The sequence below is a fragment of the Serratia nevei genome, from assembly GCF_024160145.1.
GTDB lineage: Bacteria > Pseudomonadota > Gammaproteobacteria > Enterobacterales > Enterobacteriaceae > Serratia > Serratia nevei_A.
Window position 1 is genome coordinate 1 of record NZ_JAMYWQ010000014.1, and the last position, 57,671, is coordinate 57,671.

A 57,671-nucleotide genomic window follows, 5' to 3' on the forward strand; every position below is an offset into this window, starting at 1 on the left:
GTGGTGAAATTGATAATGCCAAGAGCCTGGGAAAGTTCCATTTTAAGGGTCCATGACGATGCCATGGACCCTTTGTACAGCAACCACAGGATCGGTCAATTGATCCTTAAACGATCGGCATTACGCAGGGTGCGCCCCTTTTTGATCAGGCGAAGATAGTCATCATGTAGGCGGCGAACAGCGCCAGGTGGGCGGTGCCGTTCAGCACGTTGGTGCGGCCGGTCGAGAACGACAGCTGGCACAGCAGTAACACCGTCAGCATTACCACGATATGCGGCGTTTGCAGCCCGAAGATCAGCGTCTGCCCGGTCAGGGTGGCGATGATGGTCACCGCCGGCACCGTCAGCGAGATGGTCGCCAGCACCGAACCGAAGAACAGGTTCATGGCGCGTTGCACCTGGTTGTTCAACACGGCGCGCAGCGCGCCCAGCCCCTCCGGCGACAGGATCAGCAGCGCCACCAGGAAACCGGTGAACTGCGCCGGCGCATTCATCTTGGTCAGCAGGCCTTCCAGTGGATTGGCGTTGAACTTGGTGACCGCGATCACCGCGATCAGGTGCACGACCAGCCAGGCGGCATGCCAGGCGCTGCTGTGCGAAGAGGGCTTGCCGTGGTGCGGGTCGCCATCGTCGTCTTCATGCTCGTACACGAACAGGCTCTGGTGGGTTTTGGTCTGGATCACTAGGAATACGCCGTACATGGCGGCGGAGATCAGCGCCACCAGCAGCGCCTGCCCGGTGCTGAAGTTGCCGCCCGGCAGCGCGCTCGGGAATACCAGCACGATCACCGCCAGCGGGAAAATCGCCATCAGATACTGCTTGATGCCGCCCAGGTTGACGTACTGGGTGGCGAACTTGCGCCCGCCGAGCAGCAGCGCGAAACCGACCAGGCCGGCGGAGACGATCATGATGATGGAGTACAGCGTGTCACGCATCAGCGCCGGTGCGGCGTCGCCGGTGGCCATCAGCGCCGAGATCAGACTGACCTCGAGGATCACCACCGACAGGCTGAGGATCAGCGAGCCGTAGGGTTCCCCCAACCGGTGTGCCAGCACGTCGGCGTGGCGCACCACGCTGAAGGCGCTGCTGAGGATGCCCACCAGCGCGAGAATATTGATGCCGACGATCAGCGGAAAGTTACCGGTGCTGCCCCATAAGTTCAACACCACCAGCGCGGCGATGGGGAAGATCAGCGAGTATTCGGTGTGGCGAGACTTGGTGGATCGGCCAGGATCGTGTTGCGACTTCATGAGGGTGGCACTCCTTCTCAAACAGCGTAGCCCGTCGGTGCCGGTCGCCGTGACACGGCAACTCAGCGTTTCCAGTAGGTATTTTATATTAGGATACACCTGCGGCGCCGGTGTGATGTTGTTTTTATCTGAGAAAGCAATTGTTTGCTTTGTGTGAGCAGGGTAACAAAAAAACCGCACGGGGTGCGGTTTTATTTACTTACTTTTACGCAATAACGCCAGTTTTTAACGCCAAATTTGAGAAAATTCGTGTTTATTGGGTTACTGCGTGGTTAATCAAGGAAAAAACGAGGGTCAATCGTCAAGATTATCCATGATTTCATGCCGTTTATTGTGGTAACCCTCTTCATTTAACCCCTCACGCCAGTAAGGCACAGCATAAAGACGATTACGATCGCATTGACGTTCCCGGCGTAGGTAACGGCGCAGTTCCACCACCAGGCGATCCTCACCGGCGAGCCAGAAGTGCGTTTCGCCCTGCGGCAGAGAATAGGCACGGAACCGAGCGATCAATTCGTCGGTTTTTTCCGTGCCGCCGACCACCCAATCGACCTCAACATCGGCGGGTTTCTTCAGGTCGATGACGTCAGCGGCGCTGTCGACGCGGACGAAAGCGCGCCCGGCGCTGTGCGGCGGCAGGTTTTCCAGCAGCGCGGCCAGCGCAGGCAGCGAGGAAGGATCGCCCGCCAGGCAGTAGAAATCGGCCGCCGGCAGCATCGGTTTCGGGCCACCCGGGTTACTGATGCCGATTTTATCGCCGGCTTTCGCCTGGCGCGCAAAATTGACCGCCGGGCCCTGATGATCGTGAATGGCGAACTCGATGTCCACCTCCGCCTGTTCCGGGCGCACGGCGCGAATGGAATAGGTGCGTACGATAGGACGCACGGCGTCCGCCGCCCAACGCGGGCCGTTTTCGGTCAGCGTCGGCAGGTCCGGCTGGGTTTGGCCGGCGAGCGGTAAAAACACTTTGATGTGCGCAGCGGCGGCGTTGGCCGGGTAGTAGCGCAGATCGGGCGCGCTAAAGGTGATGCGGCGCAGGTGCGGCGTAATGTCTTGCACGGCGCTGACGGCGATCAGGTAGGGTGCGCGTGAGCGAGGGGTTTCGGTAGTCACGAGGATCTCCTTATAGTTCGTTTGACGGTGAGTATACCACGCCGTTTGATAATGAGAATTGTTTGCTCATTGGCGCGCAATCGCCGGCACAAAAACCGCGCCGTTACCCTCCGGTAAAAATCGCGCAGATGTTATGCTGACCTCGGCAATTAATATTATTGCTGCTCAGTACAAATACTTTTTCACTTTAACGCCACTTTGTAACTTGATTGCGCGGCGGGAAAAGAATATGGTCATTCTTAATAGGCGCGATTATTGAATTAATATAATTCCGCAGCCAAAAATAAAATTGCAAAGGTTCAGCAGTGGCGAGGGAGGACGAGAAATCGTATTCCCGGGAGGTTGTAACAGTGTTAACGCGAGATTTTCTGCAAAAAGCGGATTGCAAAACTGCATTCGGCGCTATTGAGGAGTCGCTGTTGCTGACGCCTGAACAGCGCGCAGCCTCGTTGGATTGCACGTTATCGCGCCGGCCGGATCACAGCCCGGTATGGGTATTCGGTTACGGTTCGCTGATGTGGAATCCGGTTTTCGAATCGGAAGAAGTGCGGCCTGCCATGCTGCAGGGCTGGCACCGGGCGTTCTGCATGCGCCTGACCGCCGGGCGCGGCACGCTGCATCAGCCGGGGCGCATGCTGGCGCTGAAAGAGGGCGGCCAGACCACCGGATTGGCTTTCCGTCTGCCGGAAAGCAAGCTGCGCGAAGAGCTGGAGCTGTTGTGGAAGCGCGAGATGATCACCGATTGCTACGTGCCCACCTGGTGTGAGCTGCAGCTGGAGGGCGGTGAAGTTGTCACTGCGCTGGTGTTTGTGATGAATCCGCAGCACCCTTTGTTTGAGGCAGACACCAGCCACCAGGTGATCGCGCCATTGATCGCCAGCGCCAGCGGCCCGCTGGGCACCAATGCGCAATACCTGTTTGCGCTGGATAACGAGCTGAAGCACCACGGCATGCAGGATGACTGCATCGGCGATCTGGTGCGTTACGTCCAGCAATGGCTACAGCAGAACCGCCCCGGCGCTTTCGGGGTGGAGGCCACGGCCTGAGGCGTTCGCGGGGCGTCGGCGAGTGTAGGGCTCAGCATGCTGAGCCCTTTTTCATATATCTAATCCCTCTATTTAATAACTTTACTCTGCATGGTTATCTAAGGCGTTTTCTTTGTGTGGTTATTTATCTCGTTATTTTTAAAGCCATTCATCATTTCTCCCCGCCTTCATCCCCCAAGATTAACGATAAATAATTCACTTAGTATTAAATTGCATAACTAAAGGCTATTTCTTATTTGTTCAGCGCCGCCGGACTCCGTATCAATAGGGCAAACGCTACCGCAAGAAACAGGGAGACGGGGATGAACTTTCAACAATTAAAAATTATTCGCGAATCGGCGCGCTGCAACTACAACCTGACCGAGGTCGCCAATACCTTATTTACGTCGCAGTCCGGGGTCAGTCGGCATATTCGCGAGCTGGAAGAAGAGCTGGGCATTGAAATATTCATTCGCCGCGGTAAGCGGCTGCTGGGCATGACCGAGCCCGGTAAAGAGCTGCTGGTGGTGGCGGAACGCATTCTCAACGACGCCAATAATATCCGGCGCCTGGCGGACGTTTTCAGCAGCAACGATTCGGGGCAGCTGCATATCGCAACGACGCATACCCAGGCGCGTTACAGCCTGCCGGGGGTCATCAAAGAGTTTCGCGCGCTTTACCCGCGGGTGCGGGTGGTGCTCAATCAGGGTAGCCCGGAGGAGATCGTCTCGATGCTGGCCGCCGGCGAAGCCGATATCGGCATCGCCAGCGAACGGCTGATGAGCGACGAATCGCTGGCGGCGTTCCCTTACTACCGCTGGCATCACACCATTTTGGTGCCGGAAGGACACGAGCTGACGCGCCAGCCGCAGGTGACGCTGGAGATGCTCAGTACCCTGCCGCTGATCACTTACCGCCAGGGCATTACCGGGCGCGCGAAGCTGGATGCGGCGTTCAAGGCGGCGGGCCTGACGCCGGACATCGCGCTCAGCGCGCAGGACTCCGACGTGATCAAAACCTACGTCGAGCTGGGATTGGGCGTGGGCGTGCTGGCTGACATGTCGTATGAAAAAGAGCGCGATCGCGGGTTGGTGAGCCTCAACGCCGAACACTTGTTTGAACCCAATACGGTATGGCTGGGCCTGAAACGCAGCCAGCTGCAGCGCAACTATGCCTGGCGCTTTATCCAGCTGTGTAACCCGACGCTGTCGCTGACCGAAATCAAAGACAAGGTCTTCTCGTCGCAGCTGGATACGGTGATTGACTACCAGATTTAATCGATAAGCGGCAGGCAACGCCTGCCGCGCATTCTGCATCGTCCCCTCTAATAATCAAAATCCCATCTATATACATAAAAAGAATATCTATAGTGATTTAAGTACCTTCAGCTGCCGATCGCGCTCGCATACACTCGCGAAATTATTATAAATTCCATCCGCTTGGAGAGTTTCAGATGAAAGCGCTCGTTCCTTCTTTGCTGTTTTTGGCCGTGGCGGCCAGCGTTAACGCGCAGGCGGCGACGCCGGCCAACACGCTGGTGATCGCGCAGTCTATCGATGACGTGGTCAGCTTTGACCCGGCCCAGGGATTTGAGTTAACCACGGTGCAGTCGTTCAACAGCCTGTATCAACGTCTGATCCAGTCCGATCCGCATAACCCCATCGATCTCAAACCGACCCTGGCCAGCCGCTGGCAGGCCGGCGCCGACAACCGCAGCCTGACCTTCAGCCTGCGCCCGGACGCCAAATTCGCCAGCGGCAATCCGCTGCGGCCGGAAGACGTGATCTTCTCGCTTTCACGGGTGGTAAAACTCAATCTGGAGCCGTCGTTTATCCTGACGCAGCTGGGCTGGAACGCGAAAAACGTCGAGCAACATCTGAGCAAGGTGGATGACCACCAGGTGAAAATCAGCTGGAGCGAAAACGTCAGCCCGGCCTTTGTGCTCAGTCTGCTGTCGGCGCCGGTATCGTCGATCGTCGACGCCAAAGAGGCGCTGGCGCACCAGCAGGGCGACGATCTGGGGCACCAATGGCTGAACAGCCACTCCGCCGGCAGCGGCCCTTACAAAATACGCACCTATGTGCCGCACGAAGTGGTGGTGCTGGACGCCAACCCCGGCTCGCCGGAAGGGGCGCCGACGCTGAAAACCATCCTGATCAAAAACGTGCCCGATCCGGCCGCACGCCGCTTGCTGATCGAGCAGGGCGATGCCGATATCGCGCGCAACCTGGGCGCGGATCAGATGGCGGCCTTGAAGGGCAAGCCGGGCGTCAAACCCCTGGCCATTCCTTACGCTTCGCTTTATTTCCTGCAGTTCAATGCCAAGGCGTCACCGGCGCTCGGTAATCCGGCGTTCTGGGAGGCGGCGCGCTGGCTGTTCGATTACCAGGGCATCGCCGACGATCTGCTGAAAGGGCAGTTCCAGAGCCATCAGGCATTCCTGCCGGACGGTTATCTGGGGGCGCTCAAGGATCAGCCGTACAGTTTCAATCCGCAAAAAGCCAAAGAAATACTGGCCAAAGCGGGGCTCAGCAACGTCAGTTTCCGTCTGGACGTCAACAACCAGCCGCCGTACCTGGATATCGCCCAGGCGCTGCAGGCCGGCTTTGCCCAGGGCGGCGTGAAGGTGGAACTGGTGCCGGGCATCAGTTCGCAGGTCTCTACCAAGGTGAAAGCGCTTAACTACGATGCGACGCTGACCTCCTGGGGGCCGGATTATTTCGACCCTAACACCAATGCCGCCGCCTTCGCTTATAACCCGGAAGACGGCAGCAAGACGCTGGCTTGGCGCGCCAACTGGCAGATCCCGGCGCTGAGTAAGCTGACGCTGGCCGCCACTGCGGAAAACGACACCGCCAAACGGGTGGCCGACTACCAGCAACTGCAAAAACAGGTGCAGCAAAGCTCGCCGTTCGTCATCGGCCTGCAGGCGCGCAGCCTGATTGCGGTGCGTGACAACCTCAAGGGCTATGTGCAGGGCATCAACCCAGACATGGTGTTCTACAGCAAGGTCAGCAAGTAATGGCCGCTGAACTGTCCGCCGCCGCCGGGGCGGCCCGGCGATATTGGCGCTGGGGCGGGCGGCTGATCGGCGGCGCGCTGTCGCTGGCGTTGACGCTGCTCGGCCTGCTGCTGTTCACCTTCATGCTGTCGCACCTGGCGCCGATCGATCCGGCGCTGCAGGTGGCGGGCGATCACGCCAGTGAAGCCACCTATGCACAGGTGCGGCACGAGCTGGGGTTGGATCAGCCGCTGCCGCTGCAGTTTTGGCGTTATCTGGTGCACCTGGCGCACGGCGATCTGGGCATTTCGCGCATCACCGCCCAGCCGGTGTTAAGCGATCTGCTGCGTACCTTCCCGGCGACGGTGGAGCTGGCCACCTGCGCTATTATCCTCGGCGCCCTTGGCGGCATTACGCTGGCGTTTCTGGCGGTGCTCAAACCGGGCAGCTGGCTGGATAACGCGGCGCGTCTGCTGTCGCTGATCGGTTATTCGGTGCCGATTTTCTGGCTGAGCCTGCTCGGGCTGCTGCTGTTTTACGCCACGTTGCACTGGTCGGCGGGGCCGGGGCGGCTTGACGACATCTACTTGTACAGCATGGAACCGCGCAGCGGTTTTGTGTTGATCGACAGCTGGCTGTCCGGCGATCGCGAGATGTTCTATAACGCCATTAGCCATCTGTGGCTGCCGGTCTTGGCGTTGGCGCTGCTGTCGATGGCCGGCATTACCCGATTGCTGCGGGCAGCGATGCTGGAAGAGTGCAACAAGGAATATGTGACGCTGGCGCGCTCCAAGGGCGCCGGCCGCTTGCGCATTTTGCTGCGCCACGTGTTTCCCAACGTGCTGGGCACGCTGATCACCGTACTGTCTCTCTCCTATGCCAGCCTGCTGGAGGGGGCGGTCTTGACCGAAACGGTGTTCGCCTGGCCCGGCGTCGGGCGCTATCTGACCTCGGCGCTGTTTGCCGCCGATACGCCGGCGATCCTCGGCGCCACGTTGCTGATCGGCACCTGTTTCGTGCTGTTGAATGCGCTGGCCGACGCCTTGACCTATTTAGTGGATCCGCGAACCCGATGAGCCAATATCTCTCTGAACACGAACCGCAAAGCGAGCCGGCCGTCGGCTATCGCACCGCTCGGCGGCTGACCACGCTGACGCTGGGCGCGGCGCTGGTGGCGATCCTGATCGTCACCGCGCTGCTGGCCCCGTGGCTGGCGCCTTTCGATCCCAATTTGCAGCATATCGAGCTGCGGTTATTGCCGCCTTCCACCGCACATTGGCTGGGCACCGACGGCTTCGGCCGCGATTTGCTCTCCCGCGTGATTTACGGCGCACGGCCGACGCTGATTCTGGTGTCGCTGATTCTGGTGTTGACCATTCCCATCGGCCTGCTGGTCGGTATCTGCGCCGGTTACCTCGGCGGCTGGGTAGAGCGCATTTTGATGCGCCTGACCGATATTTTCCTGTCGCTGCCGAGCCTGGTGATCGCGCTGGCGTTTGTGGCGGTCATGGGGCCGGGGCTGATGAACGGCGCGCTGGCGCTGGCATTGACCAGCTGGCCGGCCTTTGCCCGCCAGGCGCGGGCGGAAACCCTGGCGCTGCGCCGCAGCGACTACCTGGCGGCGGCGCGCATGCAGGGCATCAACGGGCTGCGGCTGATGGTTGGCCACATTTTACCGCTGTGCCTGCCGAGCGCGGTGGTGCGCGCGGCGCTGAGCCTGGGCGGCATCATTCTGTCCGCCGCCGGGTTGGGGTTTCTCGGCATGGGCGTCGCGCCGCCGACCGCCGAATGGGGCTCGATGGTAGCCGAAGGCAGCAAAGTGATTTTCGACCAATGGTGGGTCGCCGCCGCCCCGGGCGGGGCGATCCTGTTCGCCAGCCTGGCTTTTAACCTGCTGGGCGATGGCCTGCGCGACAAAATGGATCCTCGTCATGGGCACTGATAACACCTTATTGACCGTCGAACGTTTGACGATCGGCGTGCCGGGGCCGCAGCCGGTGGCGCTGGTGAAAAACATTTCGTTCAGCATGGGGCGGGAGCGGCTGGCGCTGGTCGGTGAGTCCGGCTCCGGCAAATCGCTGACCGCGCGTGCGTTGATGGGGCTATTGCCGCCGCCGTTGCAGCCGCAGGCGCAGCGCCTGACGCTGGGCGATGAAGACCTCACGCGCCTGAGCGAGCGCCAATGGAGCCGCCTGCGCGGCGACCGGGTGGCGATGGTGATGCAAGATCCCAAGCATGCGCTGAATCCCAATCAGCCGATCGGCCGCCAGGTGGCGGAGCCGCTGGTGCTGCATGCCAGGCTGAGCCGCGCCGAGCGGCGTGAGAAAGTGCTGGAGATGCTGGCGGCGGTGGGCTTGCCCGATCCGGCGGCGCTGTGCCGCCGCTATCCGCACCAGCTCTCCGGCGGCATGGGGCAGCGGGTGATGCTGGCCATTGCGCTGATCAACGATCCGCAGCTGTTGATTGCCGACGAACCGACTTCGGCCCTGGATCACCAGATGCGCGATCAGGTGCTGCAGCTGATAGAAAACCTGGTGGCGCAACGCAACATGGGCCTGATCCTGATCAGTCACGATTTGCAGCAGGTGGCGCACCACTGCGAGCGCGTGTTGGTGATGTACAAAGGTGAACTGTTGGATCAACTGCCGGCGGCAGAGCTGGCGCAGGCCACGCACCCTTATACCCGCACGCTGTGGGCGTGCCGGCCGAGCCGCGAGACGCGCGGCAAACCCTTGCCGGTGCTGGATCGCGCGCTGTTGGAGACCTTGAAATGAGCGTGATTGCACTGGAGAACCTGAGCGTCAGCCACCGCCAGGGCTACGAACTGCGCACCGTGGTGCATGGTGTTAACCTGCGCATCGAACCGGGCGAATGCTTCGGGCTGGTGGGGCCTTCCGGTTGCGGCAAGTCCTCGTTGCTGTGGGTTTTGGCCGGGCTGAACGGCAGCTGGCAGGGCGGTTTTGAGTTGCTGGGGCGGCGCCTGCAGCCGGGCCAGGCATTTACCGGCGAACTGCGGCGCGAGGTGCAGATGGTGTTTCAGGATCCCTATGCCTCGCTGCATCCCAAACATCGGCTTTTGCGCACGCTGTCGGAGCCGCTCAAACTGTTGCAGGAAAGCGGCATCGAAAGCAAGATCGACGCGGGTTTTCGCCAGGTGGGGTTGGATCCGCGCCTGCTGGATCGCTACCCGCATCAGCTGTCGGGCGGTCAGCGGCAGCGCGTGGCGATCGTGCGCGCATTGCTGTTGCGGCCGAAGCTGCTGCTGCTCGATGAGCCGACCTCGGCGCTGGATATGTCGGTGCAGGCGGAGATCCTCAACCTGCTCAACGAGCTGAAACAGGCGGGCGATTTGACCATGGTGCTGGTCAGCCACGACGCGGACGTGATCGACCACATGTGCGATCGCGCGGTGGCGATGGCGCATGGCCGCATTATCGCTTGAGCCTATGCCCGCCAACGTGGCGGGCATATCCATCCTGGTAATAAATAAAGCAATTTATCGTCGTTCTTCCGCTAACGCTCGCCCCCTACACTCGAAAAACAGCGCAACCGCGCGATTTTGGAGAGTGTATCGATGAAACGGTTAATCCCGACCTTATTGTCTGGCGCGCTGGCGGCCGCTTTCGGCGCGCAGGCCGCCACCCCGCAGGATACCTTGGTGGTAGTGAGCTCGCTGGAGGGCATCATCAGCCTCGATCCGGCGGAAAGTTTTGAAACCGTCAGCTCGGCCAATCTGGTCAACCTCTATCAGCGTCTGGTGGCGCCGGATCGCGCCGCGCCGCAAAAGCTGGCGCCGGACGCCGCAGGCAGTTGGCAAGCGGGCGCCGATGGCCGCACCCTGACCTTTACCCTGAAACCGCAACAGCGCTTTGCTTCCGGTAATCCGCTGCGTCCCGAGGACGTGATTTTCTCGCTGGTGCGTGCGGTGAAGCTGAACAAGGCGCCGTCGTTTATCCTCGGTGAGTTTGGCTGGACGCCGAATAACGTTGAACAGCAGCTGAAGAAGGTCGGGGATAATCAGGTGCAGCTCAGTTGGCCCGCCAACATCGGCAGCGAGCTGGCGCTGCGTCTGCTGACGGCGAACGTGGCCTCGATCGTGGATGAGAAGCTGCTGAACGGGCACGTGCAGCAGGGAGATTACGGCAACGCCTGGCTGCGCAATCATTCCGCCGGCGGCGGCCCGTACCGGGTGAGCAACTATGTGCCGCACGAGGCGCTGCTGTTTGGCCGCAATGACTATGCGCCGTCGCCGGCCAGGCTAAAAACGGTGTTGTTCAAGAACGTCAGCGACGCCGGTACCCGCCGTCTGCTGTTGCTGAAGGGGGATGCCGACGTCGCCTACGATCTGGGTGCCGATCAGTTCGACTCGTTGCGCAACGTGCCGGGCGTGCGCATCGAGCAGGCCGATGCCCCCCGGGTGTATTACCTCGGTTTCAACACCGGCAGTAAAGACAACCCGGTGCTGGGCAACCCGGCGCTGTGGCAGGCGGCGCGCTGGCTGGTGGATTATCAAAACATCGCCGAGCGGTTGCTGAAAGGGCAATATCGCGTGCATCAGGCTTTCTTGCCGCAGGGATTGGACGGTGCGCTCGACGATCGGCCGTTTAAACTCGACGTGGACAAGGCCAAACAGATCCTGCGTGAGGCCGGCATCGCCGAAGGCACGCGCATCAGTCTGATCGTTATCAACCAACCGCCGTATACTGACATCGCACAGGCGTTGCAGGCCAGTTTTGCGCAGGCCGGGCTGCGGCTGGATATCCAGCCGGTGGTGGAGAGCGATCTGTGGGGTAAGATGCGCGGCCGCGATTTTCAGGCGATCTTTACCTACTGGGGTGCCGACTATCTGGATCCGAACACCAACGCCAGTGCCTTCGCCTACAACGTGCCTGATGGGCCGAAAACCCTGGCCTGGCGCACCCAGTGGCACATTCCGGCCATCAGCGCGGAAACGCGTGCGGCAGCGGCGGAGGGCAACAGCGCCGCGCGCAGCGCACGTTACGTCACGCTGCAAAGGGAACTGCAGGCCGGTTCGCCCTATGTGGTGGCGCTGCAGGGGCAAACGCTGGTGGCATTGCGGGACAACGTCGAAGAGGCTCGGGTGGATATCGCCAACAGCATGCTGTATCTGGATCGGGTGAGTAAAACGCAGCCGTGAGCGCGCCATGCCCCCTTGCCGCAGACGAGCAGGGGGCGTGGCAAGTTTAAACCGGCGAGATCACCACGGCGTGCCGGCGAGGTTCAGCTTGTTGAGGATCGTCGGCAAACTGTCGGTCACCAGCGCCTGCAGGTCGCCGTACCAGAACTGCTGTACGCCGACCTGGTTGATATACAGATAGGAGGCGATGCCCAGCGAGAAGCACAGCAGCGTCAACAGCACCCGGCTCACCGTGTCTTTCAGGTTGCCGCACACCATCACCATAAAGATCAGCACGAAGATCATCATATTGAATGAGTAGCGGTTGGCCACCTCTTCAAAACTGATGGTGGCGAAGAACACCGCGCAGTTATAGAGGAACATCAGGCGCACGGCATAGGCAGCTTGTACGAACCGGGGCGATGGCGTGCGGAACTTGTAGCGGGCGAATTGATACAGCGCCTCCACCACGCCGACGTACAGCAGCGTGATCTGAATTTTACGCACCGGGTTATTGCCGAAGTCGCCGCTGACGTAAGCCTCGGCGCGCGAAGCCAAAAAATCATTGCCGACCACGGCGATCAATTTAGGCATCAGTACCGCACCGCCGAGGTAACAGGCGGCGAACAGCGCCAATACCGGCAGGGTGCCGACGGTGCGCCAGCGTGCGGGCAACAACAGATAGGGCAGAAACAGGAAAGCGGAAAAGTGGCTGAAGGACGCCAGCACGATCCAGAGCAGCATGCGTCCGCGGTGCTGTTCCGACACGGCCAGCACCAGAAAAGAGAGCGCCAGCCCTTGCCGCAGCAGGTTGCCGTACAGCCCCTGGAAATTGTACTGGCAGCAGAACAAAAACAGGATCACCGCAAAGTAAGTGCGCGACAGGCGGTAAACGCCCAGCGCCAGCAGCGAGAAGCTGATGAGGAAGAAGGCGGCGAATGCGCCGTTACCGACGCCAAACCAGGTGGCGGTCAGTTTGAACAGCAGGTGCGAGACAAAGTCGGTGCCGGAGAACTGCGCCAGCCAGTCCATCAGGCCGTAACCGCTGTACTGTTGCATCTCAAGGTAGTAGTTCACCTTGTCGTTCATCACCGGTTCGAGGTTCTTCGTCGCCAGCGGCACCACGGAGATCACGGTCAGCAGCAGGAACGCGGAGAGATTCAGCAGGCGATCGGGTTGCTGGCGCAGCAGCATAAAGGCGGCGATCAGGCCGCTGCAAATCACCAACGACAAATAGGGGGCATACCACAGGCCTGTGATGGCGACGGCGGCCAGCAGCAGCCATCGCAGGGAAGAATGCGGCTGTTCGCTGTCGGCAAGGGCGGCGAGCGGTCTGACCGGGTTTTGCATGGGAGGCTCCATGGCGTGATCCAGCTGGGAAAAGTAACACCGGGGCCGGCAGGGACACAGTGAGTTTTGGTGAAATAGGCAAAATTTCACTGGGTTGTCATCCCCCCGGCGGCGGCGGAAAAACGGCCGGCTGTGAGGTGAGGGAAAGCGGCGATGTGGGCTGAGAGCCGCGTCCCATCTGGGTTTTATTTTGGGATTTCGCTGTAAAATAAATAAAATCCCACTGCGGATTAGCGGGGCCGGCGCCTGTCAGCAGACACAGCCAACCAGCCGCCGCCAAGGCGATGCCGAAAGGTTGTGGCGCTTGCCAGGCACGCCGCCTGCGCAGGCCGCGCGCCAACGCCACGCCTAATCCGAACGCCGCCGCCAAACAGACCAGCAGCGGCAGCATGGCCCAGCCGAGCCAGGCGCCCAGCGCCGCCAGCAGTTTGAAATCGCCCTGGCCGATGCCGTCTCGTTGCCGCGCGTATCGGTAAAGCGCGTTGAGCAACCATAATGCGCCATAGCCGGCTGCGGCACCGATAACCGCGTCGTCCAGCGGCGCCCAGCGAGCGTCAAGGTTACACAGCAGCCCACCCCACAGCAGTGGCTGGGTCAGCCGGTCCGGCAGCCACCGGTGACGCCAGTCAAGCCAGGCCAGGGCGATGAGCAACGTGGCCGCCGGCAGCAACCACAGCCGCTGCGGTGCCGGTATATTGAAAGGCAACGTCGCCAGTGCAAAACCAAAGGCCGTCAGCAGCAGGCTGCGGCGGTATAATTTGGGTGGGTGCCGGGGCGCCGTGCGCTCCAGCCTGTTGATAAGTACGAAGGCCGGCGCGCCTGCCGCCAGCAGAGCGACGAAAAACAACGCGTACCACAGTAAAGAAAGCGACATTTGGCCCCCGCCCGTCGTGAAACAGACGTTTAAAATAACGGCAAAATGCGTATTTCATCGGGGTGAAATGCGGCGGCCTGCGGGATATGCGCAGTTGCGCGCAGCACGGCCTTACGTATTGCATGGCGAAACAAGCCGCTACGTGTCGGCTCGCAGCGTTACTGCACGTTTTATCGGCAAAATCGGCGCTAAAAGGGTGTGAATTCTCCAAGCGAATGGAAGGGGGCCAGTCAATGGTGTGATGTGACGGCGTCACTCGGGGCGATTGGGGTTTATCCTATTGTTTCTGTTCGCCAAGCCGTTAGGCTTTAAGGGAGAGGCGTCCCCGCCAGGCCGGGACGTAAGATTTTTCAGATCTGTCGCGGGAAAGGTGATAGCAAAGCAGTGGGTTGGCGCGATCCAGGAGGGAGAGAAGCCAACGGTGTCATGACAGACGTGATTCAGACAGGATTTATCAAGACCCAAAAACGATTTTGGCGCCGTCGCCAGGCGGCCTGGCTGGCCGGGCCGTTGATGTGGCTGGCCGGCATGGTGCCCGTGTGCGCCGAATCCCCGCCGGCGCCGGACGCCGTTATTTCTTCCGAACAGCAAGCCGCGGATCCGGCCGAGAACTTGCCGGATCTGGGCGGTGCGCCCGACGACGCCGCGCGTGAAAAACAGTGGGCCGAGATGGCCAAACAGCTCGGCGAGAAAGATCTGAACAACGTTTCACGTCAGCAGATGCGCAGCCGCGCCGAGGATTATTTGCTGGGCCAGGCGGCCGACACGCTGCAGCAACAGGCGCAGGAACTGTTGTCGCCGCTGGGCACTGCCCGGCTCTCGCTGAAGATGACCGGTGAGGGTGACTTTACCGGCAGCAACGGGCAATTATTCAGCCCGCTGTACGACGTCGACGGCTTGCTGACCTACGGCCAGATCGGCTGGCAGCAGCAAAGCGCCGGGGCGCTGGGCAATTTTGCGCTGGGGCAGCGCTGGATCGTCGGCGACTGGTTGCTGGGTTACAACACGGCGCTCGACAGCGATTTCGCCCGGCAGCGCAATCGCGGCAGCATCGGTGCGGAAGCCTGGGGAGACTACCTGCGTTTCTCCACCAACTATTATTATCCGCTGTCGGCGCTGTCGCAGCAGCCCGGCGATGGGGGGTTTTTCAGCCGCCCGGCACGCGGTTACGACATCACGACGCAGGGCTACCTGCCGTTTTACCGCCAGATCGGCGGTTCGCTCAGCTATGAGCAGTACCTGGGCGACAATGTCAGTCTGTTCGGCAGCGGCAAAAAGCAAAACGATCCGCGCGCCATGCAGCTGGGTATCAATTACACCCCGGTACCGCTGGTGACGATGAAGGCGCTGCATAAGATTGGCGCGGGCGGGCAGAGCCAGGATCAGGTCGAGCTGGCGCTGAGTTATCGGCTCGGGGTGCCGCTGGTGAAGCAGATTTCGCCGGAGTATGTGGCGCAGGCCAAGTCACTGCGCGGCAGCCGCTACGATCCTATCGAACGCAAGAACGTGCCGGTGCTGGAGTTCCGTCAGCGCAAGACGCTGCAGGTGTTCCTGGCCACGCCGCCGTGGAACCTGCAGGCAGGAGAAACCGTGCCGCTGGTGGTGGAGATCAAGGCATTGAACGGCATTGCTCACGTCAGTTGGCAGGGGGATACGCAGGCGCTGAGCCTGACGCCGCCGCACAACGTCAACGATCCGCAGGGCTGGACGGCGATCGTGCCGCCGTGGGACGACACGCCGGGCGCCGCCAACAGCTACCGGCTGTCGGTCACGCTGGAGGACGACAAGCAGCAGCGCGTGACCTCCAACTGGATAGCGCTGAAAGTGGCGCCGCCGCTGACGGCGGCCAGCGAAGATGATGCGGGCCTGCCGCCGATCAAAACCCTGACGCCACCACCCATTCCGGCGCAAACCGGGCCGCTGTACGGCGGCGATTAACCGTTTTTGCCCTGCAGCACCCACACGGCTGCCTCGACGCGGGATTTTAGCTTCATCTTCTTCAGCAGGTGTTTGACGTGTACCTTGACGGTGCTTTCGGTGATGGTCAGGCGGCGGGCGATCAGCTTGTTCGGCAGCCCCTGGGCGATCAGCTTCAGGATATCCCGCTCGCGCGGCGTCAACTGCTGAATATCGCGATCGGCGCTGGGGCGGTTTTCCCGCAGGCTGGCGGCGAGGATCGGCGTCAGCGTCTCGCTGAGCACCATCTGCCCGGCGGCCGCCTGATGCAGCGCCTTCAGCAGATCCTCTGGCTCCATGTCTTTCAACAAGTAACCGTCGGCGCCGCGCTTGAGTGCGCTGACGACGTCGTCTTCATGGTTGGACACGCTGAATACCACGACGCGCCCCGACAGGTCGGTCTGGCGCAGGCGATCCAGCGTTTCCAGCCCGTTGATACCGGGCATGTTCAGGTCGAGCAGGATCAGATCCGGGTCGTGCTGCTCCGCCAGCACCACCCCTTGCTCGCCGTTGCCGGCCTCGGCGATGACCTGCAGGCGAGCGTCCATGCCGATCAGCTGTTTTACGCCGTTGCGCAGCATCGGGTGGTCGTCGATCAGTAAGATTGTGGCGGCGGTTTCTGTCGTCATGGTGTCTCCGTTAGTCGATGGCGTGGTTATCCGGCGTGAAGCTGACCCGCACCTCGGTGCCGCCGCCGCTGCGCGGTAAAATGTCGCAGCGGCCGTGCAGGCTCTTGGCGCGATCGCGCATGATGATCAAGCCGTAATGGTCGGGGCGTGACGTCTCGGCCGGCAGGCCGCGTCCGTTGTCGCATACGCTCAGGGTCACTTCGCCCCGTTTATTGATGACCCGAATACTCACCTGGCTGGCGGCGGCATGCTTGAGGATGTTGCTGAGCGCCTCGCGGGCGATCTGCAGCAGGTGAATGGCCTGATAGGCGGGCACCGTGCGTGGCCCCAGTTGATAATCGAGACTGATGGTCAGGCCCAGCTTGGGATTGAACTCCGCCACCGTCGATTGCAGCGCCGCCAGCAGACCCGGTTCGGTCAACTGCAGGCGGAAGGTGGTCAGCAACTCGCGCAGCTGGCGATAGGCGCCGTTCAACTCTTCGCGCATCTGCTGCACCAGCGCCTGGCTGGCGGAGGAGAGCGTTTCGCCCTGCATCTGCAGGCAGGCGATCTGCATTTTCAGGCAGGAGAGCGATTGGGCGATAGAGTCGTGCAGCTCGCGGGCGATCGCCGCCCGTTCTTCCATCAGCATCAGCTGCTGCTGGTGGTCGACCTGACGCTCGATGGCCAGTACGCTGGTCAGCTGCTCCACCAGAGTGTTGATCAGCTGGCGGTGTTCATCGTTCAGCGGTTGTTGCGGCGCATGCTGGGCCACGATCACGCCATAGTCGCCGAGCTTGTCGCTCAGGCTCCAGCTCAGCGACGGATTGTCGGGGTGCTGGCGATCGTTTTCATGCAGGCAGGCGCTGCACACCGGATTATGACAATGCTCCGGCCGCAACGGTTGGTTGCCGCTCAGCTGCAGCAACGGCTCCCGGCTGTCGTTCTCATACAGCCGCACCTGAATGGCGCGCAGCGGCGTCAGGGCTTGCAGCTGGTTGAGCAGCGGCGTCAGGCGGCTGCACAGCGGCTCGCTGGCGTGCAGCTGGCGGCTGGCGCGGTAGAGAAAGCTCAACACCTGGTTTTTCTGCTGCAGGTCGGCGGTCTTTTCGGCCACGCGCTGCTCCAGGCCGCTGTAGGTGGCGGCCAGTTCGTCCGACATGGTGTTCAACGCGCCGCCGAGCGAGGCCATCTCGTCCTGATGGCCGCGTTGCGCAAAGCGGCGGCTAAAATCGCCGCGGCCCACCGCCAGCGCCATCTCCACCAGCTGCCGCCAGGGGTGCAGCAACCGCCGGCGTAGGTAGCAGGTGGTGCCGAACAGCAGCAGCAGCGTCAGCGCGATGAAGCCGGCCTGCACCAGCGTCACCATCAGCAGGCGGCGCTCGGTTTGCCTGTCGATATCCGACACCAGCTTGTCCAGCAACTGCACGAAGTGCGCCACCTGCGGCGCGGCATCGGCCGGCTGCTGCGCGCTGCGCAGACGAGGTTGCAGGGTCTGTTGCCAATAGTCGCGCAGGGCGTCGAAGGGGTGCGTCAACCCCTCCTGCTCCACCGAACGTTGCAGGTCGGGGCTGTTTTCGTCGCGTTCCAATTCCTGAATCAAGGTTTCGTGCCGTTCATCCAGCGGCACCTGCGCCAGCAGCCGGTAGCTTTGCATACGCAGCGAGCCGGCCTTGTTGATGGCGTGTGCGTTGCCCTGAATGCTTTGCGACATCCAGGCGGAAATCCCCATGCCGGCCACGCCCAGCATGCCCGACAGCAACATCAGCAGGGCGACCTGATTCACGATCGAAAGCGGGGCCAACAGGCGTTTCATAAGCGTGGGTTCCTGGCATTTGGCGCCGCTGAAGCTCAGGGAGAAGGCGGCGACGGTGAGAAACAAGTAACGATTCAGCCGTATTTTTGATTATCCCTGAGCACAACCCCATACCTCGAATGAAGTACCCATTAGTTTCCGACGGAATGGCGGGGCGGTGAAAATAGCGAAAAGGCTCTTATTAGTACATTGATTTTAATTGCTTTAATTTTTCAATGGGGCGTACCTCTAAGGGGATGAGGGCGCAGGTTGCGCCGCCAACTAGTTGCATTCGGGTTGATATACATCAACTTTGCCGCCGGGGCCGCCCCCTAGGGTGTGCGGAATGATCCCCCGTGTCTGAGGTTTTTATGTCGCAACTTGCAACGCCTTCATCAAAGAAAACCGGCGCGCTGATTCAGGACTGGCGTCCTGAGGACAGCGCTTTTTGGCAGCAGCGTGGCCAGCGCATCGCTACCCGCAACCTGTGGATTTCTATTCCCTGCCTGCTGTTGGCCTTCTGCGTCTGGATGCTGTTCAGCGCCGTTGCGGTCAACCTGAACAAGGTCGGCTTCAACTTTACCACCGACCAGCTGTTCCTGCTGACGGCGCTGCCATCGGTGTCGGGTGCCATTCTGCGCGTGCCGTACTCATTCGTGATCCCGCTGTTCGGCGGACGCCGCTGGACTGCCATCAGCACCTGCTTCCTGCTGGTGCCGTGCCTGTGGCTGGGGTTCGCGGTGCAGGACAGCAACACGCCGTTCAGCGTGTTCGTCGTCATTTCCCTGCTGTGCGGTTTCGCCGGCGCCAATTTCGCTTCCAGCATGGCCAACATCAGTTTCTTCTTCCCCAAAGCGCGTCAGGGCGGGGCGTTGGGGCTTAACGGCGGGCTGGGCAATCTGGGCGTCAGCGTGATGCAACTGGTCGCGCCGTTGGCGATCTCTGTCAGCCTGTTCGGCCTGTTTGGCGGCGCGGCGCAAAATCAGGCGGCGGGGGGCCCGCTGTGGCTGGAAAACGCCGCCTGGATCTGGGTGCCGTTCCTGCTGGTCGCCACCCTGGCGGCCTGGTTCGGCATGAACGATCTGGCGGCGGCCAAGGCATCGCTGCGTCAACAACTGCCGGTGCTCAAGCGCGGACATCTGTGGATGCTGAGCCTGCTGTACCTCGCAACCTTCGGCTCTTTCATCGGCTTCTCCGCCGGTTTCGCCATGCTGTCGAAGACGCAATTCCCGGACGTGGTGATCCTGCATTACGCGTTCTTCGGGCCATTCCTCGGGGCGCTGGCGCGCCCGGTTGGCGGCGCGTTGTCTGACCGTTTCGGCGGCGTGCGGGTGACGTTGATCAACTTTGTGGTGATGGCCGTTTTCGCCGCGCTGCTGTTCCTGACCTTGCCGGCGGCGGGTGAGGGCGGCTCGTTCATCGCCTTCTACGGCATTTTTATGGTGCTGTTCCTCACCGCCGGCCTGGGCAGCGGCTCGACGTTCCAAATGATTGCCGTCATTTTCCGTAAAATCACCGTCGATCGCGTCAAAGCGGCCGGCGGCAGCGACGAGAGCGCGCAGCGTGAGGCGGTGACGGACTCCGCCGCCGCATTGGGCTTCATCTCGGCGATTGGCGCCGCCGGCGGCTTCTTTATTCCGCAGGCGTTCGGCACCTCGCTGGCGCTGACCGGTTCACCGGCGGGGGCGATGAAAGTGTTTCTGGCATTTTATATCCTGTGTGTAGCTATCACCTGGGTGGTGTACGGCCGCAAGAAAAAAGCCTGAGCGTCAGACGGTTTTCTCTATCCCTCCCCGACCGGGGAGGGATATTTCGCACATTCCGAGTTATCTTTTCCCGCCCCCTCAGTGAAATTTTCTGTCTTTAGGTAAAATTCTCACCCTCATTTGCCGTTTTTTTCTTTTTTTATAGCCATATCTCTCAATGTATGAATGCTTTCGTGTAAAGGGATTATATTATTTGCACGGTTTTTTCGTTTTGTTATGCGTATTTTTACCATTAAAAGATTAATGTCTTGCCTTTCGGTTAAATGAAATTTTTGGCGAAGGGCGGCATAATTGGCGTGCTTGTTATAAAATCAGCAATAGGGGTTTGTCTTAGATGCTCTGCCCGTTGAGTGGAATGATAGCCGGAGTTAAATCAGACAACTCTCATTCTGTTTTTTCCGGCTTTTTGTAGTCTATCTGACCATCAGATTAGCGTGAAAAACAGGGTGAATTTACGACACAGAATGAAATTTCACAATTTTATGTGATTAACAACCCGACGGTGCTGTTATTTTTTTCTTTTTAAATCAAAGGGGTGGTGGTTTGACTTTTACGGTAGCGATGAAAGAAATCCATGTTACCAACAGGGAAAAAGACGCGTTTGGATAAACGGAACATCCTTAATAAGGCTTAATGTAAAAAATGAAATCAGAAAATTTTTATAAAAGCCAATATCCGATGAATGCAACCTGTTGAGTTTACATTTAATTTCTTGAACATTTTTTGATATTTCTATACAAAGTGTGCAGGACAGGCACGCTAAGGAAATTAAAAGTGAATCTTGATAAAAGAATAAAGATTAGGAATCTCGATGTTCTGACTCCTGCCGGGGAGAAATTCCGTCTGCGTTGGAAAGAGTATCAAATTCTTTCGCTGCTTGTCGCCAGGTCCCCCGAACTGGTTACTCGAACGGAAATTATAGAAAATATATGGAAAGGAACTTATTGTTCAGATTCCACGATAAATCAAACAATTAAATCTATTCGCCAGAAAATTAGCGATACGGAACACACGCTGATCAGAACCATTCCCCGTTTAGGTTATAAGGTGGAAAATCAAGCAATTTTTCACTTTATATCCGAAGATGAAGACTATGCCGGTGATGATATATTAAATGGGAGTGATGATGTTGATGTTGATATTCAAGCGGAACTTTCTGAAAATGAAAGCGAATTGCCTGAGTCAAATGACGTTAAAATAGTTAAGCCGCGCTCGACGATGGTCTCTGCGCCGGCCACAGCAGTGGAGTCGTCCAAAGAAGCGGTGCGCGAAAAGAAACTGGCGATGGTACGCCGGTTTTTCAGCATGCCTGCCAGTCGCGTGGTCAAATACCTGACGGTATTCGCGTCTTTACTGGTTATTTCACATTTTTCATATGTACTGGGCAACCAAACCCGTCCGCCGGTGATCAACGATATTCAGAACAACACGCGCGTCGTGCTGACGCTGACGCTGAATAATCCGCATTCCAATAGCCCGCAAACGCTGCTCTGCCTGTACCAGGGCGAAAACATGGAGCTGGCGACAATAGAATGTGTCGATCCCAAACAAGGCCAGCTGAAGTTGCCGGTAAAATATGAGGTTTCTTCCACCCCGGCTAAAGGTCGGATTAATCTCATATTGCCGAATAAAACCTTGCAATATCAAGTTGCTTACGATGTTAAAAATTAGCGCGAAATGAGGTTTTATCTGTAGTGATAATTTTACATTCGATGAAATATTTTATTTCATTATTTGTTATTTGAAAGCCGGGTTCGATTTGTCCAGTCTGGGTCTCATTACCTAACGCGTATTAGCGCCCTGTCTCAACAGTGTGACAGGAATAATGAGAACCTGCTGAGTGACAAATTATGGATAAGCGTAAAGTAGCTATTATCGGGGGTTCCGGTTTTATCGGAACACGTCTGGCGAAACGTCTCAGTGTGCGTGACGATCTGACGTTGGTCATCGTTGACAAGCAGCCCAGCGCACATTTTCCGGCGCTCTATCAATATGGCGATGTGACTCGGCCTCAAACTTTGCAGCAGCCGCTGACGGGCTGCGACGCCATCATTAACCTGGCGGCGGAACATCAAGACAATGTTGATCCCATCTCACTCTATTATCAGGTCAATGTTGAAGGCGCTCGTCACGTTTGCATGACCGCTTCAGCCTTGAATATCCGCCAAATCATTTTCACCTCCTCGGTCGCCGTTTATGGTTTCGTCAAACAGGAAACCGGCGAAGAGGGGCGTTTCGAACCTTTCAACCATTACGGCAAATCCAAGCTCGAAGCGGAATACGTTTATGAGGCGTGGCGCAAGGCCGATGGCGAAAACAAATTGACCATCATTCGCCCGACGGTGGTATTCGGCGAAGGCAATCGCGGCAATGTGTATAACCTGTTCCGCCAGATCGCCAGCGGCCGTTTCGTGATGATCGGCAGCGGCAATAACATGAAATCGATGGCCTACGTCGAAAATATTGCCGCACGGCTGGAACATGCGCTGGATCAGCAAGCAAGTTACCAGGTCAGCAATTACGTCGATAAACCGGACTTCACCATGAATCAGCTGGTCGACGTTATTTCTTCTTCTTTAGGCAGAGAAAATAAGACGATTCGCATTCCTTATGCATTGGGAATATGCGGCGCAACCGCATTGGATGTGGTGAGCAAAATAAGTCGGAAAAAATTCCCTATCAGTCGCGTCAGAGTGCAGAAATTTTGCGCCAAAACGCAATTTAAAAGCAATGTGCAGAATAATTTCGTGGCGCCGGTCGAACTTGATTTGGCGATCGAAAGAACCATTAAGCATGAGTTTTCTGATAGATAACTTAACCGCACGCTGACGTTATTTTGGGAATGCCCGCTGACAAGCGGATAAATCTGTATTTCTCAGGATTAGCGAATGCTGAATTATATCCTGGCAGGATCATTTTTTGTTAATAGCGCATTGGGAGCTGTAACTCAAGGGCGGTAGCGTGCTTATTCGCTGGAGGAACGATGTTATATCAACTGAGCGTGATATTTGTGCTGGCGGTAGCGCTGGTTTTTATTGCCCGCCGGGCCGCATTAGCGGTGGGGTTGGTGGATAAACCCAATGCGCGCAAACAACATCAGGGGCATATTCCGCTGGTCGGCGGCATCGCGGTTTACCTGACGCTGGTGCTGATGACGCTGTGGCAACCCGCCTGGTTGCCCGACGGCCCGATCTATCTGCTGTGCGTCACGGCGTTGGTGGTGTTGGGCGTGCTGGATGACCGTTTTGATCTGCCCGTGACGCCGCGCGTCATGGTGCAGGGAGGGATCGCGCTGGCGATGATGCTGGCGGCAGGGATGCAACTTTCCTCACTGGGGTCTGTCTGGGGGCATCAGGAAGTGATGCTCGGCGATGGCGCGCTGTTGCTCACGCCGCTGGCGGTGTGGGGCGCGATCAACGCCTACAACATGGTGGATGGCATCGACGGACAGCTGGGGGCCTTGTCCTGCGTCACCTTTGTCGCGTTGGCCATCGTGTTCGGACTGGGCGGCCGGGAAGACCTGGCGCTGTGGTGCCTGGGCCTGATCGTTGCCTTGGGCGCCTACCTGTTGTTCAACCTGAGCCTGTTCGGCGCCCGCAACAAGATTTTTATGGGCGACGCCGGCAGCATGGTGATCGGGTTTAGCGTGCTGTGGCTGGTGCTGCTGGCCACCCAGGGGCCGCAGGCGGTGATGCGCCCGGTGACCGCGCTGTGGCTGATCGCCATTCCGCTGATGGATATGGTGACCGTGATGGTGCGCCGCCTGTTGCGGCGCCAAAGCCCGTTCAAGGCGGGGCGCGACCATTTGCACCACATCCTGATGCGTCGCGGGCTCAATGCGCGCCAGGCGCTGGCGATGAGCACCATGTTGGCGGTGACGCTGGCCTGCATCGGTATTTGCAGCGAAGTGTTGAAGCTGCAGGAGAGCCTGATGCTGGTGGCGTTTCTGCTCTGTTTTTGCGGCTATTTCGCCATGCTGCGTGAACCTCGCCAGGCAACGGTGCTCAGCGATAACCCGAGCATTGGCCGTTAATCTTCTCATGGGCTGCCGCGGCAGCCCGTCTATCACGGTACTTCCATGAATTTTTCTTTGTCCCCTTTGATGCCGTTGGTCTTCACCTCTGCGTTGTTGAGCGGTTGTACGGTGGTCCCCGGCTCGCATTTGCCTACCAGCGGAAAGGCCATCGTCGTGCAGCAGGATGACGATTTCGATTTGAACAACCAGGTGCAGGTCTATCGTATGACGCCGATGCTGCTGCAGAAGATGCGGCCCGTAGAGCCGAGCGCGCGGCCTAACCCGGCGCTGGACCAGCGCCTGCAGAGCTATCAATACCGCATCGGCGTTGGCGACGTGTTGAACGTCACCGTCTGGGATCACCCCGAGTTGACCACGCCGGCCGGGCAGTATCGCAGCGCCAGCGATACCGGCAACTGGGTGCATGCGGATGGCACGATCTTTTATCCCTATATCGGGCGTGTGGCGGTGGTGGGCAAGACCGTCACCGAAGTGCGCAGTCTGATCGCCGGCCGTCTGGCGCAGTATGTGGAAAGCCCGCAGGTGGACGTCAGCATTGCCGCTTTCCGCTCGCAGAAGGCTTACGTGACCGGCGAGGTGAAAACTTCCGGCCAACAGGCGATCACCAACGTGCCGTTGACCATTCTGGATGCGATCAATGCCGCCGGGGGGCTGACGGACAACGCCGACTGGCGCAACGTGGTGCTGACCCATCAGGGCAAGGAGCGGGCAATCTCGCTGCAGGCGTTGATGCAGCGCGGCGACATCAGCCAGAACGCGCTGTTGCAGCCGGGGGACATCCTCTACGTACCGCGCAACGACGAATTGAAAGTGTTCGTGATGGGTGAGGTGGGCAAGCAGGCGACATTGAAAATGGATCGCAGCGGCATGACCCTGGCCGAAGCCCTCGGCTCTTCCGAAGGGATCAGTCAGACGGTGGCGGACGCGACCGGCGTGTTTGTGATCCGGCCGAGCGGCGGTAAAGCGCCGCAGCGGTTGGCGACGCTGTATCAGTTCGATCTCTCCGACGCCAGCGCGCTGGCGATGGGCGCCGAATTTCAGCTGCAACCTTACGATGTCGTGTACGTCACTGCGGCGCCGGTCGCACGCTGGAACCGTTTGATCAGCCAGCTGGTGCCGACCATCAGCAGCTTTAACGATCTCAGCGAGGCTACCTTGCGCATTCGCAACTGGTAACTCCGCTGGGTGAATAAGGAACAGAAGATGAAAAACAATGCGCTGTCCGTGGTGGTGGCCGATCAGGATGAAAAGCTGGAGTGGGAACGTCTGGTAGGGCCGCTGTGGGATAACCGTTGGCGGATCGCCGTCGTGACCGGTTTGGCCGGCGTGCTGGGCGTGGCCTACGCGCTGTTGGCCACCCCGGTGTACCAGGCCACCGCAGTGGTGCAGGTGGAGAAGCAGCTGTCCGGCGATTCGCTGCTGCGTGAAACGCTGGACAGTTCGATGGGGCAAAGCTCGGCGACGCAGGATGAGGTGACGCTGGCCAAGTCGCGCTACGTGCTCGGGAAAACGGTGGATGCCCTTGGCCTGACGGTGCGCGTCAGCCCGGACTATTTCCCGGTGTTCGGCAAAGGGTTTGCCCGGCTGAGCGGTCAAAAGCCGCCGATCCTGGACATCGCGGCGTTGACGACGCCGCCGGAAGTGCAGGGCGAAGCGCTGACGCTGACGGTGCGCGACGGGCAGCACTACGAACTGAGCCATGACGGCGACAAACTGTTCAGCGGCGTGGTCGGGCAGCCGGTGGCGCAGGGCGGGTGGAACATGACCGTCTCGGCGCTGGACGCAGCGCCGGGCACCCGCTTTACCGTGGTCAAAGTCGCACGCCAAAAGGCGGTGGACGATCTGGGCAAATACCTCGATGTGGTGCCGGGCGGCAAGGACAGCGGCATCATGACCTTTACGCTGCCGAGCGAAGATCCGCAGCGCGCCGAGGCGATGCTGAAAAACATCACCGACAACTACCTGCAGCAGAATGTGGATCGCAAAACGGAAGAGGCGCAGCGGATGCTGGCGTTCCTCAAAGAACAGCTGCCGCAAACGCAAACCGCGTTGAACAATGCCGAAACCCAGCTCAACCAGTTCCGCCAACAGAACGACTCGGTGGATCTGTCGCTGGAAGCCAAATCGGTGCTGGACACGCAGGTGCAGCTCGAAGCCCAGCTCAACGAGCTGACCTTCAAGGAAGCGGAGATCTCCAAGCTCTATACCCGCGCGCACCCGGCTTACCGGGCGCTGCTGGAAAAGCGCGCCACGCTGGAAGCGGAAAAGGCGCGGTTGGCTAAACAGGTACAGACGCTGCCGAAAATGCAACAGGAGATCCTGCGTCTCACCCGCGACGTGCAGGTGGATCAGCAGGTGTACATGCAGCTGATGAACAAACAGCAGGAGCTGAGCATCAGCAAGGCCGGTACGGTGGGCAACGTCCGCATCATCGACGAAGCGGAAACCGCCCTGCGGCCGATTCAACCGCAAAAGATGCTGATCGTGCTGTTGGCGCTGTTGCTGGGGGGCGGCGGGGCCGCCGCGGTGGTGTTGCTGCGCGCGGCCTTCCATCGTGGGATCAATGACGTTGATGCCCTGGAGAAGCGGGGCATCAACGTCTATGCCACCGTGCCGCTGTCGCCGTGGCAGGTGAAGCGCAACCGCGAGCAGCGCCTGCTGCTGCCTAAATCCGGCGGCCGGCGCCTGCCGATCCTGGCGGTGGCCGAACCGGCGGATCTGTCGGTGGAAGCGATCCGCAGCCTGCGTACCAGTCTGCATTTCGCCATGCTGGAGGCCAAAAACAACATCCTGATGGTCTCTGGCGCCAGCCCGGAAAGCGGCAAGAGCTTTACCAGCACCAACCTGGCGGTAGTGGTGGCGCAGGCCGGGCAACGGGTGTTGCTGATCGACGCGGATATGCGCAAAGGGTTTTTGCATCGCTGGTTGGCGGATGATGGACACAACGGCCTGTCTGACATGCTGGTGGGCAATGTGATGGCGGAAGACGCAGTGCGGAAAACCGGCATTGCCAATCTGGACTTCGTGCCGCGCGGCCAGGTGCCGCCGAACCCGTCCGAGCTGCTGATGCATCGCCGTTTTGCCGATTTCCTGCGTTGGGCCGGACAAAACTACGATCTGGTGTTGATCGATACGCCGCCGATCCTGGCGGTGACGGACGCGGCGATCGTCGGCAATCACGTCGGCACCTCGCTGCTGGTGGTGCGCTTTGAGGTGAATACCGTCAAGCAGATCGAAACCAGCATGCGCCGTTTCGAACAGAATGGCGTGGCGATCAAAGGCGTGATCCTCAACGGCATGGTGAAGAAATCCGCCGCCGATGCGGGCTACTACGCGTTCGCCTATCCGAGCCACCAGGAAAAGGTGCCGTAAACGGATGAAAGCGATGCTGATGAACTCTTTGTGGTTAATGCTGGAGCGAGTGTCGCTGAGTTTGTCGGGGATCTTCGTTTCGGTGTATGTCGCGCGCTATCTGGGGCCGGCGCAATACGGTTTGATCAACTACCTGCTGTCGGTGATTGCCATCGCCGTGCCGCTGGTGCAGCTGGGGGCAGACGCGGTGTTGTTCAACCGCGTCGCCAAACGACGCCGCAGCGGTATGCGGCTGATGCTGGCCTCGATGCGCATCCGCCGTCAGCTGTTTGCGCTGATCGCGCTGCCGCTGATGGCCTGGACGCTGCTGACGCAGGATCGCACCAGCCAAATCATGATGCTGTTGATGTTGATCAGCGCCTATTTCTCCGTGCAGGACGTCTACAAAATCTATTACGACGCGCTGCTGAAGTCGAAGCTGAATACGCTGATCAACAACGTCGCGCTGCTGCTGTCGATCGTGATGCGGCTCGGCCTGGTGTATGCGCAATTGCCGCTGGAATGGTTCGCGTTGCCCTACGTACTGAGCAGCCTGCTGCCCTATGCGGTGCGCTGGGTGCTGTTCCGCCGCGAGCGGGTGCAGATGCCGGCCATCAACGGCCGGCACAAACGGCGCTATGGCCGTTACCTGTTCAGCGTCGGGTTGCCGCTGGCCATCTCCAGCTTGTCGATCGTTATCTACACGCGCATCGATCAGATCATGCTCGGCAATTATTTGGGGGAGCGCAGCGTCGGGCTATACAGCGCCGCCATTACGTTGAGCCAGGGGTGGGTATTCGTGCCTATTGCGCTGATCATGTCGATGATGCCGAGCGTAGCCAACGCCGGCTCAGAGGAGGAACAAGAGGAACGCATTCGCCAGCTGTATCTGGTGGTGCTGGTGCTCTCCGCGCCGGTGATCGCGCTGCTGTCGCTGTTCCCGCAGCCGATCGTGACGCTGATGTTCGGGGAGCATTACCGGCAAACGGCGAGCATTCTGGCGCTGTGTTCGGTGACGTCGCTGTTCTCGGTGATGGGCACGGTGTCTTATCGCGCCATCGTGTTGTTCAGCGGCTACCGGTTCATCGCCATCAAAATGCCGCTGGCGGCATTGGCCAATGTGGCGATGAATGTCGTCCTGATCCCGCGCTACGGAATCATGGGGGCGGCGATCTCGACGCTGAGCACGGAGTTTATTTCATTCTTTGTGCTCAACAGCTTTTTCAGACGAGGAAAGATTACGCGTTTGCAGCTGACTTGCTATCGGTGTTTTCCGCAATTAATAGGAAAGGTACGAGAAATCTATGTTAAATAATCTGGTGAAAGGGTTATACCGGCGTATGCCCGATGCATTATATCATCAGTTAAAATACGCGATGTTTTTTCGCAAGGTGCCGCACCTGGCTCATCCGGTGGGGTACAGCGAAAAACTGATGCGCAGGAAAGTGTATCCACTGGCGATATATACGCAGCTGTCCGATAAATATCGGGTAAGAGAGTATATTGAACGGCTATGGGGTAAAGAGTATCTGATCGACCTGTATGCACACGGCAAAGAATTTACGGAAGAGATTTATCAGCAGTTGCCTGAGGCCTTTGTCATTAAGGCCAATCATGGCAGCGGCTATAACAAATTGGTGTTTGATAAAAACCAAACCAGTTTCAACGAACTGCGGGTGTTGACCAACAGCTGGCTGCGACAAAGCTTTTATCAGGTTTATCGCGAGCGTCATTATAAAGATATTCCGCCCTGCATCATGGTGGAAAGAATGCTGATCGACGAAGGGCAAATACCGAACGATATCAAGATCCACTGTTTCAATCTTGAAGGTGAGGTGCGCTTCTTTATTCAGATCGACTATCAGCGCTTTATCGATCACCGCCGCGATTTCTTTGATGCCGACTGGAACCGTACCGAGATCCGCATGGGCGTGCCGAACAGCGACGTGCCGATGTCTTGCCCGACGCGGCTTGCGGACATGCTGCGGCTGGCGCGCCAGGTGGCGGAACAATTTTCATATGTACGCGTCGACTTTTATCAGGTGCAGGATCGCATTTATTTCGGCGAGCTGACATTCACCCCGGGAGCCGGATTACAACGGCTGATGCCAGAAACGATCGAACAGGAATGGGGAGGGTATTTCCATACGTAGCTGAAACAGGCCGTTGGCTGCGCGTACTCGACCCGAGGCGGGGGGATAACCGGGCAGGGATATGCTGCGATAACAAAATTTTTCTCTGGCATAAGACTGTACTCGCCAGTTGATAATAGCTTTTGAGGTATTAAATGGACTTATCAATTGTTATTCCCGCTTTCAATAATTCAAACCACCTCGCCGCCACGCTGGCGCGCATGACCCATTATTGCGCCGGTTTTGATTATGAAATCATTGTGGTTGATTATTCATCGGAAGCCGGAGAGTCGGAAAAAATACACGGATTGCTGGCGGCGAATCATCGTGCCAGGCTGCATGAAAGCCGGGTGCGCGGCAATATTGCCGTCGCCTGCAATATCGGTTTTCGTCTGGCGCGTTCCGAAGTGGTTTTTTTTCTTGAGCCGGAGGATATGTTTGGCACCAATTATATTATCCGGCGCTTGAGACGGCATGAAGACACGCGGATCGATATCGTGTTCGGCAATTACACCACGGTTAACGACAAGACCGTGCGCAGCTATGTGTTTAATTATCAGGAGGGCGTGGCCGGCGAAGATTTTTTATTTATCGAGATGGGTGATATTCGCACCTCGACCATCAGCGTGCGCAAAAAACAGGACCGGCGCTTTCTATTTCCGGAGTTTTTGGCGCGCTATCAGGACTGGGGGTTTTTGGTTAACGCCACCAATCTGGGCGCCCGGGTGGTTCACGATCAGGGCGGCGGGGTGTTCATCCGCTGCGGCGACGAGGATTTGAACCGTTGTCGCTTGAACATCGATGCCAGCGAACGCTTTATCGATACCTATCTGCAGGCCAGCGGCCGCTATATCAGCGGCTTTGCCTGCAAACACCTGCTGGCTTCGTTGTACAGCGAAGATCTGCAGGCTTTCAACTATTACTCATCGCGCATGGAGCGCCATACCCTGAGCGGAAAATTCAAGGCGATCAAGCTGTATGGCGACTGTCTGGCCAGGCTGGGGCTGTTTCCCTTGGGAGGGCGACTGCTGCGCACGGCACGCGAGGGATTACGGAGGTGACATGCAACCGCGGAAAATCGCAATTGTAATTGAAAACATCGGCGGCAAAGGCGGTACCGAGCGGGTAGCGAGCAGCCTGGCCAATGCGCTGGCCACTCGCTTCAACCACCAGGTCGAACTGGTGTCGGTCTGCGGCGAACAAGCGTTCTACCCGCTGGAGCCGGCGGTGACGCTGCGTTTTATGCGCGGCAGAACGCTGTTGTGGCCGTGGCGCCTGGCGCTGTTCTTACGGCACGGCCGTTATGACGCCATCATCACCGTGTCGATGGGCAAGCTGTCGGTGATCATGGTGCCTTACCTGCGGCTGCTGTGCTCCGGCAGCAGGTTGGTGCTGAGTGAGCATGTCAGTTTCCACCAGTATCCGTGGCCGATGAAGTGGCTGAAGGTGCTGATCTATCGGCTGGGCGATCGCACGGTACTGCTGACGCAGAAAGATCGGGCGAATATCGGCCGCTGGGTGCCGGCCAGCAAGTGCCGGGTGATCGAGAACGTCTCGCCGTTTCCGCTGCGGGTGCCACACCCGGAACAGCAGCGGCCGGTGGCCTTGGCCGTTGGCCGGCTGTGTTACCAGAAAGGGTTCGATCGGCTGATCGCCGCCTGGCACCAGGTGGCGCAGCAGGCGCCGGACTGGCAGTTGCACATCGTCGGCGACGGCCCGGATCAGGCGGCGTTGCAACGGCAAATCGCCGATTACGGGCTGGGCGATCGGGTGCTGTTGTTGCCGGCCACCGCCGATATCGCCGGGCACTACCGCCAGGCGAGCATGCTGCTGATGACCTCACGCTACGAAGGGCTGCCGATGGTGCTGATCGAAGCCATGAGCTTCGGCCTGCCTTTGGTGGCGTTCGATTGCCTGACCGGCCCGGCGGAGCTCATCGACGATCGCGAGAACGGTTATCTGGTGGCCGACGGCGACGTCGACACCTTCAGCCAGCGCGTGTTGGCGCTGATCGGCGACGGCGAGCTGCGCCGCCGCTTCTCCCATCACGCGTTGGAAAAGGCGCAACGGTTTGTGCCTGAACGTATTTATCCCCAGTGGCAACAGCTTATCGTCTGAGGTAATCATCATGGAAAAAGTGTCCGTCATCATGCCGGCCTACAACGCCGCCGGTTTTATCCGCGAGTCGATCCTCGGGGTACTGAATCAAAACTATCAGGACTATCACCTGTATGTGATCGATGACGCTTCCACCGACAACACCGCCGAGGTGGTCAAGCCATTCATTCACGATCGGCTGACCTATATTCGCAACAACGTCAATCAGGGCGTGGCCGAAACGCGCAACATCGCCATTGAGGCGGCGCGCGGCGACTACATCGCCTTTTGCGACAGCGACGACGTCTGGCACCCGAATAAGCTGGCGCGCCAGGTCGGCATTCTCAAAACCCAACGCTACGACGTGGTCTGCTCGCATTACTACACCTTCGAGAACGATCTGGCGCAGGTGAAGAACTATCGCGGCGCCGGGGAGATCATCGCCTACCGGGACATGTTGAAAAGCAACTGGATCGGCAACCTGACCGGCATGTACAACCAGCGCCGCGTCGGCAAAATCTATCAGCGCAAGGTCGGGCATGAAGACTACGTGATGTGGCTGTCTATTCTGGAGCGTGCGCGCAACCGGCTGGCGTACTGCATTCCCGAGCCGCTGGCGTTTTACCGCTTGTCCGCCAATTCGCTGTCCGGCAACAAGATCCGCGCGGCGGACTGGCAGTGGCAGATCTATCGCCGCCATTTGGGGCTTTCTTACCAAAAATCCTGCTACCTGTTCTTCTCCTATCTGTACAGCGCGGTGATGAAAAGACAATGATGAGCAAAACCTTGAACGTGGCTTGCGCGCTGGTTGGCTGCGGCCTGGCGGCTCAGGTTGGGGCGGCGGTCTGCGAGACCAATCTGTTGATCAATCCCGGCTTCGAACAGGGAGAGGCGGGCTGGTCGGTGCCGCCGGCCAAGGTGGTTTCCGGCGGCCGCAACGGCCGCGCCAGCCTCTATTACAGCAATCCCAACCCGGCGGAGTATCACCAGATGCGGCAAACGCTGGCGGTCAAGCCGGGGCAGGCAATCGCGTTCGGCGTTTGGGTGCGCGGCGACAACCTGCGCGGCAAAGGCGATCGGCCGGGCGCCGGGGTGTATGTCGAAAGTTATGACGCCAAGGGACGCCACCTGGCCGGCAGCTATCCGCAGGGCCTGCTGGGCAGCAGCGGTTGGCAGCCGGTCGCGGGCAGTTTTACCGTGCCGCAACAGGCGGCGACCACGGTGCTGGGGCTGTATCTGCGCAAGGGCACCACCGGCAACGCCTGGTTCGACGATGCCTACGCCTGCAGCCGGCCGACGGCACCGGCGCTGTATCAAATGCGTGCCGCCGGGCAGTCGGCTTCCAGCCTGATCGAAGTGCAGCATCCCCAGGAGGTGCAGGTGGAAAGCACGCTGCTCGACGGGAAACACACCGCCGTGCGGCAGGAGAGCCGCCGTTATCACATCGCCGAACGTCAGCGCGTGGAGTTCGCGCTGCCGGCCAACCTGGCCGCCGGCGAATATCGCCTGCAGCAACAGGTGACGGACGTGGCGTCAAAGACCAGTCAGAGCAGCGAAATGCCGGTCAGTATCGGCGATGCGTCGCCGACAGTGGCGCTGGACGAGCAGGGCTATACGCTGCGGCAAGGCAAGCGCTTCTTTCCGCTGGGCATCTACATGTACGGCGATATGGCGACCGATGAACATCTGGCGCGTATCCGCGACGCCGGTTTCAATACCGTGCTGAATTACAACTACGGCGCAGGCCGCGATCCGTACGCCTATTTCCGCAAGACGCAGCAGTATGGGCTGCAGGTGATTTTCTCGCTGAAGGATTTCTATCCCGGCCTCGATTCGGCACCGAAAACGCGTTTGAGCTACCCGCAACTGACGGCGTCTTACGTCGAGAAGTTTAAAAACCAGCCCAACCTGCTCGCCTGGTATATCAACGACGAACTGGGCCCGCAGTATGTGCCGCAGATCGAACAGATGCACCTGCAGGTCAAACAACAGGATCCGAACCATCTGACCTTTCAGGTGCTGAACCAGACCGGCGTGCTCAACGCTTATTTCAACAGTTCCGACGTGCTGGCCAGCGATCCCTACCCGGTCGGGCGCGACGCCGATATGACGCGCACGCTGGAATATTCGCGTCTGACGGTGCAGGTGGCGCGCCAGGCGAAGGGCGCCTGGCTGGTGATGCAGATCATGGATCACGCCGCTTACGAACCGCACCGCAAACCGCGCCAGCCGAGTGAAGCGGAGATCCGCAACCAGGCCTGGCTGGGGCTGATCGGCGGCGTCAAAGGGATGCTGTTCTATTCCTATACAGACCTGTTCTACAAACGCCGCAGCGGCGATTTCAGCCAGCAGGAGTTCGACGGCATCTGGCAAGGGGTTGCCCGCGTGGCGCAGCAGATCGACAGTTTCACGCCGTATCTGCTCGCCGGTGAAAGCGCGCCGCTGAGCGGCAACAATACCGCCGTACCGGCGCGGCTGTTTATCGACGGCGAGCGCGGCCTGGTGCTGATCGCCAATCCGTACTATCGGCCGATGTCCGCCCGTTTCGATCTGCCGCCCGGCTGGCGCTGGCAGGGGCGAGCGCAGATCGACGCCGAATTGCCCGCAGTAGGAAGCAGCGCGCTGTGGGTGCAACGAGACACTCGTAATCAATAAGGATATCCGTTCATGACTATCACGCTAAGCCTGATCGTCCCGGTGTACAAGGTGGAAGCCTACATCGAAGCGTGCCTGGACTCGGTGCTGAGTCAATTGCCCGACTGGGCGGAAGTGATCATCGTCGATGACGGTAGCCCGGACGGCGCCATCGCCGTCGCGCAAGAGGTGCTGTGCCGCTACCCGACGCTGAGAACGCAGGTCAGCATCCTGCGCCAGGAGAACCAGGGGCTGAGCGCCGCGCGCAACGCCGGGATCGCGCATGCCGCAGGCGAGTATCTCGGTTTTCTGGACTCCGATGACGTGCTGCTGCCGGGCTACTTCAGCATTTTGGGGCGTCTGTTGGCGGATAACCCGCAGGCGGAGATCGTCGCGTTCAATGCCCAGCGTTTCTCGCGGCTGAAAAACGGCAAGATCGAATCCGACGGCCTGATGGCGATCGTGCCCGGCAACGCCGCGCCGCAGGAGCGCGAGCCGCATATGGCGCTGCTGGCGGACAGTTTCAACCGCAGCATGTGGTATGCCTGGGCGCGGATTTATCACCGTGCGCTGTTCAACGACGCGGCGTTTCCGGCCGGGCGCAACTTCGAGGATATCCAGCTGATCCCGCAGCTGTATTTGAAGGCCAACCGCATCGTGGTCTGCGATACGCCGCTGGTGGGGTATCGCGCCAATCCGAACGGCATCACACGCGCGCCAAAGCGGCGCGATCTGGACGATCTCGATTATGCCCTCGAACGCGCCGACAGCGGGCGCCGTCACGAAGGCGGCAAGGGGTTCCACTCGGTGCTGTTCGTCACCACGCTGAAGGCGCGCCTGCTGGTCGGGCTGGATTTCTTCGGCCTGCGCGACGCGCTGCGGGAAACCGCCGAGCTGAAGCGGCGCTATGCCCGGCTGCGGGCCGAGGAGCGGCGGATGCTGAGCCGCAAGAACCGCCTGTTTTATCGCAGCCCGCTGGCCTATTACCTGATGGCCAGCCTCTATAACCGCCTCGGATGAAGCCGTTCTCATCCGCTCGACGATGAATCAGCCTGGAAGCAAACTATGAGTATCACAGTCAGCGTCATTATTCCGACCTATGGCCGCAGCGAACTGCTGGCGCGCGCCATCGACAGCGTTCTGGCGCAAACTCACCGCCCGGTGGAGATCGTGGTGGTGGACGATAACCCGCCCGATGACCCGCAGCGCCAGGCCACCCGCGAACGGTTGGCCGGTTACCTCGCCGCCGGGCAGATCCTGTATTGCCCGCGCGCGCGCAACGGCGGCGGCGCCCGGGCGCGCAACAGCGGCATTCTGCGCGCCAGCGGGGAATACATTACTTTTCTGGACGACGACGATTACTACCATCCGGAAAAGATCGCCCGTCAGCTGGCCTTCATGCGGCATGGCGATTACCCCGTCAGCCTGTGCGATATGGATATCCTGCAGGCGGGCCAAATCAGCGCCGAGCGCTATTACCGCGCCCGATGCGACGGCCTGGAGGACTTTATGCTGGCCGGCGTCGCTTACACGCCGATGATCATGATGCGGCGCGAGGCGGCGATCGCGGTGCGCGGGTTCTTCAATACCCCGCGCTATCAGGATCATATCTTCCTCTATCGCCTGCTGGCAGCGGGCATGCGCATCGGCACGCTGCATGAACGCCTGGTGGTGCATAACGATCATGACGGCGAGCGCATCACTTCCAGCCCGAAAGGGGTCATCGGCTATCGCAACAAAATGCAGTTCGAGCGCCGGCTGATGCCACAGCTTTCGCCGCGGGCGCGCAAGGTGATGCAGCTGCGTCACACCTGTATCACCTCGCGCATCATCACCGACAGCCAAAGCCGTCTCGGCGGCGTGCTGCACGGTATTAAGGGCATCATCTACGTCAACAGCGGCGTCATGGCCGGCGTTTATATGAAAAATATTGTCCGCAACGTCTTCTTCCGCGGCGTGCCTTTCTGAAACCAGACGCGGGGCTTTCCCCGCGTCCTACCCCCAAATACCCCGTTTTGCCTCCCATCCGTCGTCCCTTGTCGTAAAATTCTGTTTTATTCATTTAAATTCAATGAATTAAATTCATTCCCCTTACCTGTACTTTGGGGGTATTTCTCACCCGATAAGCGCGTCGCCTCCCGCTTTCTCTTGATCGCAATCAATTTGCCGCCGGTTGGCCGTCAGTAGGCTGGCGGCAGATTGAGCATGTCTTCTTATAACGACAAGAGCCTTCAGGAGCATTCCGGATGAGCAAATTTTTAGACCGTTTCCGCTATTTCAAGCAGTTGGCGGAGCCTTTTTCTGGCGATCACGGCCAGACCTTGAACACCAACCGCGACTGGGAAGACGGCTACCGCAGCCGTTGGCAGCACGACAAAGTGGTGCGTTCCACCCACGGCGTGAACTGTACCGGTTCCTGCAGTTGGAAGATCTTCGTGAAGAATGGCCTGGTGACCTGGGAAACCCAGCAAACCGACTACCCGCGCACCCGCCCCGATCTGCCCAACCATGAACCGCGCGGCTGCCCGCGCGGCGCCAGCTACTCCTGGTACCTGTACAGCGCCAACCGGCTGAAATACCCGCTGATGCGCAAGCGTCTGCTCAAGCTGTGGCGCGAGGCGAAAGCGCAGCACAGCGATCCGGTCGCGGCCTGGGGCGCTATCGTCGGCGATGCGGAAAAAGCCAAAAGCTACAAGGTGGCACGCGGCCGCGGCGGCTTCGTCCGCTCCAGCTGGCAGGAGGTCAATGAACTGATCGCCGCCGCCAACGTCTATACCGCCAAAACCTTCGGCCCGGACCGCATTATCGGCTTCTCGCCGATCCCGGCGATGTCGATGGTGTCCTACGCCGCCGGCGCCCGCTACCTGTCGCTGATCGGCGGCGCCTGCCTGAGCTTCTACGACTGGTATTGCGATCTGCCGCCGGCCTCGCCGATGACCTGGGGCGAGCAGACCGACGTGCCGGAATCCGCCGACTGGTACAACTCCTCCTACATTATCGCCTGGGGTTCCAACGTGCCGCAGACGCGCACCCCGGACGCCCACTTCTTTACCGAAGTGCGTTACAAGGGCACCAAAACCGTGGCGGTGACGCCGGACTATGCCGAAGTCGCCAAGCTGTGCGACCACTGGCTGAATCCGAAGCAGGGCACCGACAGCGCGATGGCGCTGGCGATGGGCCACGTGATGCTGAAAGAGTTCCATCTCGATCGTGAAGTCGGCTACTTCCGCGACTACGTGCGCCGCTATACCGATATGCCGATGCTGGTGCTGCTGGAAGCGCGTGAAGGCGGCTATTACGCCGCCGGCCGCCTGCTGCGCGCCGCCGATCTGGTGGATGGACTGGGCCAGGAAAACAACCCCGAGTGGAAAACCGTCGCTATCGACAGCCGCAGCGGCGATCTGGTGGCGCCGCAGGGCTCCATCGGCTTCCGCTGGGGCGAGAAGGGCAAGTGGAACCTGGAACAGCGCGAGGGCAAGTCGCAACAGGAAGTCGAGCTGCAGCTCAGCCTGTTGGGCAGGCATGACGACGTTGCCGAGGTGGGCTTCCCGTACTTCGGCGGCGCCGACAGCGAGCATTTCAACAGCGTGGCGCTGGACGAGATCCTGCTGCACAAGCTGCCGGTGAAACGCCTGCAGCTGGCGGACGGCAGCGAAGCGCTGGTGACCAGCGTGTATGACCTGCAGCTTGCCAACTACGGTCTCGAGCGCGGGCTGGGCGACGCCAACTGTGCCGCCGACTATGACGATATCAAGGCCTACAGCCCGGCCTGGGCCGAGCAGATCACCGGCGTGTCGCGCCACAACATCATCCGCATTGCCCGCGAGTTCGCGGAAAACGCCGAGAAGACCCACGGCCGTTCGATGATCATCGTCGGCGCCGGCGTCAACCACTGGTACCACATGGACATGACCTACCGCGGCCTGATCAATATGTTGATCTTCTGCGGCTGCGTCGGCCAGAGCGGCGGCGGCTGGGCGCACTACGTCGGCCAGGAAAAACTGCGGCCGCAAACCGGCTGGCTGCCGCTGGCGTTCGGTCTTGACTGGCAGCGCCCGCCGCGCCACATGAACAGCACCTCGTTCTTCTACAACCATTCCAGCCAATGGCGCTATGAAACCGTCGGCACCGACGAGCTGCTGTCGCCGCTGGCGGACAAGTCGCGCTTCGGCGGCAGCCTGATCGACTTCAACGTGCGCGCCGAGCGCATGGGCTGGCTGCCGTCGGCGCCGCAGCTGGGCACCAACCCGCTGCGCCTGGCGGAGCAGGCCCGCGCGGCCGGTCAGTCGCCGGTCGAGTTCACCGTCGACAGCCTGAAAAACGGCACGCTGGGCTTCGCCGCCGAGCAGCCGGACAATCCGCAGAACTTCCCGCGCAACCTGTTCGTCTGGCGCTCCAACCTGCTGGGCTCCTCCGGCAAGGGCCATGAGTACATGCTCAAATACCTGCTGGGCACCGAAAACGGCATCCAGGGGAAAGATCTCGGCCAGCAGGGCGGCGTGAAGCCGCAGGAAGTGGAATGGCGCGAGCAGGGCGGCGAAGGCAAGCTGGATCTGGTGGTGACGCTCGATTTCCGCATGTCGAGCACCTGCCTGTACTCCGACGTGGTGTTGCCGACTGCCACCTGGTACGAAAAAGACGACATGAACACCTCCGACATGCACCCGTTCATCCACCCGCTGTCGGCGGCGGTCGATCCGGCCTGGGATTCGAAGAGCGACTGGGAGATCTACAAGGGCATCGCCAAGGCCTTCTCCGAGGTGTGCGTCGGCCATCTGGGCCAGGAAACCGACGTGGTGACCTTGCCTATCCAGCACGATTCCGCCGCCGAACTGGCGCAGCCTTACGGCGTGCAGGACTGGAAGAAAGGCGAATGCGATCTGATCCCGGGCCAAACTGCGCCGCACATCATCGCGGTGGAACGCGATTACCCGGCCACCTACGAGCGCTTCACCTCGCTGGGGCCGTTGATGGACAAACTGGGCAACGGCGGCAAGGGCATCAGCTGGAACACCCAAACCGAGGTCGACTTCCTCAAGCAGCTGAACTACGTCAAGGCCGATGGCCCGGCGGCGGGGCGGCCGAAGATCGAGAGTGCGATAGACGCGGCGGAAGTGATCCTGTCGCTGGCGCCGGAAACCAACGGCCAGGTGGCGGTAAAAGCCTGGGAAGCGCTGAGCAACGTCACCGGCCGCGATCACCGGCATCTGGCGCTGAACAAGGAAGACGAGAAAATTCGCTTCCGCGACATTCAGGCTCAGCCGCGCAAAATCATCTCCAGCCCGACCTGGTCCGGTCTGGAGGACGAACACGTTTCCTACAACGCCTGTTACACCAACGTGCACGAGCTGATCCCGTGGCGCACCCTCAGCGGCCGTCAACAGCTGTATCAGGACCACGAGTGGATGCGTGCCTTCGGTGAAAGCCTGCTGGTATACCGGCCGCCGATCGACACCCGCGCCGCCCAGCCGCTGCTCAACAGCAAGCCGAACGGCAACAAGGAGAAGGCGCTGAACTTCCTGACGCCGCACCAGAAGTGGGGGATTCACTCCACCTACAGCGACAACCTGTTGATGCTGACGCTGTCGCGCGGCGGCCCGATCGTCTGGCTGAGCGAAGACGATGCCAAAGATCTGGGCATCGCGGACAACGACTGGATCGAGGCCTTCAACGCCAACGGCGCGCTGACGGCGCGCGCGGTGGTCAGCCAGCGTATCCCGGCCGGCATGACCATGATGTACCACGCGCAGGAGCGCATCGTGAACCTGCCGGGCTCGGAGATCACCCGCCAGCGTGGCGGTATCCACAACTCGGTGACCCGCGCCTGTCCGAAGCCGACCCACATGATCGGCGGCTATGCGCAGCTGGCCTACGGCTTCAACTACTACGGCACCGTCGGCTCCAACCGCGACGAGTTCGTGGTGGTGCGCAAGATGAACCGCATTGATTGGTTGGACGACGAAGGCAACGACTACGCGCAGGGCAGTCAGCAGGAGAACAGCAAATGAAAATTCGTTCGCAAGTCGGCATGGTGCTGAATCTGGACAAGTGCATCGGTTGCCACACCTGTTCGGTCACCTGCAAAAACGTCTGGACCAGCCGTGAAGGTATGGAATACGCCTGGTTCAATAACGTGGAAAGCAAGCCCGGCGTCGGGTATCCGCACGCCTGGGAAGATCAGGAAAAATGGAAGGGCGGCTGGATACGTAAAATCAACGGCAAGCTGGAACCGCGCATGGGCAACCGCGTCGGCGTGCTGGCGAAAATTTTCGCCAACCCGGACGTGCCGGCGCTGGACGACTACTACGAGCCGTTCGATTACGACTACCAGCATCTGCACACCGCCAAACAGGGCAAGCACCAGCCGGTGGCCCGCCCGCGCTCGCTGATCACCGGCCAGCGCATGAACAAGATCGAAAGCGGCCCGAACTGGGAGGAGATCCTCGGCGGGGAATTCGAAAAACGCTCGCAGGACAAGAATTTCGACAACCTGCAGAAGGCGATGTACGGCCAGTTCGAAAACACCTTCATGATGTACCTGCCGCGCCTGTGTGAGCACTGCCTCAACCCGGCCTGCGTCGCCACCTGCCCGAGCGGGGCGATCTACAAGCGCGGCGAAGACGGCATCGTGCTGATCGACCAGGACAAGTGCCGCGGCTGGCGCATGTGCCTGACCGGCTGCCCGTACAAGAAAATCTATTTCAACTGGAAGAGCGGCAAGTCCGAGAAGTGCATCTTCTGCTACCCGCGCATCGAAGCCGGGCAGCCGACGGTGTGTTCGGAGACCTGCGTCGGCCGCATTCGCTACCTCGGCGTGCTGCTGTACGACGCCGATCGCATCGAGCAGGCGGCGGCGGTGGAGAACGACAAGGATCTGTACCAGAGCCAGCTCGATATCTTCCTCGATCCGCATGATCCGAAGGTGATTGCTCAGGCGCTGGCGGACGGCGTGCCGCAGGGCGTCATTGAAGCCGCCCAGCAGTCGCCGGTGTACAAAATGGCGATGGATTGGAAGCTGGCGCTGCCGCTGCACCCGGAATACCGCACGCTGCCGATGGTGTGGTACGTGCCGCCGTTGTCGCCGATTCAGTCCGCCGCCGACGCCGGCGCGCTGGCGCACAGCGGCGTGCTGCCGGACGTCGAGAGCCTGCGCATTCCGGTGCAGTATCTGGCGAACCTGCTGACCGCCGGCGATACCGAACCGGTGCTGCTGGCGCTGAAGCGCATGCTGGCGATGCGCCACTACAAGCGGGCGGAAACCGTCGACGGCGTGGTGGACACCAGCGCGCTGGAGCAGGTCGGGTTGAGCGAAGCGCAGGCGCAGGAGATGTACCGCTACCTGGCGATCGCCAACTATGAAGATCGCTTTGTGGTGCCGTCGAGCCACCGCGAGCTGGCGCGTGAAGCCTTCCCGGAAAGCAAAGGCTGCGGTTTCAGCTTCGGCGACGGCTGCCACGGCAGCGACGGCAAGTTCAACCTGTTCAACAGCCGCCGCATCGACGCCATCGACGTGACCGCGAAAACCACACGGCCGGAGGATGCCTCATGATCAGCCTGAAAGTGATTGCCCGCCTGCTGGATTACCCGGAGCAGGTCCTGTTTGACCATCAGCAGGCGCTGATCGAAGCGCTGGAGCCGGCCAGCGAGCTGGATCTGCACCACAGCGCGCAGCTGATTCTGTTTATCCGCCGCCTGTGCGCCCGCCCGCTGCTGGACGTGCAGGCCGACTATTGCGAACTGTTCGATCGCGGCCGCGCCACCTCGCTGCTGTTGTTTGAGCATGTGCACGGGGAGTCGCGCGATCGCGGCCAGGCGATGGTTGACCTGATGGCGCAGTACCGCGCCGCCGGGCTCGAGATAGACAGCCGCGAGCTGCCGGATTTCCTGCCGCTGTATCTGGAGTATCTGGCCAGCCGCAGCGCGGCGCAGGCGCGAGAAGGGCTGCAGGACATCGCGCCGATCCTGGCGCTGCTGGGCGCGCGCCTGCAACAGCGCGAAAGCCCGTATGCGGTGCTGTTCGATCTGCTGCTGGCACTGTCCGGCAGCGAGGTGCAGGCCCAGACGCTGGAGACGAAGGTGGCGAAAGAGGCGCGCGACGATACGCCGCAGGCGCTGGATGCGGTGTGGGAAGAGGAGCAGGTCAAGTTTCTTGGCGAACAGGGCTGCGCCTCCGCCCAGCAGACGGCACACCAGCGGCGCTTCGCCGGCGCGGTGGCGCCACAGTATCTGGACCTGACGGATGCGTTAACCGGAACCAAAGGACGCTAAACATGCAATTTTTGAATCAGTTCTTCTTCGATATCTACCCTTATCTGGCCGGCGCAGTATTCCTGATCGGCAGCTGGTTGCGTTACGATTACGGGCAGTACAGCTGGCGCGCCGGCTCCAGCCAGATGCTGGATAAAAAGGGCATGCGGCTGGCGTCCAACCTGTTTCACATCGGCATTATCGGCATCTTTGCGGGCCACTTCCTCGGCATGCTGACGCCGCACTGGATGTATGAGGCCTTCCTGCCGATCGACGTGAAGCAGAAGCTGGCGATGATCGCCGGCGGCGCCTGCGGCCTGATGACGCTGATCGGCGGCGCGCTGTTGCTGAAGCGCCGGTTGACCAACCCGCGGGTGCGCGCCACCAGCAGCTTCGCCGACATCATGATCCTGACGTTGCTGGTGGTGCAGGTGTGCCTCGGCCTGCTGACCATTCCGTTCTCCGCCCAGCATATGGACGGCAGCGAAATGATGAAGCTGGTGGCCTGGGCACAGGCGGTGGTGACCTTCCACGCCGGCGCCTCTGCGCACCTGGCAGGCGTGGCGATTATCTTCAAACTGCACATGGTGCTGGGCATGACGCTGTTCGTGCTGTTCCCGTTCTGCCGACTGGTGCATATCTGGGGTGCGCCGGTAGAGTACCTGACCCGCCGTTACCAACTGGTGCGCAACCGCCGCTGAGCTTGCCGCCGCCGCGGTTTCCCGGCGGCGGCGCCATTGCGAACATTTTCCCGCCACCTGCTTATTCTCGCCACCTTGCCGTAAACTGAATATCTTAGTAATGTTACGCTTATGCTTACGCTGACGGACGTCGGCCCGTAGTAGCCGATAACGAGATATACCGCCTTGCTGAAAGGCATTTTGGGACATAAAAACCGGGGATGATCCACGTGGCCTTTGTGCCGTGTGGGAGAATCGCTTTATGGATAATCAGGTTAATCAATAACAATAATGACCACACAATGTCGCTCACCCGAGCCGCTGCCTCTGAAAGTCATCGCCACCGGGGCCGCGTTGCCGCCTAACCGCGTGGCTTCCTCTACGCTCGATGCCCGCCTGGGGAAACCGGCCGGCTACGTTGAAAAACGCTCGGGCATCGCTTACCGCTATCACGCCGCCGATGACGCCAGCCAAGCCGAACTCGCCGCCGCCGCGCTGCAAGACGCGCTGGCCCGCAGCGCGATCCCGGCAGCCTCCATTGACCTGCTGATCTCCGCCTCGGCGATAGCGGTGCAGGCACTGCCGTGCACCGCCGCGCATATTCTCAAGGAAGCGGGGTTGGCACCGGGCACGCCGGGCTTCGACATCAACAGCAGCTGCGTCAGCTTTATCTCTGCGCTGCAGGTGGCGGCGGGGTTGCTGAACGCCGGGACGTATCGGCGTATCGCCATCGTCTCGGCGGATCTCGCTTCGCGCGGCATCGACTGGCAGCACGAAGAGTCGTCGCTGATCTTCGGCGACGGTGCCGCCTGCGCCATCGTGGAGCGCGGCGACGGCAGCAGCGGTATCCTCGCCAGCCTGGTGGAGACCTATCCGGCCGGCAGCGAACTGTGCGAGATCCGCGCCGGCGGCACGCGCCGCAACCCGCGCGTCGGCATGTGCGAGCAAGACTTCCTGTTTCATATGCAGGGCAAGCCGCTGTTCCGTCAGGCGTCGGCGCTGATTGAGGGCTATCTCGACCGGCTGCTGAGCGCCAGCGGCTTGACCCTGGCGCAGATCGCCACCGTGGTGCCGCACCAGGCCAGCCATTTGTCGCTCGAACATATGCGCAAACGGCTGCACGTCTCCAGCGAGGCGCTGGTAGACATCTACCGCCATCATGGCAACCAGGTGGCGGCCTCTATCCCGACCGCGCTGCATGCCGCCGTGACCAGCGGGCGCTTCAACCCCGGCCAGCCGGTGATGCTGATCGGCACTGCCGCCGGGCTGGCGCTGGCCGGCATGGTGTTGCTGCCATGAGGGTGCTGGTGACCGGGGCGACCAGCGGGCTGGGGCGCAACGCGGCGCAGTGGCTGCTGGAGGCCGGGCATCAGGTGCGCGCCACCGGCCGCGATGAGCGGGCCGGCGAAGCGTTGCGTCAGCTGGGCGCCGAATTTTACTCGCTCGATCTGGCGCAGGCCACGCCGCCGCAGTGCCGGGAGCTGGTGACCGACTGCGAGTGGGTGTGGCATTGTGCGGCCAAGTCTTCGCCCTGGGGCAGCAAAGCGGAATTTCACCGCATCAACGCCGCGGCGACGGAGAAGCTGGCGGAGGCGGCCGGGCGCTGCGGCGTGCGGCGCTTCGTGCATATCTCCACGCCGGCACTCTACTTCGATTTTCAGCCGCATTACGATCTTGACGAGGGTTACCGCGCCCGGCGCTTCGCCAATCACTATGCCGCCAGCAAGCACGCCGCCGAGCAGCAGCTGTTGGCGCAGGCGAAGATTTACCCGCAAACCACCTACATTATTCTGCGGCCGCGCGGCCTGTTTGGCCCGCACGATCGGGTGATCGTGCCGCGGCTGTTGCAGCAGCTCGAACGCGATCGCGGCGTGCTGCGGTTGCCCGGCGGCGGGCAGGCGTTGCTGGATCTGACCTTTGCCCCCAACGTGGTGCACGCGATGGAGCTGGCCAGCCGGCAACGCGGATTGCCGTCCGGTGCCGTGTACAACATCACCAACCACCAACCGCAGCGGCTGGCGGAGATGCTGGATGCGCTGCTGCGCCAGGAGCTGGGGCTGCGTTACCGGCTGCAGGCCGTGCCGTATCCGCTGCTGCAGGCGCTGGCAGGCGGCATGGAACTGTGGGCCAGCCTGAGCGGCAAGGAACCGCTGCTGACACGCTACAGCGTGGCGGCGGTGCATTTCGACATGACCCTGAGCCAGACCCGCGCGATCGCAGAGCTGGGCTATCGGCCGCGTTACTCGATGGAGGAGGGGATCCGCCTGACCGGCGAGTGGCTGCGGCAGCAAGGAGGCATACAGCATGGCTAAAGTCACCGTTTTTGAAGTGGGCTATTGCACGCATATCGGCTGCATGGCGCTGCGCGGCGCCGGGTTCCGGGTGTGTAAATTCCCGGCGCGCGCCTATCTGCTGGAGGTGGGGCAGCGCCGCTGGCTGTGGGATACCGGCTACGCGCATTATTTTCAGCAGCACACGCAGTCGGGGGTGTTCAGCCTTTACCGCCGCATGACGCCGGTCTATTTCGATCCCGCCGAGTCGTTGGCGTATCAGCTGCGCGAAGCCGGTTACGCCGAAGGCGACATCCAGGCGCTGATCGTCTCGCATTTTCACGCGGATCACATCGCCGGGCTGCAGGATTTCAGCCACCTCGATTTTATTTGCTCCGGCGAAGGCTGGCAGCAAACCCGCGGGCTGCGCGGTTTCGCGGCGCTCAAGCGCGCCTTTATTCCCGGCCTGATCCCGGCGGATTTCGAGAGTCGTCTGCAGTTTATGGAGTCTTTTCCCTCGGTGGCGTTGCCCGCGCTGCTGGCGCCGTTCGATCGCGGTTACGCGCTGCCGGGCAGCGAAGGGCAGATTGTCCTGGTGCCGCTGCCGGGGCATGCGGCCGGCCATATCGGCGCCTTTATCCTCACCGACGCCGGCTGGACGCTGTTGGCCAGCGACGCCGCCTGGTCGCCGCAGAGCTACCGGACGCTGCGCGGGCCTTCGCGCCTGGCCAATCTGGTGATGGACGATGCGGCGGCGTACACCCGCACGCTGGAGCGGCTCAACCAGCTGTGGGCGGGTGGCCAGGTCAACATTTTGCTGTGCCACGAGGGGGACCTGTGATCCCCTTCATCACCCTTTGGCACTATTTCCGCGCCCGGCGCCTGCGCTTCGGCGATCGTGCGGCGCTGGAGGCGCACCAGGCCCGGCAGCTCGCGGGCTTTGCTCGCCGGGTGCTGAGCAAGAGCCCCTATTTTCAGCGCTTCAGCCCCCGGCCGTTCGCCGAATGGCCGCAGATGGACAAGGCGCTGATGATGGCGCAGTTCGACCGGATGAATACCGCCGGGCTGCAGCGCGATGCGGTGCTGGCCTGTGCGCAGCGCAGCGAGGCGGATCGCGATTTCACGCCGAAGATCGGGCGCTACAGCGTCGGGTTGTCGTCCGGCACCTCCGGGCAGCGCGGCGTATTTGTCGTCAGCCCGCGCGAACAGCAGGTGTGGGCCGGCGGCATGCTGGCGAAGATGCTGCCGGACGGGCTGTTGGCCGGCGAGCGCGTCGCGCTGTTTCTGCGGGCGGACAATAATCTCTATCACAGCGTAAACAACCGTTGGCTGAGCCTGGCGTTTTACGATCTGCTCGCGCCGTTCAGTGCGCATCTGCCCGCATTGGAACGGCAGGCGCCCAGTATCATCGTGGCCCCGGCGCAGGTGCTGCGCGCCCTGGCGCTGGCGGTGCTGGCCGGGCAGGTGAAACTGTCGGTCAAAAAAGTGATTTCGGTCGCCGAGGTGTTGGAAGAGCAGGATCGCCGCCTGCTGATGCAGGTGTTTTCCGCGGTCGGCGAAGTGTATCAGGCCACCGAGGGGTTTCTTGCCGCCACCTGCGCGCACGGCACGCTGCATCTGAACGAAGAGTTTTTGCATATCGAACCGCAGTGGATCGACGAGCGGCGTTTTACGCCGCTGATCACTGATTTCACCCGCAGTACGCAGCCGATCGTGCGTTATCGGCTGGACGATGTGTTGGTGCTGCGCACCGAACCCTGCCCGTGCGGGCAGCCGACGCGGGCGCTCGCGCGTATCGAAGGGCGGCGCGACGATCAGCTGATGTTGCCCGATGCGCAGCGGCAACCGCAGGCGGTGTTCGCCGATGCCTGCAGCCGGACGATCGCCAATGCGTTGCCGCTGACCAGCGATTACCGTCTGATCCAGCGCGGTGAACGGCAACTGGAGCTGATCGCCGATTGCAGCCCGGTGGAATTGGCGCACTGCCAGGCGCAGCTGATCGCGCTGTTCGCTCGCCAGGGCATCGCGACCGAGCGGCTCGAATGGCGGTTGACGGCGCAGGCGATGCTGCCGCAGTTCGATCGCAAACGGCGGCGCATCGTGCGTCGGGCGGAGGAAGCATGAAAAATACGCTGTTCAGGCTAGGGCACATGCTGCTGGGCTGGGGGACGGTCGGGGTGGTGTATAACGTGACCGATCGCCTGCAGGGGGCGGGAACCCTGTTGCCGCCGTCGGCGCTTGACCGGGCGATCCCGTTCAGCCCCACGGCCATTTGGCTCTATCTGTCGTTCTTCCTCATCGTCCCGGCGGGCTATTTGCTGGCGCCGCTGCAGCGAATCAAATGGCTGACGCTGGCGATGCAGCTGACGGCGCTGGGCGCCGGGGCAGTTTACCTGCTGTGGCCGACCACCATGGCCTATCCGCAGAACGATGGCGTTGGGATCAGCGCACAGCTGCTGGCGGCGCTAACGCAGGTGGATTCGCCGCAGAACTGCCTGCCTTCGTTGCACATGGCGCTGACGGTGCTGGCGGTGTGGGCGCTGAGCGACGGCGAGCGCAAGGTAAGGACGGCGCTGTGGATGCTGTGGGGCGTGGCGATCGCGTTCTCCATTCTGCAGCTGCGCCGCCATTTGTTTGTCGATCTGGCCGGCGGCGCGCTGCTGGCGCTGTTCGCCGGCTGGCTGGCCCTGCGCATAAAGGCCCTGCGCCGGCGCGTGGTTAAAGGAGAAGTGGGATGAGCGATCTGGCGTTGCCGATAGTGTTCATGCTGTTCATCGTGGTGGCCGAGGCGGTGGCGTTGCAGTGGGGGCGCCGTGAGCCGGTCAACTGGCACGATCTGGTGTTCAATCTGAATTCCGGCCATATCATGCTGTGGCTGTTCCGCGGGCTGGAGATCACCTGCTACGGCTACGTGGCCGCGCATTTCAGCCTGGGGCTGCTGGACGCCTGGCCGCCGCTGCTGATGTGGCTGTTCGCCCTGCTGGCGTGGGACTTCGGTTTCTACTGGCTGCATCGCCTGCACCACCGCTTCCGCGTGCTGTGGGCGGTACACGTGGTGCACCACCAGGGGGAGCACTTCAACCTGTCGCTGGGGGTGCGCAACTCCTGGTACTCGTCATTGACGTCGATCCCGTTCTTTTTGCTGCTGGCGCTGGCGGGCGTGCCGCTGTCGGTGTTCGTCACGGTGTCGATTTTTCACTACAGCATTCAGCTATTTAACCACAATGCGCTGACGCCGAAGCTGGGCGTGCTGGAAAAAATCCTGGTCACGCCGGCGCACCACCGGGTGCACCACGTCAAGGACATGGCGTATTCCAATAAGAACTTCGGCGGCAGCTTTATCTTTTGGGACAAGCTGTTCGGCACCTTCTGCCCGGCGCTGCCGACCACGCCGTTCAGCTACGGCGTCAGCGGCGAGCGGCCGTCCGCCAACCCATTTTGGGCGAGCAATCTGCCGTTCCTGCGCTATTTCCGTCTGGCCTGGCGCCCGGCGCCGGGCCGGCCGCGCGACCGCCGTTCGGCGCTCAGCGTCTTCAGCGGCGCCATGCTGTTGTTCTCGCTGGTGGTCGGTTACGTCTACCAATACGGTTATGGCTACGGCGACATCCGCTGGCCGCAAATGGCGCTGCTGGTGCTGCTGGCGTTGGGCTCGGTGGCACTGGGCGGCATGACGGAAGGGCGGCGGTGGGCGAGCGCCGTCTGGCTGCTGATCGCGCTGGGCATGCCGCTGCTGTTTATCGGTTATCTTGGCTGGCCGCAGCGCTATTGGCATATCGCCATGGCCGCCGTGGCGCTGCATGCCCTGTGCGTGGCGCTGGGCTGGGGGCGCGTGGCCGCACCGGTCGCCGTGGAGGAACCGCATGGCTGACTCATTGCCGCCGCTGCGTTTCCCCACTGATGGCGAGCAGGCGTTTCACCGCGATCTCAAGCGCGCGGCGCACGCCTGCCTGGCGGGCGATCACCGCTATGCCGATGCCGCGCGGCTGGCCAAGGCCGCGCTGTTGCTGGCGCTGTGCGTCGGGTTTTATGCCCTGAGCCTGATGCAGCATCAGCCCTGGGCGTTTTTCCTCTGCTATTTCCTGTTCGTGGCCATGGGCATGCTGCTCAACGTCAACGTCAATCACGATGCTTCGCATAACGCCTTCTTGCGCGCGCCCTGGGCCAATCGCCTGGTGGGGCGGCTGGTGACGCTGCCGCTGGGCGTCGATCCGGACTATTGGCGCACGCGCCACGTGGATTACCACCACGTTTACGCCAACGTCGAACACTACGATCTGGACACCGAAGAGAACGGCTTTTTCCGCCAGACGCCGTTCCAGCGCTGGCGGCCGCACATGCGCTATCAGCATCTGTACTGGCCGCTGATCGCCGCGCTCTCGCTACCCTACATCGCGTGGATTTTCGATTGGTCCGACCGGCTCGATAAAACGCCGCTGCGGGAAAAACGCGTGCTGGCGGGGCGCGGCGGTTGGGCGCTGTTCGTGCTGTGCAAATTGCTCCATGTGGCGCTGGTGCTGGTGGTGCCGTTGATCCTGTGCCACCTGCACGGCATCGGTTGGGGCTGGGTGCTGTTGGCTTACGCGCTCAGCCAGATGTTTGCCTCGCTGCTGGTGGTGTTCCTGCTGCTGGGCACCCACTGGGCGCAGGCCGAGTTTTACCCGGCGCCGGCGGGCGACAGCATGCCGCACGGTTGGTACCGGCACAATTTCGCCACCGCCTGCGATTGGCAGCCTGAGCCGCGCTGGCTGGAGCACCTGACCGGCGGGCTGAACTATCACCTGACCCACCACCTGTTTCCCGGCTGGAATCACCGCCACTATCCGGCGTTGGCCGCCGCGGTGGCGGAAGTGGCGCAGCGGCACGGCATGGCATATCGCTGCATCGGCTATCGCGAACTGCTGGCGCAGCAACAGCGCTTCTTGCGCCTTATGGGGCAGCCATGAAACCGCTGCGCCCGTTAGCCTATCGGCGCGACGACGGCGGGCTGCATCGCGCGCTGATGCAGGCCGCCCAGCATTATTTGGCGGCCAGCGGCGATCACCGCTTCGCCGACGGCGGCATGCTGGCAAAGGTGGCGTTGCTGTTGGCGCTGTGCGGCCTGTGTTACGGATTGAGCCTGCAGCAGCAAAACGGCTGGGCGTTTTTCGCCTGTTATTTCGGCTTTATCTTTATCGGCATGTTCCTGACGGTGAACGTGGTGCACGACGCCTCGCATAACGCGTTTTTCCGTCGGCCCTGGGCCAACCGCTGGCTGAACGCCCTGGTGAGCGTCCCGCTGGGGCTGGATCCCGACTGCTGGCGCGTGCGCCACGTGCTGTTTCACCATGCCCATAACAATATCGAACATTACGACCCCGACATCGACGCCAACGGCGTGCTGCGGCAAACGCCGTTCCAGCGCTGGCGACCCTTTATGCGCGCCCAGCGTTACTATTGGCCGCTGGTGGCGGCGCTGACGTTCCCGTACTACATCTGGCTGTTCGACTGGCTGGACCGGGCGGGCCGCACCCGCGTGGCGGCGCGCATGGCGCAGCAGGGCGTGCGCGGCTGGTGCGGATTTCTGGCGGGCAAGGCGGCGCACCTGCTGCTGGCGCTGGCGATCCCGTGCTGGCTGCTGCCGCCGGCCATCGGCATCGGGCAAATTCTGCTGGTCTATTTGCTGAGCCAGATGCTTTCTTCATTGCTGTTCGTGATGTTGATCATCGGCACCCACTGGGCCAAGGCCAATTTTTATCAGGCACCGGCGCAGGGTGCGATGCCGCACGGCTGGTATCACCATGTGTTCGCCACTACCTTCGACTGGCTGACCCGGCCGCGCTGGCTGGGATACTGGCTCGGCGGGGCGAACCTGCATTTGACGCATCATCTGTTCCCGCACTGGAGCCACCGCCATTACCCGGCGCTGAGCCGCATCATCGGCGAGGTGGCGCCGCGTTTCGGCATCGATTACCGCCTGCTGGAGCTGGAGGAGCTGTTGCGCCTGCAGCAGCGCTTCCTCAGCGCGATGGGGCGCAAACCGCATTAGCGTTGCATGCGGTTTGTGCGAGGCGTTACGCAGTTCACTAATTGAACGATATGTGCCCTTCCAGTAGACTTTCCCCCTGTGAATCAACGGCCACAGGAGGTGGACTATGCGCAGCTTGCCGATTCGGTTATCGAACAAAATTGATGATGATCTGAACGATATTGCCCGGCGTCACGGGATGGAAAAAACCGAGGTAATCAAAATGGCGTTTGCACTGATTACCCTTGCCGATAAGTACTGGATGAAACAGGATGGTACTTCTCTTGGCATTGTACGGGAGAAGGGTGAACAGCTTGAAGCGGTGGGGCGGGTCGTGGAGATCTTCCCATGAACATCGAAAGCCGTAATTTGCACGATGAGGCCAGCCAGGTTTATCTGGAGCAGGTCTTGGTCTTCGACGAAATGGAGCGGCTGCGCCTGGCGCGCCAGGTGCTGTGCGGGATATTCGCGGTCAGCGTGGGCGTATTCGCCGCCCACGCGTACTGGGAGAAAAACGAAGCGCTGAGGCAAGCGTTCGAACTGGTGAAGATCGGCGCCTTGCCGCTGGTCACGCTGGTGGTTTCCTTCTACTTTCCCAACAGCGTGGCCAGATAAGGCGCCGCGTTAATGCGACTTCATGCCCGCCGCGGTCATCAGCAGGCGGAACAGCGAGGCGACCACGAACAGCCCCAGCACGCTGGCGCTCCAGATGATCACCAGCCAACCGATGCGTTTCCACCAGGGTGCCGGCGCGGCGGTTGCCGTTTTATCTTGCATAGCGTCCTCCCTTCTCAGTGATAGCCGTGTTCATGGCTGATCTTGCCGCGGAACACGTAGTAGCTCCAGAAGGTGTAGACCAGAATGATCGGGATGATGAACAGCGCGCCCACCAGCATAAAGCCGAGGCTCTGCGGCGGGGCCGCCGCGTCCCACAGGCTGATCGCCGGCGGGATCAGGTGCGGCCAGATGCTGATGCCAAGCCCGCTCAGGCCGAGAAACACCAGCAGCAGCGTCAGCATGAACGGCGAGTAGTGCGCGCCGCGTTTCACCCCGCGCTGGATCCCCCAGGCGCTGAGCAGTACCAGCACCGGCACCGGCAGCAGCCAGAACAGGTTCGGCAGCGTAAACCAGCGCGCGGCGATTTCCGGATGCGCAATCGGCGTCCAGATACTGACCACAGCCAGCACCAGCAGCAGGATCGCCAGCAGCGGCGTCGCCAGATGATACATGCGCGCCTGCAGGTCACCGGCGGTTTTCATTACCAGCCAGGTGCAGCCGAGCAGGGCGTAGGTCACCACCAGCCCCAGCCCGCAGAACAGCGCGAACGGCGTCAGCCAGTCCAGCGCGCCGCCGGCGTAGGTGCGGCCTTCGACCGGGAAGCCGTTGATCACGGCACCCACCACCACACCCTGGCTGAAGGTGGCGAAGATTGAGCCCCAGATGAACGCCTTGTCCCAGATATGGCGTTTCTCCGGCTTCGCCTTGAAGCGAAACTCGAAGGCCACGCCGCGGAAAATCAGCCCGATCAGCATCAGCGTCAGCGGGATCGCCAGCGCGTCGAGGATCACCGAGTAGGCCAGCGGGAAGGCGCCGAACAGCGCCGCGCCGCCCAGCACCAGCCAGGTCTCATTGCCGTCCCACACCGGGGCGACGGTGTTCATCATCAGATCGCGGTCGCCGCTCTCTTTCACCCACGGAAACAGGATGCCGATGCCCAAATCGAAACCGTCCATCACCACGTACATCATGGTGCTGAACACGATGATCACAAACCAAATCAGCGGAAGATCGATGCCCATGTTCAGCTCCTGTCGTCCAGAGTGTCGTTGACCGCGGACAGCGGACGCGCCGGGCGGCCCTCGGTATTGTCTTCTTGATGTTCATGCGGCTGCGGTCCTTTGCGGATCAGGCGCATCATGTAGGAATACCCCACGCCGAACACCGAGCAGTAGACGATGATGAACGCCAGCAGGCTGATGCTCATGTGCAGGTCGCCGTGCGCGGAGACCGCGTCCTTGGTGCGCAGCAGGCCGTACACCACCCACGGCTGGCGGCCGATCTCGGTGGTGAACCAGCCTGCCAGCAGCGCCAGCAGCCCGGAGGGGCCCATCCACAGGATGAAGTACAGGAACGGACGCGACTGATACAGCCCGCCGCGCCAGCGCAGCCACAGGCTCCACACCCCGGCCAGAATCATCAGCATGCCCAACCCGACCATGATGCGGAACGACCAGAACACCACGGTAGAGTTAGGGCGATCCTCCGGCGGGAAGGATTTGAGCGCCGGCACCTGTTCGGTCAGGCTGTGGGTCAGGATCAGGCTGCCGAGGTATGGCACCTCCAGCTTGAAGCGGGTCTCTTCACGCTGCATGTCCGGCCAGCCGACCAGGATCAGCGGCGTGGCTTCACCCGGCGGGTTTTCCCAGTGGCCTTCGATGGCGGCGATCTTCGCCGGCTGGTGTTTCAGCGTATTCAGGCCGTGCGCATCGCCGATCAGCGCCTGCACCGGCGCGACGATCAGCGCCATCCACATTGCCATCGACAGCATTTTGCGCATCGCCGGGGTATCGCGGCCGCGCAGCAGGTGCCAGGCGGCGGAGGCGCCGACGAAGAACGCCGAGGAGAGGAAGGCGGCGGTGGACATGTGCAGCAGGCGGTACGGGAAGGACGGGTTGAAGATCACCTTCAGCCAGTCGACCGGCACCACCTGGCCGTTGATGATTTCATGCCCCTGCGGGGTCTGCATCCAGCTGTTGGAGGCCAGGATCCAGAAGGTGGAGATCAGCGTGCCGAGCGCCACCATGCAGGTGGCGAAGAAGTGCAGCCCCGGGCCGACGCGGTTCCAGCCGAACAGCATCACGCCGAGGAAACCGGCTTCGAGGAAGAAGGCGGTCAGCACTTCATAGGTCAGCAGCGGCCCGGTAATGCTGCCGGCGAACTCGGAGAAGAAGCTCCAGTTGGTGCCGAACTGGTAGGCCATCACCAATCCGGACACCACGCCCATGCCGAAGTTGACGGCGAAAATCTTTGACCAGAAGTGGTAGAGCTCACGGTAGGCTTCATTGCGCGTTTTCAACCATAGCCCTTCCAGCACCGCCAGATAGCTGGCTAAACCGATGGTGATGGCAGGGAAAATGATATGGAAAGACACGGTGAAGGCAAACTGTATTCTGGCGAGTTCCAGTGCATCAAGACCCAGCATGGCGCCTCCTAGGGTTGAACATAAATTAACCTCTTGAGTATAGCTGTCATTTTTATGTGAAATGCTTGGCGTTAAGTTAAGCACGGAGTAGAGTGACTATAATAGTGACAGTTATTTTACTTTTTTATATAACAGTTAATGGTTATGACCCGATACGAGCAGCTTGCACAGCAGATTAGAGAACAGATCCAGAACCGGGTGTGGCGGGCGGGCGACAAGCTGCCTTCGCTGCGAGAAAGCGGCAAGCGCGCCGGGTTGAGCCTGATGACCGTGGTGCAGTCTTACCAACTGCTGGAGAGCCAGGGCTGGATCGTCGCCCGGCCGCAGTCGGGCTACTACGTGGCGGCGCGCCCGCAGCCGCTGCCGCAGCCTTCGCGCGGCGAGAAGCTGCTGCTGAGCGAACAGGTGGACATCAACGCCTTTATTTTCGACGTGCTGCAGGCCTGCAAGGATCCGGACATCGTGCCTTTCGGTTCGGCCTTTCCCGACGCCACGCTGTTCGCCCAGCCGAAGCTGGCGCGGGCGCTGAGCAGCGTGGCGCGCAAGTTCACGCCGCACAGTTCGCTGGCCAACCTGCCGCCGGGCAACGACGCGCTGCGGCGGCACATCGCCCAACGCTATGCGCTGAGCGGCATGCAGGTCGCGCCGGACGAAATCGTCATCACCGCCGGGGCGATGGAGTCGCTCAGCCTCAGCCTGCAGGCGGTGACCCAGCCCGGCGACTATGTGGCGATCGAATCGCCGGCGTTTTACGGCGCGCTGCAGGCGCTGGAACGGCTGCGGTTAAAGGCGGTGGCGATCGCCACGCATCCGCAGGACGGTATCGATCTGGACGCGCTGCAGCAGGCTGTGGAACAGTATCCGATCAAGGCCTGCTGGCTGATGACCCACTTCCAGAACCCGCAGGGCGCCACCCTGCCGGAGGCCAACAAACAGCGACTGGTGGCGCTGCTGCGCGAGCGGCAGATCTCGCTGATTGAAGATGACGTTTACGGTGAGCTGTACTTCAGCGCGGAACGGCCGCTGCCGGCCAAGGCGCTCGACAGCGGCGGCCAGATCCTGCACTGCTCGTCGTTTTCCAAATGTCTGGCGCCGGGCTTTCGCGTCGGCTGGGTGGCGGCGGGGCGCTATGCGCAGCAGATCCAGCGTTTGCAGCTGATGAGCACCGTGTCAACCAGCGTACCGACCCAGATGGCGCTGGCGGATTATCTGCTGCACGGTGGTTACGATACCCATCTGCGGCGGCTGCGGCGGCTGCTGGCCCAGCGCCAAAGCGCGATGCGTCAGGCGATCGCCCACCATTTCCCGCCGACGGTGAAGGTCAGCCAGCCCGACGGCGGTTACTTCCTGTGGCTGGAGCTGGATCCGGCACTGTCGTCGATGGAACTGTACCGCCGCGCCCTTTCCCGGGGCATCAGCATCGCACCGGGGCGCATGTTCACCACCGGCAACCATTTCAACCACTGCTTCCGTCTCAACGCCTCGTTTGAATGGAATGAGCGTTTCGAAGAGGCGATCAAAACCTTAGCCAAACTTATCCGGGGGCTGGAACCGGCAGGCTGAGCCGCATTTTGCCCGGCGCTTCGCCCCAGAAAAATTCATCATGCTTTTTTCGGCAATGGAATGCCGGTTTCGTTGTTAGACAGCCCTCCGGCCGCCCATTACTCTGCGATAAATTTTGTCACATTTTTATCAACGGGAAGACGAGGGGCTGTGGGTGAGTGGAATAAAAAATAGGCTAAACAAACTGTTGCGTTATCGGCTGACGCCGCTGGCGCTGGTCTGCGCGCTGGGGCTGAGCGCCGGCGCGCAGGCGGAAACGCTGGCCGAAGGCATCACGCCGGCCAGCGACGCCGCTCGGGTACCGGCCGCCGCCAAGCTGCGCAAAGACACCGTGGTGGCGGGCATCTCGGAGCCGCAGGGGATTTTCAACCCGTATCTGTTCACCAACGGCTGGGACGAGAACGTGACCGACGTGATCTTCAGCCGCCTGATCGGCCTGGACAGCCAGGGCAAGCCGGAAGGGCGGTTGGCGGAGTCCTGGCAGGTCAGCCCCGATAATCTGACCTACACCATCAAGCTGCGGCCGAATCTGGTCTACAGCGACGGCTCGCCGCTGAAGGCCGACGATATCGCCTTTACCCTGACGCTGCTGCACGATCCGGCCTATGACGGCGACACCGACATCACGCCGGCGCACATCCAGGGCGGCGCCGAGTATAAAAACGGCACCGCTGCCGGCATCAGCGGCCTGAAGGTAATAGACGATCGCACCATTCAGATCGTCACCACCCAGCCGGGCGCGACTACGCTGCAACTGATCGGCGGCCCGGTGCTGTCGCGGGCTTACTACGGCAAAGACTATCAGCGCGGCAAGCTTGACGGCGTGCGCGCCTTCAACGGTAAGCCGCTCGGCAACGGCCCCTACATTTACGACAAATACGTGCCGGGGCAGGAGATCCGCTTCCACGCCAACCCGAACTTCTACCTTGGCCCGCCGCCGATGGCGCGCTTTATTTACCGCGTCACCAACCCGGCCACCAACTTCCAGCTGTTCCAAACCGGCGAGACCGACTACGACGCCTTTACTGCCAAGCCGGACGACATTGAACAGCTGAAACTGCTCGGCTTCGCCAATATCAACCTCTACAGCTCAAGCGATTACAGCCGCATCGATTTCAACCTCCGGCGCCCGACGCTGCAGGACAAACGGGTGCGCCAGGCGCTGATCTACGGCCTGGATCGGCAAAAGCTGATCGCCGTGGTGTACCAGGGCTACGGCAAGGTCGCTAACCAGCCGATCTCGCCGATCTCCTGGGCTTACGACGCGAACGGCATCAATCCCTACGCTTACGATCTCGATAAGGCCGGGAAGCTGTTGGACGAGGCCGGTTGGCGGGTGGGCGCGGACGGTATTCGGCAAAAAGACGGTAAAAAGCTGGAGCTGACGCTGCTGGTGACCAAAAAGCTGATCAATGATGCGCTGGTGCCGATTGCCAAGGACAACTACCGTCGGCTCGGCGTGGTACTCAAGCCACAGGTACTGGATTTCAACGCGCTGCTGGCGCAGCGCAAGGCGGGCAATTACGACCTGGCGTCTCTCAGTACCAGCACGCTGAACGATCCGCACGACGGCGTGCGCGA

At 60.9% G+C, this 57,671-nt stretch carries 48 protein-coding genes (1 of these 48 running past the window's edge); 39 read left to right on the plus strand and 9 right to left on the minus strand.

Translation table 11 applies throughout. The annotated features are described in order from the left end of the window. Nucleotides 1-145: 145 nt before the first annotated feature. Complete coding sequence (gene chaA / locus M6G53_RS11700; RefSeq protein WP_253331547.1) at nucleotides 146-1,249, minus strand: sodium-potassium/proton antiporter ChaA; 1,104 nt, start codon at nucleotides 1,247-1,249, stop codon at nucleotides 146-148. Between the two features lie 294 nt (nucleotides 1,250-1,543). Further along, nucleotides 1,544-2,362, minus strand: a complete 819-nt coding sequence (locus M6G53_RS11705) for a siderophore-interacting protein (protein ID WP_253331549.1) — start codon at nucleotides 2,360-2,362, stop codon at nucleotides 1,544-1,546. A 350-nt stretch (nucleotides 2,363-2,712) separates the two neighbouring features. Here M6G53_RS11705 and M6G53_RS11710 point away from each other — a divergent pair, with 350 nt between their 5' ends. The 8 genes from M6G53_RS11710 (at nucleotide 2,713) to M6G53_RS11745 (ending at nucleotide 11,546) form a co-directional block, all read left to right on the plus strand. Continuing rightward, entirely contained in the window at nucleotides 2,713-3,408 is a 696-nt protein-coding gene (locus tag M6G53_RS11710) for a gamma-glutamylcyclotransferase (RefSeq protein ID WP_253331551.1), read from the plus strand. A 302-nt stretch (nucleotides 3,409-3,710) separates the two neighbouring features. Next, nucleotides 3,711-4,664: an HTH-type transcriptional regulator Cbl gene (gene cbl, locus M6G53_RS11715; RefSeq protein WP_110610940.1), complete on the plus strand. Its 954-nt coding sequence runs from the start codon at nucleotides 3,711-3,713 to the stop codon at nucleotides 4,662-4,664. A gap of 176 nt (nucleotides 4,665-4,840) precedes the next feature. Then, complete coding sequence (locus tag M6G53_RS11720; protein WP_253331553.1) at nucleotides 4,841-6,409, plus strand: ABC transporter substrate-binding protein; 1,569 nt, start codon at nucleotides 4,841-4,843, stop codon at nucleotides 6,407-6,409. Beyond that, entirely contained in the window at nucleotides 6,409-7,464 is a 1,056-nt protein-coding gene (locus tag M6G53_RS11725; protein ID WP_253331555.1) for an ABC transporter permease, read from the plus strand. Before M6G53_RS11720 ends, M6G53_RS11725 begins: the two co-directional genes overlap by 1 nt. Further along, nucleotides 7,461-8,330: an ABC transporter permease gene (locus tag M6G53_RS11730; protein WP_253331557.1), complete on the plus strand. Its 870-nt coding sequence runs from the start codon at nucleotides 7,461-7,463 to the stop codon at nucleotides 8,328-8,330. Before M6G53_RS11725 ends, M6G53_RS11730 begins: the two co-directional genes overlap by 4 nt. After that, entirely contained in the window at nucleotides 8,320-9,162 is an 843-nt protein-coding gene (locus M6G53_RS11735) for an ABC transporter ATP-binding protein (protein ID WP_253331559.1), read from the plus strand. Before M6G53_RS11730 ends, M6G53_RS11735 begins: the two co-directional genes overlap by 11 nt. Next, entirely contained in the window at nucleotides 9,159-9,830 is a 672-nt protein-coding gene (locus tag M6G53_RS11740; protein WP_253331561.1) for an ABC transporter ATP-binding protein, read from the plus strand. Before M6G53_RS11735 ends, M6G53_RS11740 begins: the two co-directional genes overlap by 4 nt. A gap of 132 nt (nucleotides 9,831-9,962) precedes the next feature. After that, on the plus strand, nucleotides 9,963-11,546 hold the full coding sequence (locus tag M6G53_RS11745) for an ABC transporter substrate-binding protein (protein ID WP_253331563.1): 1,584 nt from the start codon (nucleotides 9,963-9,965) through the stop codon (nucleotides 11,544-11,546). Between the two features lie 60 nt (nucleotides 11,547-11,606). Here the strand turns inward: M6G53_RS11745 and M6G53_RS11750 are convergent, their stop codons facing one another. Continuing rightward, nucleotides 11,607-12,875, minus strand: a complete 1,269-nt coding sequence (locus M6G53_RS11750) for an EpsG family protein (protein WP_253331565.1) — start codon at nucleotides 12,873-12,875, stop codon at nucleotides 11,607-11,609. Nucleotides 12,876-12,972: 97 nt separating this feature from the next. Next, nucleotides 12,973-13,749, minus strand: a complete 777-nt coding sequence (locus M6G53_RS11755; RefSeq protein ID WP_253331574.1) for a prepilin peptidase — start codon at nucleotides 13,747-13,749, stop codon at nucleotides 12,973-12,975. A gap of 426 nt (nucleotides 13,750-14,175) precedes the next feature. Here M6G53_RS11755 and M6G53_RS11760 point away from each other — a divergent pair, with 426 nt between their 5' ends. After that, nucleotides 14,176-15,687, plus strand: a complete 1,512-nt coding sequence (locus M6G53_RS11760) for a YchO/YchP family invasin (protein WP_253331576.1) — start codon at nucleotides 14,176-14,178, stop codon at nucleotides 15,685-15,687. On the opposite strand, the gene narL is transcribed toward M6G53_RS11760, so the two are convergent. Further along, nucleotides 15,684-16,334, minus strand: coding sequence for a two-component system response regulator NarL (gene narL, locus M6G53_RS11765; RefSeq protein WP_253331579.1), 651 nt, complete (start codon nucleotides 16,332-16,334; stop codon nucleotides 15,684-15,686). The genes M6G53_RS11760 and narL overlap by 4 nt on opposite strands. Nucleotides 16,335-16,344: 10 nt before the next feature. Beyond that, nucleotides 16,345-18,129, minus strand: a complete 1,785-nt coding sequence (gene narX / locus M6G53_RS11770) for a nitrate/nitrite two-component system sensor histidine kinase NarX (protein ID WP_253331587.1) — start codon at nucleotides 18,127-18,129, stop codon at nucleotides 16,345-16,347. Between the two features lie 350 nt (nucleotides 18,130-18,479). Between narX and M6G53_RS11775 the strand changes: the two genes are divergently transcribed. The 28 genes from M6G53_RS11775 (at nucleotide 18,480) to M6G53_RS11910 (ending at nucleotide 51,940) form a co-directional block, all read left to right on the plus strand. Continuing rightward, nucleotides 18,480-19,874 carry a NarK family nitrate/nitrite MFS transporter gene (locus tag M6G53_RS11775; RefSeq protein ID WP_253331589.1) on the plus strand — a complete coding sequence of 465 codons (1,395 nt, stop codon included), beginning with the start codon at nucleotides 18,480-18,482 and terminating at the stop codon, nucleotides 19,872-19,874. A gap of 774 nt (nucleotides 19,875-20,648) precedes the next feature. After that, nucleotides 20,649-21,545, plus strand: coding sequence for a transcriptional regulator (locus tag M6G53_RS11780; protein WP_253331598.1), 897 nt, complete (start codon nucleotides 20,649-20,651; stop codon nucleotides 21,543-21,545). A 179-nt stretch (nucleotides 21,546-21,724) separates the two neighbouring features. Next, nucleotides 21,725-22,687 (plus strand): NAD-dependent epimerase/dehydratase family protein, encoded by a 963-nt coding sequence (locus M6G53_RS11785; protein ID WP_253331600.1) that lies wholly within the window; start codon nucleotides 21,725-21,727, stop codon nucleotides 22,685-22,687. Between the two features lie 170 nt (nucleotides 22,688-22,857). Beyond that, nucleotides 22,858-23,907 carry a UDP-N-acetylglucosamine--undecaprenyl-phosphate N-acetylglucosaminephosphotransferase gene (gene wecA / locus M6G53_RS11790; protein WP_253331602.1) on the plus strand — a complete coding sequence of 350 codons (1,050 nt, stop codon included), beginning with the start codon at nucleotides 22,858-22,860 and terminating at the stop codon, nucleotides 23,905-23,907. Between the two features lie 45 nt (nucleotides 23,908-23,952). After that, entirely contained in the window at nucleotides 23,953-25,086 is a 1,134-nt protein-coding gene (locus M6G53_RS11795; RefSeq protein ID WP_253331604.1) for a polysaccharide export protein, read from the plus strand. A 27-nt stretch (nucleotides 25,087-25,113) separates the two neighbouring features. Beyond that, on the plus strand, nucleotides 25,114-27,282 hold the full coding sequence (locus M6G53_RS11800) for a polysaccharide biosynthesis tyrosine autokinase (protein WP_253331608.1): 2,169 nt from the start codon (nucleotides 25,114-25,116) through the stop codon (nucleotides 27,280-27,282). A 4-nt stretch (nucleotides 27,283-27,286) separates the two neighbouring features. Next, nucleotides 27,287-28,576: a flippase gene (locus M6G53_RS11805; protein WP_253331610.1), complete on the plus strand. Its 1,290-nt coding sequence runs from the start codon at nucleotides 27,287-27,289 to the stop codon at nucleotides 28,574-28,576. Beyond that, nucleotides 28,566-29,414, plus strand: coding sequence for an ATP-grasp fold amidoligase family protein (locus M6G53_RS11810; protein WP_253331612.1), 849 nt, complete (start codon nucleotides 28,566-28,568; stop codon nucleotides 29,412-29,414). Before M6G53_RS11805 ends, M6G53_RS11810 begins: the two co-directional genes overlap by 11 nt. Before the next feature lie 134 nt (nucleotides 29,415-29,548). Beyond that, on the plus strand, nucleotides 29,549-30,454 hold the full coding sequence (locus M6G53_RS11815; protein WP_253331614.1) for a glycosyltransferase family 2 protein: 906 nt from the start codon (nucleotides 29,549-29,551) through the stop codon (nucleotides 30,452-30,454). 1 nt (nucleotide 30,455) lies between these two features. Further along, on the plus strand, nucleotides 30,456-31,511 hold the full coding sequence (locus tag M6G53_RS11820) for a glycosyltransferase family 4 protein (protein WP_253331616.1): 1,056 nt from the start codon (nucleotides 30,456-30,458) through the stop codon (nucleotides 31,509-31,511). 10 nt (nucleotides 31,512-31,521) lie between these two features. Next, nucleotides 31,522-32,265 (plus strand): glycosyltransferase family 2 protein, encoded by a 744-nt coding sequence (locus M6G53_RS11825; protein ID WP_253331623.1) that lies wholly within the window; start codon nucleotides 31,522-31,524, stop codon nucleotides 32,263-32,265. After that, nucleotides 32,262-34,145, plus strand: coding sequence for a carbohydrate-binding protein CenC (locus M6G53_RS11830; protein WP_253331625.1), 1,884 nt, complete (start codon nucleotides 32,262-32,264; stop codon nucleotides 34,143-34,145). The genes M6G53_RS11825 and M6G53_RS11830 overlap by 4 nt, the downstream gene beginning before the upstream one ends. 12 nt (nucleotides 34,146-34,157) lie before the next feature. Beyond that, nucleotides 34,158-35,144, plus strand: coding sequence for a glycosyltransferase family 2 protein (locus M6G53_RS11835; RefSeq protein WP_253331627.1), 987 nt, complete (start codon nucleotides 34,158-34,160; stop codon nucleotides 35,142-35,144). A gap of 45 nt (nucleotides 35,145-35,189) precedes the next feature. Then, on the plus strand, nucleotides 35,190-36,092 hold the full coding sequence (locus M6G53_RS11840; protein ID WP_253331629.1) for a glycosyltransferase family 2 protein: 903 nt from the start codon (nucleotides 35,190-35,192) through the stop codon (nucleotides 36,090-36,092). Nucleotides 36,093-36,370: 278 nt separating this feature from the next. Next, the gene (locus tag M6G53_RS11845; RefSeq protein ID WP_253331631.1) at nucleotides 36,371-40,132 is read left to right on the plus strand and encodes a nitrate reductase subunit alpha; all 3,762 of its coding nucleotides are present in this window, start codon (nucleotides 36,371-36,373) and stop codon (nucleotides 40,130-40,132) included. Beyond that, nucleotides 40,129-41,673 carry a nitrate reductase subunit beta gene (gene narH / locus M6G53_RS11850; protein ID WP_253331634.1) on the plus strand — a complete coding sequence of 515 codons (1,545 nt, stop codon included), beginning with the start codon at nucleotides 40,129-40,131 and terminating at the stop codon, nucleotides 41,671-41,673. The genes M6G53_RS11845 and narH overlap by 4 nt, the downstream gene beginning before the upstream one ends. Then, a complete protein-coding gene (narJ, locus tag M6G53_RS11855) occupies nucleotides 41,670-42,392 on the plus strand; it encodes a nitrate reductase molybdenum cofactor assembly chaperone (RefSeq protein ID WP_253331636.1) in 723 nt (240 codons plus the stop codon). Before narH ends, narJ begins: the two co-directional genes overlap by 4 nt. A gap of 2 nt (nucleotides 42,393-42,394) precedes the next feature. Next, entirely contained in the window at nucleotides 42,395-43,072 is a 678-nt protein-coding gene (gene narI / locus M6G53_RS11860; RefSeq protein WP_253331639.1) for a respiratory nitrate reductase subunit gamma, read from the plus strand. A 270-nt stretch (nucleotides 43,073-43,342) separates the two neighbouring features. Beyond that, nucleotides 43,343-44,350 carry a 3-oxoacyl-[acyl-carrier-protein] synthase III C-terminal domain-containing protein gene (locus M6G53_RS11865; RefSeq protein ID WP_253331641.1) on the plus strand — a complete coding sequence of 336 codons (1,008 nt, stop codon included), beginning with the start codon at nucleotides 43,343-43,345 and terminating at the stop codon, nucleotides 44,348-44,350. Then, nucleotides 44,347-45,363, plus strand: coding sequence for an NAD-dependent epimerase/dehydratase family protein (locus M6G53_RS11870; RefSeq protein ID WP_253331643.1), 1,017 nt, complete (start codon nucleotides 44,347-44,349; stop codon nucleotides 45,361-45,363). Before M6G53_RS11865 ends, M6G53_RS11870 begins: the two co-directional genes overlap by 4 nt. After that, nucleotides 45,356-46,162, plus strand: coding sequence for an MBL fold metallo-hydrolase (locus tag M6G53_RS11875; protein WP_253331645.1), 807 nt, complete (start codon nucleotides 45,356-45,358; stop codon nucleotides 46,160-46,162). The genes M6G53_RS11870 and M6G53_RS11875 overlap by 8 nt, the downstream gene beginning before the upstream one ends. Next, nucleotides 46,159-47,445: a F390 synthetase-related protein gene (locus M6G53_RS11880; RefSeq protein WP_253331647.1), complete on the plus strand. Its 1,287-nt coding sequence runs from the start codon at nucleotides 46,159-46,161 to the stop codon at nucleotides 47,443-47,445. Before M6G53_RS11875 ends, M6G53_RS11880 begins: the two co-directional genes overlap by 4 nt. Further along, nucleotides 47,442-48,059 (plus strand): phosphatase PAP2 family protein, encoded by a 618-nt coding sequence (locus tag M6G53_RS11885; RefSeq protein WP_253331648.1) that lies wholly within the window; start codon nucleotides 47,442-47,444, stop codon nucleotides 48,057-48,059. The genes M6G53_RS11880 and M6G53_RS11885 overlap by 4 nt, the downstream gene beginning before the upstream one ends. After that, nucleotides 48,056-49,189, plus strand: a complete 1,134-nt coding sequence (locus tag M6G53_RS11890) for a sterol desaturase family protein (protein WP_253331651.1) — start codon at nucleotides 48,056-48,058, stop codon at nucleotides 49,187-49,189. The genes M6G53_RS11885 and M6G53_RS11890 overlap by 4 nt, the downstream gene beginning before the upstream one ends. Continuing rightward, nucleotides 49,182-50,264: a fatty acid desaturase family protein gene (locus M6G53_RS11895; protein ID WP_253331662.1), complete on the plus strand. Its 1,083-nt coding sequence runs from the start codon at nucleotides 49,182-49,184 to the stop codon at nucleotides 50,262-50,264. Before M6G53_RS11890 ends, M6G53_RS11895 begins: the two co-directional genes overlap by 8 nt. Then, the gene (locus M6G53_RS11900; protein ID WP_253331664.1) at nucleotides 50,261-51,346 is read left to right on the plus strand and encodes an acyl-CoA desaturase; all 1,086 of its coding nucleotides are present in this window, start codon (nucleotides 50,261-50,263) and stop codon (nucleotides 51,344-51,346) included. The genes M6G53_RS11895 and M6G53_RS11900 overlap by 4 nt, the downstream gene beginning before the upstream one ends. A 106-nt stretch (nucleotides 51,347-51,452) precedes the next feature. Beyond that, nucleotides 51,453-51,677, plus strand: a complete 225-nt coding sequence (locus tag M6G53_RS11905) for a hypothetical protein (RefSeq protein WP_025303190.1) — start codon at nucleotides 51,453-51,455, stop codon at nucleotides 51,675-51,677. Further along, nucleotides 51,674-51,940: a hypothetical protein gene (locus M6G53_RS11910; RefSeq protein ID WP_038877012.1), complete on the plus strand. Its 267-nt coding sequence runs from the start codon at nucleotides 51,674-51,676 to the stop codon at nucleotides 51,938-51,940. Before M6G53_RS11905 ends, M6G53_RS11910 begins: the two co-directional genes overlap by 4 nt. A gap of 9 nt (nucleotides 51,941-51,949) precedes the next feature. On the opposite strand, the gene M6G53_RS11915 is transcribed toward M6G53_RS11910, so the two are convergent. Genes M6G53_RS11915 through M6G53_RS11925 form a run of 3 tightly spaced genes read right to left on the minus strand, consistent with a single transcriptional unit; the run spans nucleotide 51,950 to nucleotide 54,527 of the window. Next, the gene (locus M6G53_RS11915) at nucleotides 51,950-52,102 is read right to left on the minus strand and encodes a DUF2474 domain-containing protein (RefSeq protein WP_071605360.1); all 153 of its coding nucleotides are present in this window, start codon (nucleotides 52,100-52,102) and stop codon (nucleotides 51,950-51,952) included. 14 nt (nucleotides 52,103-52,116) lie between these two features. Further along, on the minus strand, nucleotides 52,117-53,124 hold the full coding sequence (gene cydB, locus M6G53_RS11920) for a cytochrome d ubiquinol oxidase subunit II (RefSeq protein WP_253331666.1): 1,008 nt from the start codon (nucleotides 53,122-53,124) through the stop codon (nucleotides 52,117-52,119). Between the two features lie 2 nt (nucleotides 53,125-53,126). Then, nucleotides 53,127-54,527, minus strand: a complete 1,401-nt coding sequence (locus M6G53_RS11925; protein WP_253331669.1) for a cytochrome ubiquinol oxidase subunit I — start codon at nucleotides 54,525-54,527, stop codon at nucleotides 53,127-53,129. 144 nt (nucleotides 54,528-54,671) lie between these two features. Between M6G53_RS11925 and M6G53_RS11930 the strand changes: the two genes are divergently transcribed. Together M6G53_RS11930 and M6G53_RS11935 are read left to right on the plus strand one after the other, a co-directional pair. Continuing rightward, nucleotides 54,672-56,090 carry an aminotransferase-like domain-containing protein gene (locus M6G53_RS11930; RefSeq protein ID WP_253331671.1) on the plus strand — a complete coding sequence of 473 codons (1,419 nt, stop codon included), beginning with the start codon at nucleotides 54,672-54,674 and terminating at the stop codon, nucleotides 56,088-56,090. Nucleotides 56,091-56,277: 187 nt separating this feature from the next. Continuing rightward, nucleotides 56,278-57,671, plus strand: the 5' portion of a protein-coding gene (locus M6G53_RS11935) for an ABC transporter substrate-binding protein (RefSeq protein ID WP_301286197.1). 262 nt of this gene lie beyond the right edge of the window; only the first 1,394 of its 1,656 coding nucleotides appear in the window; the start codon lies at nucleotides 56,278-56,280; its stop codon lies off the right edge, out of view.

What these genes read in the sequence shown, in the direction of transcription:
- chaA (WP_253331547.1), bottom strand. Translation starts at nt 1,249, where the DNA reads ATGAAGTCGCAACACGATCCTGGCCGATCCACCAAGTCTCGCCACACC.
- cbl (WP_110610940.1), top strand. Translation starts at nt 3,711, where the DNA reads ATGAACTTTCAACAATTAAAAATTATTCGCGAATCGGCGCGCTGCAAC.
- M6G53_RS11720 (WP_253331553.1), top strand. Translation starts at nt 4,841, where the DNA reads ATGAAAGCGCTCGTTCCTTCTTTGCTGTTTTTGGCCGTGGCGGCCAGC.
- M6G53_RS11725 (WP_253331555.1), top strand. Translation starts at nt 6,409, where the DNA reads ATGGCCGCTGAACTGTCCGCCGCCGCCGGGGCGGCCCGGCGATATTGG.
- M6G53_RS11730 (WP_253331557.1), top strand. Translation starts at nt 7,461, where the DNA reads ATGAGCCAATATCTCTCTGAACACGAACCGCAAAGCGAGCCGGCCGTC.
- M6G53_RS11735 (WP_253331559.1), top strand. Translation starts at nt 8,320, where the DNA reads ATGGGCACTGATAACACCTTATTGACCGTCGAACGTTTGACGATCGGC.
- M6G53_RS11740 (WP_253331561.1), top strand. Translation starts at nt 9,159, where the DNA reads ATGAGCGTGATTGCACTGGAGAACCTGAGCGTCAGCCACCGCCAGGGC.
- M6G53_RS11745 (WP_253331563.1), top strand. Translation starts at nt 9,963, where the DNA reads ATGAAACGGTTAATCCCGACCTTATTGTCTGGCGCGCTGGCGGCCGCT.
- M6G53_RS11750 (WP_253331565.1), bottom strand. Translation starts at nt 12,875, where the DNA reads ATGCAAAACCCGGTCAGACCGCTCGCCGCCCTTGCCGACAGCGAACAG.
- M6G53_RS11755 (WP_253331574.1), bottom strand. Translation starts at nt 13,749, where the DNA reads ATGTCGCTTTCTTTACTGTGGTACGCGTTGTTTTTCGTCGCTCTGCTG.
- M6G53_RS11760 (WP_253331576.1), top strand. Translation starts at nt 14,176, where the DNA reads ATGACAGACGTGATTCAGACAGGATTTATCAAGACCCAAAAACGATTT.
- narL (WP_253331579.1), bottom strand. Translation starts at nt 16,334, where the DNA reads ATGACGACAGAAACCGCCGCCACAATCTTACTGATCGACGACCACCCG.
- narX (WP_253331587.1), bottom strand. Translation starts at nt 18,129, where the DNA reads ATGAAACGCCTGTTGGCCCCGCTTTCGATCGTGAATCAGGTCGCCCTG.
- M6G53_RS11775 (WP_253331589.1), top strand. Translation starts at nt 18,480, where the DNA reads ATGTCGCAACTTGCAACGCCTTCATCAAAGAAAACCGGCGCGCTGATT.
- M6G53_RS11785 (WP_253331600.1), top strand. Translation starts at nt 21,725, where the DNA reads ATGGATAAGCGTAAAGTAGCTATTATCGGGGGTTCCGGTTTTATCGGA.
- wecA (WP_253331602.1), top strand. Translation starts at nt 22,858, where the DNA reads ATGTTATATCAACTGAGCGTGATATTTGTGCTGGCGGTAGCGCTGGTT.
- M6G53_RS11795 (WP_253331604.1), top strand. Translation starts at nt 23,953, where the DNA reads ATGAATTTTTCTTTGTCCCCTTTGATGCCGTTGGTCTTCACCTCTGCG.
- M6G53_RS11800 (WP_253331608.1), top strand. Translation starts at nt 25,114, where the DNA reads ATGAAAAACAATGCGCTGTCCGTGGTGGTGGCCGATCAGGATGAAAAG.
- M6G53_RS11805 (WP_253331610.1), top strand. Translation starts at nt 27,287, where the DNA reads ATGAAAGCGATGCTGATGAACTCTTTGTGGTTAATGCTGGAGCGAGTG.
- M6G53_RS11810 (WP_253331612.1), top strand. Translation starts at nt 28,566, where the DNA reads ATGTTAAATAATCTGGTGAAAGGGTTATACCGGCGTATGCCCGATGCA.
- M6G53_RS11815 (WP_253331614.1), top strand. Translation starts at nt 29,549, where the DNA reads ATGGACTTATCAATTGTTATTCCCGCTTTCAATAATTCAAACCACCTC.
- M6G53_RS11820 (WP_253331616.1), top strand. Translation starts at nt 30,456, where the DNA reads ATGCAACCGCGGAAAATCGCAATTGTAATTGAAAACATCGGCGGCAAA.
- M6G53_RS11825 (WP_253331623.1), top strand. Translation starts at nt 31,522, where the DNA reads ATGGAAAAAGTGTCCGTCATCATGCCGGCCTACAACGCCGCCGGTTTT.
- M6G53_RS11830 (WP_253331625.1), top strand. Translation starts at nt 32,262, where the DNA reads ATGATGAGCAAAACCTTGAACGTGGCTTGCGCGCTGGTTGGCTGCGGC.
- M6G53_RS11835 (WP_253331627.1), top strand. Translation starts at nt 34,158, where the DNA reads ATGACTATCACGCTAAGCCTGATCGTCCCGGTGTACAAGGTGGAAGCC.
- M6G53_RS11840 (WP_253331629.1), top strand. Translation starts at nt 35,190, where the DNA reads ATGAGTATCACAGTCAGCGTCATTATTCCGACCTATGGCCGCAGCGAA.
- M6G53_RS11845 (WP_253331631.1), top strand. Translation starts at nt 36,371, where the DNA reads ATGAGCAAATTTTTAGACCGTTTCCGCTATTTCAAGCAGTTGGCGGAG.
- narH (WP_253331634.1), top strand. Translation starts at nt 40,129, where the DNA reads ATGAAAATTCGTTCGCAAGTCGGCATGGTGCTGAATCTGGACAAGTGC.
- narJ (WP_253331636.1), top strand. Translation starts at nt 41,670, where the DNA reads ATGATCAGCCTGAAAGTGATTGCCCGCCTGCTGGATTACCCGGAGCAG.
- narI (WP_253331639.1), top strand. Translation starts at nt 42,395, where the DNA reads ATGCAATTTTTGAATCAGTTCTTCTTCGATATCTACCCTTATCTGGCC.
- M6G53_RS11865 (WP_253331641.1), top strand. Translation starts at nt 43,343, where the DNA reads ATGACCACACAATGTCGCTCACCCGAGCCGCTGCCTCTGAAAGTCATC.
- M6G53_RS11870 (WP_253331643.1), top strand. Translation starts at nt 44,347, where the DNA reads ATGAGGGTGCTGGTGACCGGGGCGACCAGCGGGCTGGGGCGCAACGCG.
- M6G53_RS11875 (WP_253331645.1), top strand. Translation starts at nt 45,356, where the DNA reads ATGGCTAAAGTCACCGTTTTTGAAGTGGGCTATTGCACGCATATCGGC.
- M6G53_RS11885 (WP_253331648.1), top strand. Translation starts at nt 47,442, where the DNA reads ATGAAAAATACGCTGTTCAGGCTAGGGCACATGCTGCTGGGCTGGGGG.
- M6G53_RS11890 (WP_253331651.1), top strand. Translation starts at nt 48,056, where the DNA reads ATGAGCGATCTGGCGTTGCCGATAGTGTTCATGCTGTTCATCGTGGTG.
- M6G53_RS11895 (WP_253331662.1), top strand. Translation starts at nt 49,182, where the DNA reads ATGGCTGACTCATTGCCGCCGCTGCGTTTCCCCACTGATGGCGAGCAG.
- M6G53_RS11900 (WP_253331664.1), top strand. Translation starts at nt 50,261, where the DNA reads ATGAAACCGCTGCGCCCGTTAGCCTATCGGCGCGACGACGGCGGGCTG.
- M6G53_RS11905 (WP_025303190.1), top strand. Translation starts at nt 51,453, where the DNA reads ATGCGCAGCTTGCCGATTCGGTTATCGAACAAAATTGATGATGATCTG.
- M6G53_RS11910 (WP_038877012.1), top strand. Translation starts at nt 51,674, where the DNA reads ATGAACATCGAAAGCCGTAATTTGCACGATGAGGCCAGCCAGGTTTAT.
- M6G53_RS11915 (WP_071605360.1), bottom strand. Translation starts at nt 52,102, where the DNA reads ATGCAAGATAAAACGGCAACCGCCGCGCCGGCACCCTGGTGGAAACGC.
- cydB (WP_253331666.1), bottom strand. Translation starts at nt 53,124, where the DNA reads ATGGGCATCGATCTTCCGCTGATTTGGTTTGTGATCATCGTGTTCAGC.
- M6G53_RS11925 (WP_253331669.1), bottom strand. Translation starts at nt 54,527, where the DNA reads ATGCTGGGTCTTGATGCACTGGAACTCGCCAGAATACAGTTTGCCTTC.
- M6G53_RS11930 (WP_253331671.1), top strand. Translation starts at nt 54,672, where the DNA reads ATGACCCGATACGAGCAGCTTGCACAGCAGATTAGAGAACAGATCCAG.